This is a genomic window from Paenibacillus sp. 01T431 (assembly GCF_056398625.1).
Genome location: NZ_JBFTPT010000006.1, coordinates 57,672 through 115,342 on the forward strand (window position 1 = coordinate 57,672; position 57,671 = coordinate 115,342).

The 57,671-nt window shown below is 44.7% G+C and carries 54 protein-coding genes and 1 other annotated feature (2 of these 55 cut by a window edge); of the genes, 9 read left to right on the forward strand and 45 right to left on the reverse strand.

Translation table 11 applies throughout. The annotated features are described in order from the left end of the window. From pucD to AC1DM9_RS12370, 7 genes are all read right to left on the reverse strand, one after another. Positions 1-489 carry the beginning of a xanthine dehydrogenase subunit D gene (pucD, locus tag AC1DM9_RS12340; RefSeq protein WP_477580556.1) on the reverse strand. Its footprint begins 1,788 nt before the window's first position, so only the first 489 of its 2,277 coding nucleotides appear in the window; it begins with the start codon at positions 487-489; its stop codon lies off the left edge, out of view. A gap of 24 nt (positions 490-513) precedes the next feature. Then, complete coding sequence (locus tag AC1DM9_RS12345; RefSeq protein WP_477580226.1) at positions 514-1,440, reverse strand: FAD binding domain-containing protein; 927 nt, start codon at positions 1,438-1,440, stop codon at positions 514-516. A gap of 94 nt (positions 1,441-1,534) precedes the next feature. Further along, a complete protein-coding gene (locus tag AC1DM9_RS12350) occupies positions 1,535-2,164 on the reverse strand; it encodes a nucleotidyltransferase family protein (protein ID WP_477580228.1) in 630 nt (209 codons plus the stop codon). Further along, positions 2,073-3,179 carry an XdhC family protein gene (locus AC1DM9_RS12355; RefSeq protein WP_477550356.1) on the reverse strand — a complete coding sequence of 369 codons (1,107 nt, stop codon included), beginning with the start codon at positions 3,177-3,179 and terminating at the stop codon, positions 2,073-2,075. The genes AC1DM9_RS12350 and AC1DM9_RS12355 overlap by 92 nt, the downstream gene beginning before the upstream one ends. 74 nt (positions 3,180-3,253) lie before the next feature. Further along, positions 3,254-4,579, reverse strand: a complete 1,326-nt coding sequence (locus tag AC1DM9_RS12360; RefSeq protein ID WP_477580230.1) for a 5'-deoxyadenosine deaminase — start codon at positions 4,577-4,579, stop codon at positions 3,254-3,256. A 340-nt stretch (positions 4,580-4,919) separates the two neighbouring features. Continuing rightward, positions 4,920-5,864, reverse strand: a complete 945-nt coding sequence (locus AC1DM9_RS12365) for a serine hydrolase domain-containing protein (protein WP_477580232.1) — start codon at positions 5,862-5,864, stop codon at positions 4,920-4,922. A 17-nt stretch (positions 5,865-5,881) separates the two neighbouring features. Beyond that, a complete protein-coding gene (locus AC1DM9_RS12370) occupies positions 5,882-7,285 on the reverse strand; it encodes an MDR family MFS transporter (protein ID WP_441885825.1) in 1,404 nt (467 codons plus the stop codon). 549 nt (positions 7,286-7,834) lie between these two features. On the opposite strand from AC1DM9_RS12370, the gene AC1DM9_RS12375 reads away from it, so the two are divergent. Both AC1DM9_RS12375 and AC1DM9_RS12380 read left to right on the forward strand, forming a co-directional pair. Next, on the forward strand, positions 7,835-8,452 hold the full coding sequence (locus tag AC1DM9_RS12375) for a DedA family protein (RefSeq protein WP_076269307.1): 618 nt from the start codon (positions 7,835-7,837) through the stop codon (positions 8,450-8,452). Positions 8,453-8,734: 282 nt separating this feature from the next. After that, complete coding sequence (locus AC1DM9_RS12380; RefSeq protein ID WP_076269306.1) at positions 8,735-10,186, forward strand: SulP family inorganic anion transporter; 1,452 nt, start codon at positions 8,735-8,737, stop codon at positions 10,184-10,186. Between the two features lie 61 nt (positions 10,187-10,247). On the opposite strand, the gene AC1DM9_RS12385 is transcribed toward AC1DM9_RS12380, so the two are convergent. Together AC1DM9_RS12385 and AC1DM9_RS12390 are read right to left on the reverse strand one after the other, a co-directional pair. Next, the gene (locus AC1DM9_RS12385; protein ID WP_477580234.1) at positions 10,248-10,559 is read right to left on the reverse strand and encodes a hypothetical protein; all 312 of its coding nucleotides are present in this window, start codon (positions 10,557-10,559) and stop codon (positions 10,248-10,250) included. Continuing rightward, complete coding sequence (locus AC1DM9_RS12390) at positions 10,559-10,999, reverse strand: DUF6376 family protein (RefSeq protein WP_076269304.1); 441 nt, start codon at positions 10,997-10,999, stop codon at positions 10,559-10,561. The genes AC1DM9_RS12385 and AC1DM9_RS12390 overlap by 1 nt, the downstream gene beginning before the upstream one ends. A 123-nt stretch (positions 11,000-11,122) precedes the next feature. Here AC1DM9_RS12390 and AC1DM9_RS12395 point away from each other — a divergent pair, with 123 nt between their 5' ends. Further along, on the forward strand, positions 11,123-12,535 hold the full coding sequence (locus tag AC1DM9_RS12395; protein ID WP_441885832.1) for a hypothetical protein: 1,413 nt from the start codon (positions 11,123-11,125) through the stop codon (positions 12,533-12,535). Here the strand turns inward: AC1DM9_RS12395 and AC1DM9_RS12400 are convergent. Together AC1DM9_RS12400 and AC1DM9_RS12405 are read right to left on the reverse strand one after the other, a co-directional pair. Then, the gene (locus tag AC1DM9_RS12400; RefSeq protein WP_477511982.1) at positions 12,519-13,100 is read right to left on the reverse strand and encodes a hypothetical protein; all 582 of its coding nucleotides are present in this window, start codon (positions 13,098-13,100) and stop codon (positions 12,519-12,521) included. The two genes, AC1DM9_RS12395 and AC1DM9_RS12400, sit on opposite strands and share 17 nt — an antisense overlap. 145 nt (positions 13,101-13,245) lie before the next feature. Next, positions 13,246-15,468: an MMPL family transporter gene (locus tag AC1DM9_RS12405; RefSeq protein ID WP_477511981.1), complete on the reverse strand. Its 2,223-nt coding sequence runs from the start codon at positions 15,466-15,468 to the stop codon at positions 13,246-13,248. Between the two features lie 133 nt (positions 15,469-15,601). Between AC1DM9_RS12405 and AC1DM9_RS12410 the strand changes: the two genes are divergently transcribed. The 3 genes from AC1DM9_RS12410 (at position 15,602) to AC1DM9_RS12420 (ending at position 17,014) form a co-directional block, all read left to right on the forward strand. Next, positions 15,602-16,228 (forward strand): TetR/AcrR family transcriptional regulator, encoded by a 627-nt coding sequence (locus AC1DM9_RS12410; RefSeq protein ID WP_076269300.1) that lies wholly within the window; start codon positions 15,602-15,604, stop codon positions 16,226-16,228. 14 nt (positions 16,229-16,242) lie between these two features. Continuing rightward, on the forward strand, positions 16,243-16,533 hold the full coding sequence (locus tag AC1DM9_RS12415; RefSeq protein ID WP_076269299.1) for a DUF3817 domain-containing protein: 291 nt from the start codon (positions 16,243-16,245) through the stop codon (positions 16,531-16,533). Between the two features lie 121 nt (positions 16,534-16,654). Then, complete coding sequence (locus AC1DM9_RS12420) at positions 16,655-17,014, forward strand: VOC family protein (protein WP_477511980.1); 360 nt, start codon at positions 16,655-16,657, stop codon at positions 17,012-17,014. A 21-nt stretch (positions 17,015-17,035) separates the two neighbouring features. Here AC1DM9_RS12420 and AC1DM9_RS12425 read toward each other — a convergent pair whose 3' ends face one another. The 7 genes from AC1DM9_RS12425 to AC1DM9_RS12455 form a co-directional block, all read right to left on the reverse strand. Next, positions 17,036-17,563 (reverse strand): GNAT family N-acetyltransferase, encoded by a 528-nt coding sequence (locus tag AC1DM9_RS12425; protein WP_477550354.1) that lies wholly within the window; start codon positions 17,561-17,563, stop codon positions 17,036-17,038. Between the two features lie 147 nt (positions 17,564-17,710). Continuing rightward, a complete protein-coding gene (cysI, locus tag AC1DM9_RS12430; RefSeq protein WP_477580236.1) occupies positions 17,711-19,435 on the reverse strand; it encodes an assimilatory sulfite reductase (NADPH) hemoprotein subunit in 1,725 nt (574 codons plus the stop codon). 52 nt (positions 19,436-19,487) lie between these two features. Next, the gene (locus AC1DM9_RS12435) at positions 19,488-21,350 is read right to left on the reverse strand and encodes an assimilatory sulfite reductase (NADPH) flavoprotein subunit (protein WP_477580558.1); all 1,863 of its coding nucleotides are present in this window, start codon (positions 21,348-21,350) and stop codon (positions 19,488-19,490) included. A 437-nt stretch (positions 21,351-21,787) separates the two neighbouring features. Then, complete coding sequence (locus tag AC1DM9_RS12440; RefSeq protein WP_441884629.1) at positions 21,788-22,576, reverse strand: undecaprenyl-diphosphate phosphatase; 789 nt, start codon at positions 22,574-22,576, stop codon at positions 21,788-21,790. A 51-nt stretch (positions 22,577-22,627) separates the two neighbouring features. After that, a complete protein-coding gene (locus AC1DM9_RS12445; protein ID WP_477550352.1) occupies positions 22,628-23,941 on the reverse strand; it encodes a hemolysin family protein in 1,314 nt (437 codons plus the stop codon). Between the two features lie 30 nt (positions 23,942-23,971). Then, entirely contained in the window at positions 23,972-24,331 is a 360-nt protein-coding gene (locus tag AC1DM9_RS12450; protein WP_076269289.1) for a Lin0512 family protein, read from the reverse strand. A gap of 47 nt (positions 24,332-24,378) precedes the next feature. Then, positions 24,379-25,527 (reverse strand): DUF3900 domain-containing protein, encoded by a 1,149-nt coding sequence (locus AC1DM9_RS12455; RefSeq protein ID WP_477580238.1) that lies wholly within the window; start codon positions 25,525-25,527, stop codon positions 24,379-24,381. 250 nt (positions 25,528-25,777) lie between these two features. On the opposite strand from AC1DM9_RS12455, the gene AC1DM9_RS12460 reads away from it, so the two are divergent. Beyond that, positions 25,778-26,704, forward strand: coding sequence for a methyl-accepting chemotaxis protein (locus tag AC1DM9_RS12460; RefSeq protein WP_477580240.1), 927 nt, complete (start codon positions 25,778-25,780; stop codon positions 26,702-26,704). 234 nt (positions 26,705-26,938) lie between these two features. Here AC1DM9_RS12460 and AC1DM9_RS12465 read toward each other — a convergent pair whose 3' ends face one another. The 22 genes from AC1DM9_RS12465 to AC1DM9_RS12570 all read right to left on the reverse strand — a co-directional run bounded on the left by AC1DM9_RS12465 (position 26,939) and on the right by AC1DM9_RS12570 (position 47,805). Beyond that, on the reverse strand, positions 26,939-27,328 hold the full coding sequence (locus AC1DM9_RS12465) for a shikimate kinase (protein WP_477580242.1): 390 nt from the start codon (positions 27,326-27,328) through the stop codon (positions 26,939-26,941). 118 nt (positions 27,329-27,446) lie between these two features. Then, positions 27,447-27,929, reverse strand: a complete 483-nt coding sequence (locus AC1DM9_RS12470) for a YhfM domain-containing protein (protein ID WP_477512736.1) — start codon at positions 27,927-27,929, stop codon at positions 27,447-27,449. A gap of 149 nt (positions 27,930-28,078) precedes the next feature. Next, positions 28,079-28,609, reverse strand: a complete 531-nt coding sequence (locus tag AC1DM9_RS12475) for a hypothetical protein (protein ID WP_477580244.1) — start codon at positions 28,607-28,609, stop codon at positions 28,079-28,081. Positions 28,610-28,766: 157 nt separating this feature from the next. Beyond that, positions 28,767-29,141, reverse strand: a complete 375-nt coding sequence (locus AC1DM9_RS12480) for a VOC family protein (protein WP_477580246.1) — start codon at positions 29,139-29,141, stop codon at positions 28,767-28,769. A 184-nt stretch (positions 29,142-29,325) separates the two neighbouring features. Further along, entirely contained in the window at positions 29,326-30,405 is a 1,080-nt protein-coding gene (locus AC1DM9_RS12485; protein WP_477580248.1) for a nitric oxide synthase oxygenase, read from the reverse strand. A 14-nt stretch (positions 30,406-30,419) separates the two neighbouring features. Continuing rightward, positions 30,420-31,265, reverse strand: coding sequence for an EcsC family protein (locus AC1DM9_RS12490; protein ID WP_477580250.1), 846 nt, complete (start codon positions 31,263-31,265; stop codon positions 30,420-30,422). A 65-nt stretch (positions 31,266-31,330) separates the two neighbouring features. Further along, positions 31,331-31,993, reverse strand: coding sequence for a molybdate ABC transporter permease subunit (gene modB / locus AC1DM9_RS12495; protein ID WP_477580252.1), 663 nt, complete (start codon positions 31,991-31,993; stop codon positions 31,331-31,333). A gap of 50 nt (positions 31,994-32,043) precedes the next feature. Then, positions 32,044-34,125, reverse strand: a complete 2,082-nt coding sequence (locus AC1DM9_RS12500; protein ID WP_477580254.1) for a HelD family protein — start codon at positions 34,123-34,125, stop codon at positions 32,044-32,046. Between the two features lie 80 nt (positions 34,126-34,205). Then, the gene (locus AC1DM9_RS12505) at positions 34,206-34,496 is read right to left on the reverse strand and encodes a DUF1294 domain-containing protein (protein WP_477512729.1); all 291 of its coding nucleotides are present in this window, start codon (positions 34,494-34,496) and stop codon (positions 34,206-34,208) included. A 66-nt stretch (positions 34,497-34,562) separates the two neighbouring features. Beyond that, positions 34,563-37,103: an ATP-dependent helicase HrpB gene (gene hrpB, locus AC1DM9_RS12510; RefSeq protein ID WP_477580256.1), complete on the reverse strand. Its 2,541-nt coding sequence runs from the start codon at positions 37,101-37,103 to the stop codon at positions 34,563-34,565. A gap of 27 nt (positions 37,104-37,130) precedes the next feature. Beyond that, a complete protein-coding gene (locus tag AC1DM9_RS12515) occupies positions 37,131-37,955 on the reverse strand; it encodes a hypothetical protein (protein WP_477580258.1) in 825 nt (274 codons plus the stop codon). Positions 37,956-37,977: 22 nt separating this feature from the next. After that, entirely contained in the window at positions 37,978-38,928 is a 951-nt protein-coding gene (corA, locus tag AC1DM9_RS12520; protein WP_477580260.1) for a magnesium/cobalt transporter CorA, read from the reverse strand. 312 nt (positions 38,929-39,240) lie between these two features. Further along, entirely contained in the window at positions 39,241-39,546 is a 306-nt protein-coding gene (locus AC1DM9_RS12525; protein WP_477580262.1) for a GNAT family N-acetyltransferase, read from the reverse strand. 44 nt (positions 39,547-39,590) lie between these two features. Continuing rightward, positions 39,591-40,304, reverse strand: coding sequence for an adenosylcobinamide amidohydrolase (locus tag AC1DM9_RS12530; RefSeq protein WP_477580264.1), 714 nt, complete (start codon positions 40,302-40,304; stop codon positions 39,591-39,593). Between the two features lie 86 nt (positions 40,305-40,390). Beyond that, positions 40,391-41,491, reverse strand: a complete 1,101-nt coding sequence (gene cobD, locus AC1DM9_RS12535; protein ID WP_441884662.1) for a threonine-phosphate decarboxylase CobD — start codon at positions 41,489-41,491, stop codon at positions 40,391-40,393. Between the two features lie 21 nt (positions 41,492-41,512). Next, the gene (cobS, locus tag AC1DM9_RS12540) at positions 41,513-42,325 is read right to left on the reverse strand and encodes an adenosylcobinamide-GDP ribazoletransferase (protein WP_477580266.1); all 813 of its coding nucleotides are present in this window, start codon (positions 42,323-42,325) and stop codon (positions 41,513-41,515) included. Beyond that, the gene (gene cbiB, locus AC1DM9_RS12545) at positions 42,307-43,287 is read right to left on the reverse strand and encodes an adenosylcobinamide-phosphate synthase CbiB (RefSeq protein WP_477580268.1); all 981 of its coding nucleotides are present in this window, start codon (positions 43,285-43,287) and stop codon (positions 42,307-42,309) included. Before cbiB ends, cobS begins: the two co-directional genes overlap by 19 nt. Beyond that, positions 43,284-43,874 (reverse strand): bifunctional adenosylcobinamide kinase/adenosylcobinamide-phosphate guanylyltransferase, encoded by a 591-nt coding sequence (cobU, locus tag AC1DM9_RS12550; protein ID WP_441884668.1) that lies wholly within the window; start codon positions 43,872-43,874, stop codon positions 43,284-43,286. Before cobU ends, cbiB begins: the two co-directional genes overlap by 4 nt. 10 nt (positions 43,875-43,884) lie before the next feature. Then, positions 43,885-44,961, reverse strand: coding sequence for a nicotinate-nucleotide--dimethylbenzimidazole phosphoribosyltransferase (cobT, locus tag AC1DM9_RS12555; RefSeq protein WP_477550336.1), 1,077 nt, complete (start codon positions 44,959-44,961; stop codon positions 43,885-43,887). A 26-nt stretch (positions 44,962-44,987) separates the two neighbouring features. Beyond that, positions 44,988-45,770, reverse strand: coding sequence for a heme ABC transporter ATP-binding protein (locus tag AC1DM9_RS12560; RefSeq protein ID WP_477550335.1), 783 nt, complete (start codon positions 45,768-45,770; stop codon positions 44,988-44,990). Further along, the gene (locus tag AC1DM9_RS12565) at positions 45,767-46,810 is read right to left on the reverse strand and encodes a FecCD family ABC transporter permease (protein WP_477580560.1); all 1,044 of its coding nucleotides are present in this window, start codon (positions 46,808-46,810) and stop codon (positions 45,767-45,769) included. Before AC1DM9_RS12565 ends, AC1DM9_RS12560 begins: the two co-directional genes overlap by 4 nt. A gap of 2 nt (positions 46,811-46,812) precedes the next feature. Further along, on the reverse strand, positions 46,813-47,805 hold the full coding sequence (locus AC1DM9_RS12570) for an ABC transporter substrate-binding protein (RefSeq protein WP_477580271.1): 993 nt from the start codon (positions 47,803-47,805) through the stop codon (positions 46,813-46,815). 1,107 nt (positions 47,806-48,912) lie between these two features. Here AC1DM9_RS12570 and AC1DM9_RS12575 point away from each other — a divergent pair. Beyond that, complete coding sequence (locus tag AC1DM9_RS12575; protein WP_477550334.1) at positions 48,913-49,356, forward strand: FixH family protein; 444 nt, start codon at positions 48,913-48,915, stop codon at positions 49,354-49,356. 4 nt (positions 49,357-49,360) lie between these two features. Here the strand turns inward: AC1DM9_RS12575 and AC1DM9_RS12580 are convergent, their stop codons facing one another. From AC1DM9_RS12580 to AC1DM9_RS12595, 4 genes are all read right to left on the reverse strand, one after another. Next, positions 49,361-50,047: a sulfite exporter TauE/SafE family protein gene (locus AC1DM9_RS12580; RefSeq protein WP_441884680.1), complete on the reverse strand. Its 687-nt coding sequence runs from the start codon at positions 50,045-50,047 to the stop codon at positions 49,361-49,363. Further along, positions 50,044-52,320 carry a heavy metal translocating P-type ATPase gene (locus tag AC1DM9_RS12585; protein ID WP_477580273.1) on the reverse strand — a complete coding sequence of 759 codons (2,277 nt, stop codon included), beginning with the start codon at positions 52,318-52,320 and terminating at the stop codon, positions 50,044-50,046. Before AC1DM9_RS12585 ends, AC1DM9_RS12580 begins: the two co-directional genes overlap by 4 nt. A 95-nt stretch (positions 52,321-52,415) precedes the next feature. Then, positions 52,416-54,287 carry an arginine--tRNA ligase gene (locus tag AC1DM9_RS12590; RefSeq protein ID WP_477580275.1) on the reverse strand — a complete coding sequence of 624 codons (1,872 nt, stop codon included), beginning with the start codon at positions 54,285-54,287 and terminating at the stop codon, positions 52,416-52,418. 46 nt (positions 54,288-54,333) lie between these two features. Then, positions 54,334-54,570: a binding site (T-box leader), on the reverse strand. 76 nt (positions 54,571-54,646) lie between these two features. Further along, positions 54,647-55,183 carry a hypothetical protein gene (locus tag AC1DM9_RS12595; protein WP_477580277.1) on the reverse strand — a complete coding sequence of 179 codons (537 nt, stop codon included), beginning with the start codon at positions 55,181-55,183 and terminating at the stop codon, positions 54,647-54,649. A gap of 120 nt (positions 55,184-55,303) precedes the next feature. Here AC1DM9_RS12595 and AC1DM9_RS12600 point away from each other — a divergent pair, with 120 nt between their 5' ends. Continuing rightward, the gene (locus AC1DM9_RS12600; protein WP_441884688.1) at positions 55,304-55,669 is read left to right on the forward strand and encodes a VOC family protein; all 366 of its coding nucleotides are present in this window, start codon (positions 55,304-55,306) and stop codon (positions 55,667-55,669) included. 119 nt (positions 55,670-55,788) lie between these two features. On the opposite strand, the gene AC1DM9_RS12605 is transcribed toward AC1DM9_RS12600, so the two are convergent. Then, positions 55,789-57,671, reverse strand: partial view of an endo-1,4-beta-xylanase gene (locus AC1DM9_RS12605; protein WP_477580279.1) — the 3' portion only. Its footprint extends 2,551 nt past the window's final position; 1,883 of the gene's 4,434 nt are visible here — the last part of the coding sequence; its start codon lies beyond the right edge, outside the window; the stop codon is at positions 55,789-55,791.

The following is a 57,671-nucleotide window of genomic DNA, read 5'->3' on the forward strand; positions in this document are numbered from 1 at the left end:
CTCAGCGTTCCCTCTATGAAAGGATGCCCGGTGCATCGCATTGCCTTTTGGATGAAGCAGAGGTGCATCATCCCGCAGCGCGTGCTCAGGATCATCCACTACCTGCAAAACTTCATATTCAACTTCGATAAGTGCAATAGCTCTTTGTGCAATGGCAAGGGATTCAGCTGCTACTGTCGCTATTGCATCACCCACATATCTCACTCGCTCCTCACATAAAACAGGCTGGTCAGGATGCGCAATGCCAAAAGCATTTAATCCAGGGATATCTTCAAAGGTAAGCACGGCGTGGACACCGGTTAGTTGCTTGGCTTTATCTGTATGAATGGACAGAATACGCGCATGAGGATATTCGCTTCGTAGAACAAGGCCATAAAGCATATGCTCCCTAGTCATATCGGTTAAATAAGCCAGACTGCCTGTTACTTTACCTGGACCATCAGGACGGATTCGCCATCTACCTCCGCTGCTTGTGCGGTTTAAGAGCATACGCTCACTCCTTCCTGTCATTCCTCAATCTCTAGCTGCCTTCCAAAGCTCCGCTGCGATGACGTTAGCTGCTGTAATCTTCCGATACGACGATGATGCGAATAAATCTTCCCTAGGTTCGTATTCTTGCAAAATACAATCATAGGCTTGCTGAAGAAGCTGATGATCCACAGCCGCTCCTACGATTTCTGCTTCTAAACGTTCTAGTCTTTGCGGAAGCGTTTGTCCTCCTCCAAGCGCGATTCTTAGTTCCATGAGCACGCCAGCGGACGAAATCGCGCCTAATATGGCTGCAGTTACAATAGAAGGAGTAAATGCTTCACGACGTCCTACTTTATGGTAGGCGCCAAAATGCTTGATTTTCGAAATGGTATTTTCCTCTTCATCCCCACACGCCGTGCTCTCTTCCGTTAATAATGTGAAAGGCAGGACGATGCTGAGGAGCAATCTCTCACATCCTTGAGCCGGATCGTTTGCTAGAAGCAAATAGTTGGATAAAGGAGCGCGCTGCTCTATTACACCGTTGTACCAAATCACTTCAGCATCATAGGCAAGGAGAGCCGGAATAGCGTCACCAATTAAGGAGGAAACATTGCCGCCAATCGTTGCTAAATGCCGTATGGACGGCGCTGCTATTGCGCGTACAGCATCGGTGACTAGTGGAAAATTACGCTGCAGGAATGCATTCGTCCGACAAGCCTGCAAAGTCACTTGGACGCCAATAATGACGCCTGATTCGCCGATTTTAACTTCGTTTAATCCACGAATAGCACTCAAATTGATCAAATGTTTCGGGATAGCAGAAACACCAGATTCCCACTGCGTTCGAAGCAAGGTTCCACCTGAAATATATAATCCATCAAACCCATAGCTTTGTTTAAGCAGCCATGCCTCTGCGGCCGTCTGAGGATGCCATACAAGAGGAGATGACATGATCTCCTGAGCATTCATGTTCACATTACTCCCCCGATCCGTTTGCATCTAAATAAGCGCTTAACCCCGCTCCAAACGAGGTCATTTTAAGGCCGCATACAATTAATTGACCCTAGCACTCTTTAGACAAACCCAAATATCGTTTTTTAGCTAAAGCAAAATCTGCTGGCGTATCTACGTCAAATAATGTCTCACGATCTAACGCCAGCAGCCCATAGCCTTGAAATTCAGTTGATTCGAACAACTTACGAGCTCCAGCATCGCCCTTTAATTGAAATAAAGAATCGAACATGGAGCGGGATAATATCGCCGGAGGCATTAGAACAATTTCCCCTTCATTCGCTTCATGCACTGCGGTTGCGACAAAATCGAGAGCCGGACGCTCGCTCCAGCAACGGATAAGCCTATTAATCATTCCGGAAGTAATAAAGGGTTGATCAGCGAGTACAACCACAACTGCATCAAGCGCAGCTCCCTCTCTCAGAAGCGTTTCAAGGCCGCAGCGGATCGAATAGGACAATCCCTTCTGCGCTTCCGCACATTCAATCACAGTGACGCCGCTTGACCGAAAATGATGAGCAGCACTTACAGCACTATCCTCTGCTCCTATCCAATCATTTGAATCTTCGGGATTAACAACAACCTTGATTTCATGAAGATCGCTGGATAACAGAGCCAGCAGCCCCATCCGTGCCAGCGGCTTGTTCTTCGACAGCTCGAGCGATTGCTTTCGAACTCCCATACGTCTGCTCTGTCCTGCTGCTAAATAAAGGGCTGATATTCGCATGTTTGCTCCCCTCCTGTCGCAGGCTGCCTTTCCTTGCTGCACGTATGGCAATTAATTCAGCCGCAACACTGACAGCTATTTCATACGGTCCATCTGCATGAATGGAGAGGCCTATCGGAGCGTGTACATTGGATGGAATGAGAAAGGTCTCAAACAGCATCCTTATCCGCTTCTTTGAACCAAGAACGCCGATGTAAACAAGCTTTAGAGGCAGTGCAAGCCTAATCATGTCCTTATCCTGAGACAAATTATGGCTGCATACGATTAAATAATCATCTGGACGGAGTTGCACCTGCTCCATAATTTGTACGGGAGATCCAATCACACATTCGGCGTGTGGAAACCTTTCCTTCGTACATAACGCCAGCCGCCAATCAGCTGCTATAACACGAAAGCCAATTTGTATCGCTAACGAATAGATAGCTTCCGCGTCTTTTCCTAGCCCGAATAACACCAAACGAGGTCTAGGCGTAATTACGATCGTCATTTGATTGGAATTGTTGTTCAGTTCATCTTCATAGTCCACCAGTGAGTGATCGCCAAGGTTATCAATAAGAGCGTAGCTGATTTCTTTTTCATCCCAGCTTCGCATTAGCTTAACGGAAATACCGGCATCATTTTTTGTTTTCGCTTCAAGCAAAATCGCCCGCAATCGTCCTTCCACAGGCTCCAGCAACATGCGAATCTCGCCGCCGCAGCCCACACTCTCACCCCATATAGCATCCTCTTCAGGCTTCATATTATAATCGACACAAATGAATTGACCGGAATCCCATACACCCGCCGCCCTTTCCAACAGATCTTGCTCCAAGCAGCCAGGGCTAACTGATCCAATCTGATCACCGCTGAAGCTGAACAACATCGACGCTCCGGTCTTACGATAGGAATGACCCTCAACACATACAATGGTAGTGAGCACACTCGGCTCGTCGCTTGCCTTCAACGATTCCAATACATCATGCATATCCATCCGCTATCCCTCCATTAGCATTAGCGCATTTAGCCCTCGCAGCGTAATCATTAGCTTAGCCTTCAACCTATCAGCTACAATCGAGCGATCAATTTTTTGAGCGAGCGATCCGCTTCCTTTAAGACAACTTTTTTATCAACCGTCCTCACGATCTTGTTTTCCATGACCACTTGCCCATCAATAAGAACGGTATCAACATCGCCTCTTGTCGCCGCATAAACAACTCTTGAATACCAATCAGCATCAAATGATGGATACACATGGAAATCCTCCAAATCAAGCAGCTGCAAATCTGCGAGTTTACCAGTCTCAATACTGCCAATCTCATTTTCTAAGCCAAGCACCTTCGCTCCGCCCATCGTCGCCATCCGCAGCACCGTTTTTGCATTCATAATCGTAGGACCATGCTTCACCTTTTGCATATAAGCGGTTAAGCGCATCTCCTGAAACATATCCAAATTATTGTTGCAAGGCGCGCCATCCGCACCAATGCCAATATCAATCCCTTGCTCAAGAAGATGCGGAATTTCTGCAACGCCTGACGCAAGCTTCATATTAGAGCCCGGACAATGAGTAATCTTGACTCCCCTCTCCCGTATAATTCTTTTTTCCTCCTCATCTAACCAAATGCTATGTGCCAAAATGAGATTCGGCTTCGCAAGTCCAATATGATCCAGATAGACGACATTTCTCATTCCGCGTTCCGCCTCAACCATTGCAATTTCGCCCTGGTTTTCCGATGCATGCGTGTGCACCATTACACCATACTTGGCAGACAAGTCATGAACGCCAATAAGCAATTCCTCGGTGCATGAAACAACAAAACGCGGGCAAAAGGCATATTGAATTCTCCCATTTTCAGCACCATGCCATTTTTCGAGAAGATCCACACTGTCCTGCAGCGATTTTTGAGTATTTTCCTGCAGAGCAAGCGGCACCTCCGTACCATGATCCATCATCACTTTTCCAGAGAGTGCTCGAATGCCGCTTTCTTTAATGGCTTGGAAAGCCGATTCTGTATAATGAACCGTCTCCATATCCAGAATTGTCGTTGTACCGCTGCGAATCAGTTCGCCAATCCCGAGCATGGCTGAGTAGTAAACAGAATCCTCACTATGAGCAGCCTCAAGTGGCCAGATTTTTTCCTTCAACCATTCAATGAGTGATAAATCATCAGCCCTCCCTCGAAACAGCGTTTGGCATAAATGGATATGCGTTTGTACAAACCCGGGCAGCAGCACTTTTCCGCCTGCTTCAATAACACGTTCAACATTCTGTGTGTCCAACCGTTCGCCCATTTGGGCAATTCGGCTTCCCTCTATTAAGACATCACCTGTGAAAATCTGATTGTCGTGGTTCATAGTCATAACTACTGCGTTCCGAATAAGTATAGTTGTCATTCAAAAATTCCCCCTCATGCCTCAAGTGCTAGTATGTTAAATTCACCAAATATTCTGCCTTTATTAATTACAGCATCACCGTCATCCTACAAACGGAAAGACAATGGAGGCATTTACTTTCTTTGTGTAAGGTTATCTAACATAATAATGCAGATTCGATCGTTAGGCAATACGTTTCTTTAAATATTTATATGCTTTACTACGAATTCGTGGAACTACTTAACATTAATGTGACATTAATGTTCCATAGAAAAAATTCAATTCAGCAAAAAGAACAAAAAACCGCTCCAAGCACGAAAAAATCGCGTTTGGAGCGGCTTTTGATTTATTCACCTACCGTTTATTGTTTATTTGTTCCTAAACAAGACGGAATAATATGTTCAAATATAAGGCGTCTTGACCATATTGCCTCATTTCGTTTCGTTATTTGTTTTCGAACGACGATCACAAGCTCATGTTCTGGCGCGATGAGCAAATATTGACCGCCATGGCCAAAAGCAAAATAACAATCGCATTGCCCATTGTGACTCTCCGGCGAATACCACCAGTGATAGCCATAGCCGCCATATATCGGCGGTTCATACTGCATTAAGCCGCGATGATGGAGCTGCGTCGATTCTGCTATCCATGAAGCTGACAACAGCGGCTCGTTGTCAAACTGTCCACTACCTACAAATAAACTGCCTATCTTCGCAAGCTCTCTGCCATACAGTTGAAGCCCGGTTCCGCCTTCATTAATACCGGCCCGTACCATCCATCTCGCACTGCGAAAGCCAAGCGGACCAAACAAATAATCTTTGGCAAACGAAAGAGCAGGCATCCCAGTCGCTGAAGTCAATATCGCAGACAACAGATGAGATCCTCCCGAATTGTAAGCAAAAGCCGTTCCAGGTTCAGAAATCAGCGGCTGATTAAATACGAATTGTATGGGATCTTTCGCTGCTTTCAAGGCTTTATATGGCTTATCAAAGTCAGGCCAATCAAACCCAGGTGTCATGGTTAGCAAATGCTTGATTGAGATTTGGCTGAGCGCTTCGCTTATTTCCTGCGGATGGTCCAAATAATTCGTAATGGGCTCGTCCACACTCTTAAGAAAATGTTTATCAATCGCGATTCCAATCAACGCGGATAAGACGCTTTTTGTACAAGAATAGAGCGGACCGATTGAATCCTGTCCGCTCTCATACCATTCGCCAAGCAGCTTTTGTCCTTGAAGCACGATAACAGATTTCATTTTCCATTCGGCTAACAGCTTGTTACTAGCTTCCAAATCAATTGGATTCATCTGTTTAATCGACCTTTCTAAGAAGCATTTCTTTGCTGCTGTTCAGGCTGCTTAATCTTAGGCATGCCAATGGATACAAATACAACAAAAACAGATAATACCGCTACCCATATAAATATCGTATGCAAGCTTCCTGCAAGAACCGTTGCTTCAATTCGATCAGCTTGACCGGTATGAAGCAGCAAACCAAACACAGTAATCCCAATGGTCTGGCCGAGTGTACGAATGAAATTGTTGCTGGCCACAGCAGATCCACGAAGCTCCCAGCCGACAGCTGAAGATACAGCTACCGTTATGGATGTAAGAGAAAGGCCAAACGAAAGCCCTGCCAAAAACGTATAAATGATAAATAATACAATGGATGTAGAAGCTGTCATAAAAGCGAAACCAATGCTGCTGACGAACAAGAAGCAAGAGCCCGCCACACTAATAAAGCGCAATCCTTTTTTGGCTATCCAGTTTCCTGCTAATATTGAGCCCAGCGGCCATGCTACGGATAGTGGAATCATGGCAAGTCCAGAATAGGTAGCCGGTTTGCCGTATACGCCTTGTATCCATAAAGGCAAATAAAATATTATGACGACATTGATCACACACAATAAGAAACTGCTAAGATTCGCCATGCTAATAATCGGATTCCGAAATAGCTGGAATGGAATGATCGGTTCTGGAGAACGTTTTTCGATACGAGCAAAAATGACGAAAAATAGTACAGCTATACCAAATAATACGCTAATCGTTAGTTTTCCGCCGTTGCCACCATCGGCATCGCGAATTAGCGTCATCGCATACAAGAAGCTGAACATAGCGATCGTAAAGGTAATGATGCCAGGATAATCGATATGTCTCTTTTTCTTCTCCAATGTCTCCCGCAGTGAAGTGGAGAGCAAATAAATAGCAACGATTCCAAACGGCAAATTCATATAGAAGATTGCCCGCCAGGATATGTAATCGACCAACAGACCGCCAAACAATGGGCCTGAAATACCCGCTATCCCCCATATGCTTGACATCCAGCCCTGTACCTTCGCACGCTGTTCATAGGGATATAAATCTCCAATGATCGTATAAGGTATCGTCGTGAGCGCACCTGCTCCGAGTCCTTGCAAAGCACGAAACATAATAAGCTGATTCATTGATTGCGCTACACCAGATAGCATGGAGCCTGCAAGAAAAATCAATGCCCCGATAATAAAAATTTTCTTTCGACCGTAAAGATCGGATAGCTTGCCGTAAACAGGAGTAGTAATAACGGTTGCGAGCAAATAGATCGAAATAATCCAGCTGTACTGCTGGATTCCTTGAAGTTCTCCCGTAATGCTAGGCATGGCTGTACTAACGATCGTCCCCTCGATGGCAGCAAGAAATGTGGCTACGAATAATGCAATGGTTACTTTTTTCCGAGTCTGATTAGCGTTCATTGTTCATCCTTTCTGTGAATAACATGATAAATAAAAAAATATTCACACGACCTTTCTATTATGGTCGCTGGAAGCATGAAATATCAACGTATTTATTTCAATCAAGACGTTCGCGATAAACGAATCTCCTTCTTTTGCATGCATAATTTAGTACAAACCCGCAATATATATTGTGATCGATCAACTTCAGCTGTACGCCAAAATTCACGATCGCCAAAAAGCTGACATAAAGCCTGTTCAGCTGTTTTATATGAAGCATGTTCTTCTATTAAGATTGTGACGCATACCGTAAAACATAGCGATTCATATCGCCGTAAAGCATCCACCTTTTTTTGGAAATCCAGCATGAGAATAGTCGCCCCTTCATACACATAAAACCTATTCCCTATTGTAACTGTTCCTGAAAAGCAATTAGTTACGAAATGGTTAAATTTGAATCCTTTCCTCTCACCAATCGTATGTATGGTATCCTTTCGGATTCGGATATGTTAACATGTTTGAAGTGGAATAATAAAAATTCTATTTTTTGGTAGGTTAGGATGTTGCTCAATGTATGATTTATTATTGAACATAATAGATGATTTTGGTTATTTCGCTTTATTCCTCGTTTTATGTCTTGGTTTAATCGGTTTGCCCATACCTAATGAAGCAGTCGTGATGACTGGCGGAGCATTAGCTGAATCCGGTGTATTATCGCCGATACCCGCTTTTATTATGACGTGTCTTGGTATTTGCTCCGCGATGACCTTTGGATACAGCATCGGTAGATTTGCAGGAAGCAAGTTGTCCAACTGGTTCAGCCAGAAGAAAAACATAAGTAAATTTGTCGCTAAATCCGAACAGTTAAGTGAAAAGTACGGCGGCTACGCCATCAGCCTTAGCCTTTGCCTTCCTTTTTTAAGACATGTCACGCCATATGTTATGGGGATGAATCGCATGCCTTACAAAAGATTCGCAATCTTCGCTTACCCATCCGCATTTGTATGGACACTCATCTACTTTATTATTGGTACGTTCGTGGGAGATCAAGTGCAAGACCTCTCTGATCATATTTACAAATACTTAATATGGGTCATTTATGCCATCATTGTTATCGTTGTTGGTTTTATCATTTATAAATATTATAAAAGCAAACAACAAAAGGATCATATCGAACGGCCAATGTAGCCGTTACAGATTTAAGAACCATCGCAAGCCGCGGTGGTTCTTTTCTATTCCTAGCCTTATGCCTGAAAATTAGATAATGCAAGATAACTGGCGAATTCACTGGATGTAATCGCTTTCTCAAGATATCGAGCTGCGTTGTTTTCACTTTATTTGTTGTATAATAACGAACAGTGTGCAACGGCCCCGACTTTTCTGCGAGAGGAAAGTCAATCAATATCCTTGTTATGTTCTTGGTGTCAGTAAAATTAGACAAATGACTGCAATTTGGGAGGTTTATTTGCTTTGCTTGAACAACTAAAAAAATCATGGTTTTCAAATGTACGCGGTGATATTTTGGCGGGCATTACAGTGGCGTTAGCGCTCATACCGGAGTCTATCTCTTTTTCTTTAATGGTAGGTGTTGGGCCAATGGTTGGATTGTACGCCTCCTTCTGCATCGCTGTCATTATTTCCATAGTTGGCGGCAGACCCGGAATGATTTCCGCTGCGACAGGAGCGATGGCGTTATTGATGGTCTCTCTAGTTAAAGATCATGGCATCGAGTATTTGTTCGCTGCTACGATTTTGGCGGGTGTATTGCAGTATATTATGGGCGTGCTCAAGCTAGGGCAGCTTATTCAATTCATTCCGCAATCCGTCATGCTCGGCTTTGTCAATGCATTAGGCATCCTCATCTTCACTACCCAGCTTGTTCATTTTGTGGGTGCTACTTGGATCATGTACGCACTCGTTGCTTTAACATTAGTCATTATCTATACGCTGCCTAAATTCACAAAGGTTATACCTTCACCGCTGGCAGCAATTATTATCGTTTCCATTATAGCCGTTGCCATTGGAGCGGATCTCAAAACCGTTGGCGACAGAGGTTTAATCGAAAGTACATTGCCGCTGTTCCATATTCCGGATACGTTATTTTCGCTTCATACGTTGTGGATCATATTGCCGTATTCCTTCTCACTCTCTATCGTAGGTATTTTGGAGTCGCTTTTAACAGCTTCGGTCCTTGATGAAATGACAGATACCACAAGCAACAAAAACAAAGAGGTACGCGGTCAAGGCATTGCAAACATGGTGACAGGCTTCTTTGGCGGGATGGCAGGCTGTGCATTAATTGGTCAATCCGTCATCAATGTGAAATCAGGCGGCCGAACTAGGCTTTCCACCTTCGTAGCTGGCTCGTTCCTGCTCTTTCTTATTATGGTATTAAGTGATGTCGTCAATAAAATTCCGATGGCTGCTTTAGTCGGCGTCATGATTATGGTGTCTATTAGCACGTTTGATTGGAAATCAGTATTTCATATTCATAAAGTTCCACGTACCGATGCGTTAATCATGATCGTTACAGTAGTTATTGTTCTTATCACACATGACTTGTCCAAAGGCGTGTTTGCTGGAGTTGTGCTAAGTGCATTTGTATTCGTTGGTAAAATGGCAAAAATCCGCGTTTCCATCGCAGGTGAACGCTCGAAGAATCTTACGTATCACGTAACCGGACAGTTGTTTTTCGGGACAACCAGTCGTTTTGTGACTCTTTTTAATTATAAAGATGATCCAACACATGTGACCATTAACTTTAGCGGCTCGCATGTATGGGATCAATCCGCGGTGACCGCCATAGCGAAGGTTAAAAACAAATATGAACAGCTGAACAAGAAAGTTTCATTTACGGGGCTCAATGAAGAAAGCAAATTAATTATACGTCATTTGGGCTTAACTTCATCAGGCGGTCATTAACAAACAAAGCTCATGCAAGTGCACCTGTCGGTGTGCTAACATGAGCTTTTCTAATCATTTTTTATTCCTGTTTTTCTTCCTTAACTAGCTTTTCCTTGGCTGTATCGATGAAGAAATCAAACAGCTCGTCATCTTCCTCTAACAAATCCTCAAGTGCCAGCAGTTCTTCTTCCTTGCCTGATTCATGAAGGAAAAACAAGCCATAACCCCACTCTTTGCCTCGCTTGCTGTGCAGTGCAATTTCATACTCATTCTTATGTCCTTCTACCCCGAATTGAACATTGCCTACGTAACCGTCTTCTTTCGAATACGTCATAGTGGCCTGTAATACATTGATGTTAATCACTTCTGTTCTTCCTTTCTCATCGTTCATTACGGTGCGAGCTGATTGATTTGATTTAACAGCTCGTTAATTTTGTTGATCGTATCTGGAATACCCGTCGATTCAAAAGCGGCTCTACCCTGCTCAATATTCGTTAGAGCTTGATCGATACCCTGCTGCAGCGTCGCGTTGTAATCGGCAATCGATTGATGGATATCTTTTGCGTAATCAGGTACCTGCAGTCCTTCATAATGGACAACCTGTTCCTTCAATGCAAGAAGCTTCTCCTTTAAATCCGTTCTTTTGTCCAAATCCGTCACTGCTTGCTCTGCAAGTGTATTCATATCTTGTCCGAAATCCGTTAACGTTTGTAAGTAATCCGTCGTTTCTGTTGCAAAATTTACCGTTTGACCTACTTGATCAATAATACCACACCCAGATGTCATTAGCATTATGGAGAGCAATATTATCGAAACGCCCCGTTTAATCATAAGCAACCTCCTTGTCATAATCATCCTACTACCGAGATGAACGCCTATTCGAGTTGATGCATACATTACTGTACGATTAACAGCTCATGCTGGTTTCGTGTATGTCACAAGGAGATGATCGAGATGGATATTCATTTATCGGCGATTCACTGGGTTTATTTGACCTTTATTATCGCAATCATTGGATTTATGCTGATGCGACGCGATACAACGCTTATTTGTATTGCCGGAATCTTAGGAATTGGAATACTAGCAACCACATCGGCAAGCGGTTCTGTAAGCGGTATTTTTAACAGCTTTATCTTTGCCATAAAAGAATTGCTGGGAACGATTTTAATTATATCCATCATCGTCGCCATGAGTCGTATCCTTATTCGAACCGGTATAAACGAGATTATGATATCTCCGTTTACCCGTTTTCTTAGAACACCCGCGCTCGCCTTCTGGGGAATCGGCTTAATTATGATGGTAACCTCATTTTTCTTCTGGCCTTCGCCAGCGGTTGCACTCATCGGTGCGGTCTTACTCCCTGTAGCTTTGCGTGTTGGGCTGCCTGCACTCGGAGCAGCAGTCGCGATGAATTTATTCGGACATGGCATCGCCTTGTCTGGTGATTATATCATCCAAGGCGCACCCAAGCTTACTGCGGATGCTGCCGGTATTCCTGTCAGCTCCGTCATGCAGGCCAGCATTCCGTTAGTCATTGTCATGGGGGTTGTCACAACCGTCGCTGCCTACTGGATAATGCGACGTGATCAGAAACTTGGTACATGGCGTGATGGACTTGTCCTTTCAGCCGCAGGGCCAGATCCATCAAACGACCCCAGCTTCGATGCCGACCGGAATGCGCTGTCACTGAGTACAAAGCGCTGGCTCGCAGCACTTATTCCTTTGTTATTCGCACTTGATGTGGCAGCCATGTTCGTGCTTAAGCTTCAAGGCGGTGATGCCACTGCGCTGATTGGCGGAACAGCCATACTCATTATGCTGTTCATTACAATGCTGACACACCGTGGCAAAGGGTTCGAGAAAACGACTAGTTATTTAATTGAAGGCTTCCTATTCGGCTTCAAAGTATTTGGACCGGTTATACCGATTGCGGCTTTCTTTTACTTGGGCGACTCTGGATTTCTGGCCATGTTCGGCGACAAGCTTCCTGAAGCGTCGCACGGAATAGTTAATGACCTCGGCATTGCCCTTGCTCATGTCGTGCCCGTTAATGGAGTTGTTGGCTCGATTACGTTAACAGTAGTCGGAGCAGTGACAGGCCTTGATGGCTCAGGCTTCTCTGGTATCTCGCTTGCAGGCTCGATCGCGCAGCTCTTTGGCCACGCCATAGGCTCCGGGATTGCCACTTTGACGGCTCTTGGTCAAGTTGCTGCAATCTGGGTAGGCGGCGGTACAATCATTCCTTGGGCGCTTATCCCTGCTGCAGCCATTTGCGGGGTAGATCCGTTTGAACTTGCGCGTCGCAATTTAAAACCGGTGCTCATCGGTCTTTGTGTGACAACGATCGTTGCTATGTTCTTGATTTAGATCGCTTTCGTTGACGATAAAATACGGAGATGAGTGATACTACAGCAACACCGCCAAGGCCTATGTACCAGCCTTGTGTTAATGAGCTTTCCGTTTTCTGCAAGGGGATCTCCGGCTGCGGCGGCAATGAACCAATACCCAGCAGCTTGATATGTTCATTTGCTTCACTATGCAATAAAGTTGCGCTGCAGAGTGCATGTAGCGATTTTCCAGTTGTTTTTGCGTAAACCAAATAACGTTCTCCTTCTTTAAACGTATAGCCACAGCTGTCTTTGCTTTCAGCCGTTTTCACTTCAAGCGTTGGAGCAACATGTCCTTTCCACACTTCATTGACTTGGAAGCTGGCTTTGACCGCTCTCTCAGAGGAGCGAAACAAGGATTGTGAGGATGTTTTAACGGAAGTTGCCGTTCCTTCAAACACTGCGTCACTTTTGATTTTGCTCTCCTCCACCGTACCTGGTTTTACGCAAGAACAGGCTTGGACATTCGATGGCATAATCAATAAGCTGCTAATAAAAAATATGAAAATGAATCCAACTGAAAGTCTCTGTTTTTTATTAATCATATCTACTCCCCCAACCTTTTCTCTATAGCAGGCATTTATGCCTTTAGGTTAAGACGGTTTCTTTTGGGAAAATGTTTCATTTATAGCAATGAAAAAGCTGTTTCTCCCGTAGTGGAAGCTACGATCGAAACAGCTTTTTTAGTTATTATCCTTTTGCCTTTTGCTTGGATTCCTCTACTAGCGATACTTTTGCTGGCCAGAACGCTCTCTTGCCTAGTAAAGTCGTAATAGCCGGTACGAGGAATGGACGAACGATAAAGGTATCCATTAATACCCCAATCGCTGTTATGAGGCCAAACTGGACAAGCACTTGGATAGGAAGCGTCGCAAGCACGGCAAACGTAGCTGCAAGAATAAGTCCTGCTGAAGTGATAACACCGCCCGTTTCGCTAACCCCTTCTTTGATGGCTTGCTTCAGCGGCAGCGTTTTGCTCTTTTTCCAAATGCTTGAGATCATAAATATATTGTAGTCTTCACCAAGCGCAATGAGGAAAACGAATGCATAAAGCGGAATTGCACCTTGAATGGCGTCAACGCCCATGATGTAATGCAGGATCACCCAGCCCAAGCCTAGTGCGGCTGCATACGACAGCAATACAGTGCCGATTAAGTATAATGTTGCAGTAATGGATCTTAAATAAGCAAACAGCAGAATCATGATGAGTCCGATAACTAAAGGAATAATGACATTATTATCATGATCCGTCAGCACCTTAGCATCATATTGTGTAGCTGTCTGGCCAGCGATCCATACTTTTTGATCAGCCTCAGCAACGTTTCCATTCGTAAGCGCAGCTTCTGCCGCCGCACGGAGTAACGGAATCGTCTCCATTGCTTCCTGGGAATATGGATTCGTATTCAAGATGACCGTATACGATAGTAAATTAGGGTCATTAACGCTCGGCTGCGGCTCCTGAACATGATCTACAAGCGGGACAGCAGCAAGTTTTTCTGCTAACTCAGGTACTGCACCATCCGTCGCAGCAACCACTGTAATCGGCGCTAAATCTCCTGGCGTAAATGACTTCGAAATCACTTCAAACCCTTCTCTTGAAGGCATATCCTCTGGAAAAGAAGACAGCAGATCATAAGTAAATTTAATTTGACTGGAGAAGCTTGCGAAAATTCCTAGTATCAAAACAGAGGTGATAACGACCATCCACGGCTTCGTTATTACGAGATTTCCAATTTTGGAGCCGAGCTTTTTCTCCGAATTCGGCTTACGGTACACTTTTCCTTTTTTGTCCGCATGTGCATGCCCCATCGCATCTGTACGCGGGATAAACGGGTAAAAGGAAGCTCTTCCAATAATCGAAAGCAATGCCGGAACCAGCGTCAAACTTGCGATTCCCATAATAAGGATCGATAAACTGAATGGAATTGCGAAGCGATCATAAGCACCGTACTTAGCCGCAAGCAAAGCTAGCAAAGAAAGAACTACCGTAAAGCCGCTCATTGCAATAGCACCTGAGGCGTCCTTGAACGATCGTTTTAGTGCTTTCATTTTGTCACTTTCACGAGTAAGCTCTTGACGGAAATGCGAGATGAAAAATAAACAATAATCAGTACCCGCTCCGAATAAGAGCACAGTCATAATGGATATAGCTTGACCATCCACCGTTATCCAGCCTTCACCTGCCATAAAGCCAAGCAATGGTCCTGTAACAGCATAAGCAAATCCAACACCAATTAGTGGAATGATAGCAAGAATCGGTGAGCGGTAAATGAGGAGCAGCAAGACTAGTACGATAAGTACTGTTGCGATCATCAGTGATACATCCGCTCCTTTGAACAAATCGGTTGCATCAACCGAAATACCAACTGGACCACTGACACGCACGCTTAATTCAGCATCATCATCGATAGGTATGGAAAAAGGTTCTTTACCTGATGCTTCTCCGATGATAGCTTTAATGGACTCAATATTTTCCTTCAAAACTTCAGTTTCTGTTGCTTCACCGAACTGAATCGGCTGAACGAGTGTCGTTCCGTCCTCAGAAGCAAATTTTTGCAAAGCAGGTAAAGGCATTTGATGAAGAGGTATAACCTCGCCTTGCTCTTTCAACGGATTTTCAACAATCTTCTGCGTCGTTTTTTGAATAAGCGCATAATCCGCTTCTGTTAAGCCGCCTTCTCGATGCCAGACCACCAATGCTGGAATGCCAGAGGAGCTTGGAAACTTATCTTTTATTAACTCATCAGCGACAACGGACGGGCTGTCAGCCTCTAGGTTTGGAGCATTGCTTACTTCTTTGTCGCCCACAGCTGGCAGAAATACAGTTACCAGCCCGGCTAATACAATCCACGCAACTAATGTTATCCACCTTGTACGTCGTCCAGCGACCATTCCTGCTAATCTTTCGATCATTTGACAAATCCTCCATTTCACATTACGACTAATATCGTTTAAAATTAACTCAAGCGATAATTTAATTATATATACCGAAAGGTTAATTAATCAATTCATATTTATTACAATTTGATGAATGGAGGGCATGTCGATGAGCGAGGACCAAATAAAACGCAAACCAGGCCGGCCCAAAGGCACAGGTTCAATTCAGACGATGCAGCAAATTTTGCGCACAGCAGCCTTTTTATTTATGGAGCAAGGTTTCGAAAAAGTTTCATTAGAAAGTGTAGCCCAAGCATGCGGGGTTACTAAAGCAAGCGTTTATTATTATTTTAATAATAAAAGCGTTTTGTTCACGGAATGTCTTCAATTTGTTCTAAAGATGGCTTATGATCAAACTTCAAAAATTGTTAGCAGCACCGGGTCACTGAAGGAAAGAATGCTTGTTGTTGCTGAGCGCCATATGAACAATGCTCATGTTGAGTTTGAAACGATGATGCGGGAAGCATCCAGCGGTTTGACTGAGGAGCAAATAACGAGCATTCGTACGAGTGAGCAAGCGATACACGAATTAATTGGGAGTGTATTTCAGAAGGCAATGGACGAGGGCGAAATCAAACGGGGTGATTCGATGTTGCTTGCTCATGTCTTTACAGCTATGTTAACGGTACGAAACCGTAAAGAAATCATTAATAATGAAAAAACAGTGGAACAAGCCGCGTTCGAAATCGTAGAACTATTGTGGGCAGGACTAGAGCCTCGCTCGCAATCTTATTAAATGGAGGTTTTTTAATGCTTAAAACCGCAATGGGTCGTCTGCGGGTCGTTGGTTTCATCGAAGGGTTATCTTTTCTATTACTACTTTTAATAGCAATGCCCCTCAAATACTGGGCTGATATTCCAGAACCTGTGACTATTGTAGGCGGACTTCATGGCCTCTTATTCGTTCTTTATATCCTTGCTGTCTTCCATGTTTGGATTAAACACCGCTGGTCGATTCTCAAGGCAGCAGCAGCGTTTATCGCAGCTTTCCTTCCATTTGGCACATTTATTCTTGATAAGAAGCTGCTTCGCGATCAATAAGTTAAAGAGGTTATTCCGAGCAATTGGAATAACCTCTTTTTTTATACTAATGATGGAAAAATGAAGTGAACTCGCCTACTAAGCATGATAGAATAAATGTAAAACTAAAGGAGAGTGTTTCATGATGGGTATTATTATAAATAGAGTAGGAGCAATCTTTGTTACGGTCAGCGATATTGAAAAAGCTCGTGAATGGTATTGCTCCATTCTTGAATTGGAGCCTACCTATGATATCATTGCAGGTCATTTATGCTGTATTCCTTTAGATAACAACGGCCAAAACCTTGTTTTAGACAGTAAAATCTATACAGAAGATACTTATGCAAGAACACCTATTTTTCATTTTAATACGGATGACATCCATGCTGCTTTTCAGTTCATGCGTGATAAGAATGTAGAGCTTGTAAGCGAAATTGAACATGGTCACTTTTTCAGCTTTAAAGACCCCGACGGAAACCTGCTTATGGTTTGCAAATGCTAAAAAAATAGCTAACTGCATTGATTATAGGCCTAACCAAAACCTTTTAATAATATTGCCATTTTCCTCTACGAATTCTGATTCCAACACGCCACCGTTTTTTAAAATCGTTTTTTCTGAGCCGGTATTCCCTTTATCACAAACAACTAGAACTTTTTGATGACCCCAATCTTTTAACAGCTCCAACGTATTTGATAATATGATATTGGCATACCCTTTTCTTCTCTCCGATGGACGAACGCCATATCCGATATGGCCGCCTTGATTGAGCAGTTTTTCATTCAATCGATGCCGAATATTAACCGCTCCTACAATTAAGTTGTCCTCACTTAGGAGCCAATAAGTGGTATGAGGAACACGATCACTGCTTGATATTTTGGATTCAGTATCTTCAGCATACAAAAAATCTAACATGGCATTAAAATCTTCCGGTTCTCTCTCAATGACCCACGGCACCATATCTTCACCGCTCTTTATCCAGTCCTCATAAAAGGATATATACGCTTCGCGGTATTCGATCGTTGGTTTAATTAATATCGCTGATTTCGGCATAAGCACGCTCCACTCCGATGATTTTTACCAAATTAACACATTTAATGAATAGGGTCAATCTTATTTCATCGATGATTCATCGTGCTCTTCATAACAAAGAAGACTAAGGCATAACGCCCTAGTCTTCTTTTGCTTAATTTATACTTATTAGTTATGGAATTGTTGACCATCATGAACAGCCTTTACATAACCTGCACGAATTACGAAATCTCCGAAATGCTCGCCCGTTTCCCGTTCCTTCGCATACTGATTAATAATCGGTTTTAAAGTATCGAGAATTTCGGTCTCATCAATATTTTCACGGTAAAGCTTGTTTAGTCTATCACCTGCATAGCCTGCGCCCATATACATATTGTATTTGCCGAGTGCCTTGCCGATAAATGAGATTTCTCCAAGCGCTGGTCTTGCGCAGCCGTTCGGGCATCCAGTCATCCTAATGTTGATCTCCTGGTCACGCAGTCCTGCTTCATTAATAATCGGCTCCAGCTTATCGATCAGTGTTGGAAGGTAACGTTCTGCTTCCGCCATAGCAAGACCGCAAGTCGGCAACGAAACACAAGATAATGAGCTTCGGCGCAGCGCAGAGTGCTGCGTACCGTCCGTAAGTCCGTATTGCTCTGCTAGCTCCGTAATTTTGCGTTTCTTCTGGCTGCTGACATTACCGATAATAAGATTCTGATTCGGAGTAATGCGGAAGTCGCCTGTATGAACTTTAGCGATTTCGCGTAAACCCGTCATTTGCGGGTTGCCTTCTTGATCCTCAATACGTCCGCTTTGGATAAACAACGTCAAATTCCATTTGCCGTTGCTTCCCTTTAGCCAGCCATAACGGTCTCCGTTATTTTGGAATTGATAAGGACGTACCTCTTCAAGCTGCCAGCCAAGACGGTTTTGCAGCTCGGTTTTGAACCAATCAATCCCATGACGGTCAATCGTATACTTAAACCGAGCGTTTTTGCGAACCGAACGGTTGCCATAGTCACGTTGAATCATAACGGTCTTCTCGGCAAGCTCCACAATTCGCTCTGGCGGACAGAAGCCAATCACTTTACCAAGCTGCGGATAAGTCGTTGTATCGCCGTGTGTCATCCCCATACCGCCGCCAACGGAAATGTTAAAGCCCTTCAGCTTGCCATCTTCCACGATTGCAATGTAGCCGATGTCTTGAGAGAATACATCTACATCATTAAAAGGCGGAATCGCAAATCCAATTTTGAACTTACGCGGCAAATATACAGGTCCGTAGATAGGCTCTACTTCCGCTCCATCCTCTTTACCATCGATTACTTTTTCTCCGTCCAACCAAATTTCATGATAAGCGCGAGTACGCGGTGCCAAATGATCATTCACTTGACGTGCCCAGTAGCTAACTTCCTCATGATGGTTCGATTGAAAAGGATTTGGACTGCACATAACGTTCCGATTGACGTCACCGCAGGCAGCAAGAGTAGTCATCAGCTCGCTATTGATTTTTTGAAGCGTAGGCTTCAAATTCCATTTCAAAATGCCATGCATTTGGAACGTTTGACGTGTCGTGAGACGCAAAGTCCCGTTGCCGTACTTGTGAGCTAGTTCATCCATGGCAAGCCATTGATTAGAGGTTGCTACACCGCTTGGCAGTACTACCCGGATCATGAATTGAAATGCGGGCTCCAGCTTCTGCTTTTCACGCTCGTTGCGCAAATCTCTGTCATCCTGCATATAACTTCCATGAAACTTCAACAACCGATTGTCATCCTCAGGCAAACCGCCTGTAATCGGATTGCTCATCGTTTCTACTAATGCGCCGCGCAAATAGTTGCTTTCGCTTTTGATATGCTCAACTTCACTTGGCGGTCCACCGATAGGTTTTACCAACTGCTCTTTCGCCATTGTTGCTGTCTCCTCTCGCAATCATTCAAGTACTCTTGTTGTTATCTATTTATTAATAAACATCACGTTGGTAGCGTTGTTGATCCTGCATATCATTCAAATAAGCTGCCGCTTGCTCAGCGCTTAATCCGCCCTCTTGCTCAATAACAGTTAATAGAGCCGTATGCACATCATGTGCCATATGTTTCTCATCACCGCAAATATAAACATAACCGCCGGCTTGAAGCCATTCGAATAGTTCACGGCTCTTCTGCAGCAAACGATGCTGTACATATACCTTCTCTTCCGTATCGCGGGAGAAAGCCACATCAAGTTTGGTCAAGACGCCGTCTTTAAGCATTCTTTGCCAATCGGTCTGATATAGGAAATCCGTAACAAAGTGGCGATCTCCATAGAACAACCATGATTTTCCTTCTGCGCCAATTTCCTCGCGCTCTTCAAGGAATGCACGGAATGGAGCAACACCAGTACCTGGACCAATCATAATAATTGGAGTATTCGTATCCGCAGGCAGCTTGAAATTCGGATTTTGTTGAATATAGATCGGCAGACTGTCGCCTGGTTGTACACGCTCTGCACAATGTACGGAGCATACCCCATAACGCTCACGACCATGAGACTCATAACGAACAGCTCTCACGGTAAGATGAACCTCATCCTCATTCGCTTTAAAACTGCTGGCAATGGAATAAAGTCTTGCAGGCAGCTTACGCAAGATAGCAACAAATTGTTTTGCGCTTCCTTGCCATGGCTCAAAATCCTGCAATAAATCAAGCAGATCACGACCGTTAATGTAGCTTCTAAGCGCTTGCTCTTGCCCTTGAACTAGCAGTTCACGAAGTGCTGAGTTCGAAGTCAGTTCGGCTGCTTGCGTGATCAGCGGTTTCGTTAGAGCTGTAATTTCATAATACTTAAGTAGAGCTTCACGCAATGAGCCCTGCTCACCGCTCTTATTGATCGGAACAACTTCTTCAGCATTCCAATTCATTTGCTTAATAATTGCATCCACTAGCTCTGGATGATTTTCCGGATAAATACCAAGGCTATCTCCTGGTTCATATTGTAAATTAGAGCCTTCAAGCGACAGCTCCAAATGACGAGTTTCCCGATCAGAGCCGCGGCCATTCAAGTTAATATTCGCAAGAACTTCAGCCTTAAAAGGGTTGTTTCGCGAATAGGCGGATTGTTCTGGTGTTGTTTCGCTGCTTGTTTGCGCTATAGCTGCAGTCGTTCCCGAGGCAGCATTCAAACGATCATTTAATGAGCTGATAACCTCTGCTGACCAGCCAGCAACAGCCTCATCGTAATCGAGATCACAATCTACACGAGGAACAAGACGTTTTGCACCAAGCTCTTCAAGACGTTGATCAAAGTCTTTACCCGTTTGACAGAAAAATTCATACGACGTATCGCCAAGCGACAAGACAGAAAAGCTTACGTTTTCTAGCTGCGGAGCTCGCTTGCTGTAAAGGAACTCGTGGAAGCTCTTCGCATTATCCGGCGGTTCCCCTTCACCATGAGTACTGACAACCAAAAACAGGTTTTCGACTTTTTTCAAATTGTTCGTCTTAAACTTGTTCATTGGCGCAAGTGTTACTTGCAGACCCTGTTCTTCCAGCTTGCGCGATAAGCTGGTAGCTACCCGCTGGCAATTGCCGGTTTGAGAGCCAAACAGTACAGTAACCTCACGGGAAACCGCTGGTTGACTGATAGCCGAAATGACTTCTGCAACTGCTGCTCCCTCGGAGACAGCCTGCACATCCGCACTAATCGTTAATGGACCTGCTGATGCTTGACGAGCAAACAAATAACCTGTCAGCCAAATTTGCTGAGACTCCGTTAGTGATGGTACAAGGCGATTCAGAAGGTCAACTTGCTCTTGATTAAAAGGACTGTTCGTTACCTGAAGTTGCAACAATATCCACCTCTCATAAACATAAAATCATCATTAGTTTTCATAGTCAGACAAGCAAAACGCCATCGGCGTCCTCTAGACGCTGAAGCAGCTTTGACGGAGAAATATAAGCCCTTTATAAGCTAACAAACTTATAAATTCTTATATTTTAAAATTAGTGCTTCAGAAGTGCTTCAATAATTATTAACCTAACATAATCAGACAAATCCATCAACGATGATTTCATGCTCCTAAATTACAATTTTATGGAAAAAGATCGTTATTCATCCACAAAACAAAGAAATCAGGGCAATTTGCCCTGATTATCTCGGATTTATTAGAAAAAATGATCGATTGGATATAAATTAATGATAGTTGATCCAAGCGAATTTTTGCTACATTATATGTAGTTGAAAATCATTCTCGATAATTTTGTCGAAAATCAGTGTTTTCTCCATTTATAAAATAATAAAATAAAAAAGTGCTGCGAGCGCAAAACGATAATAGGCAAACCATGAAAGCCTAATTTTTTTCATCATGTTTATAAACGTTACGACCGCAATCATACCTACAACAAATGCAGCTATTAGCCCAATTAGAAAGAGAGGCAAATCCGACATCGTGAGAAACTCTCGGCTTTTAAGTAGGTCTATTCCACTCGCTCCAGCCATAATCGGGACGGATACTAAAAAAGTAAACTCTGCCGCAGCCTTCTGGCTTACACCAAACAGCATGCCGCCAGATATCGTCGAGCCTGAACGCGAGAACCCCGGCCATAATGCGAGTATCTGAAAACATCCAACAGCAAAGGCCTGCTTGTAGGTAATGTCATCAAGCTCCTCTGCAGTCGGCTTCTTTCGTACACGATCGGCGATAATCATCAGTATTCCGCCCGCCACAAGACCAATCAGCACCTTCTCAGCAACGAACAACTCGCCTTTTATAAATGAATGAAGCAGAACAGCACAAGCTCCCGCCGGTGCCATTGCAATAATGATGTGAAGAGCATTCAAACCCGAATTTTTGCCTACCTTGAAATTAAGTAAACTCGCAAACCGATTTCGGTATAACACAAGCACAGCCAGCACTGCGCCAAATTGAATGACCACCTCAAAGGTTTTCGCTCGATCACCTGTAAAATTCAACAGCTCCGCTGTTAAAATCAAGTGACCCGTTGATGAAACTGGTAAAAACTCGGTAAGGCCCTCCACGATACCCATAATAATCGCATTAATTAGATCGCCCAACGCCCAATCTCCTCCTAGAAATAGACTGAAAATTACTCACTCTATACAAGCCTATGCATGTCCGTAGGTTCCCATTTCATTTTCGATCAAATCAGTATGAATTTCGATTTTCCGGATTCGATTGTCGTCACGTTCACGAATAATGAAGGTCATATTCCCATAGGTCCACGGCTCTCCGATAGGAAGCTCGGGCTTCTGATTAAAGAGCCAACCGCCTACTGAATCTACTTCTTCACTTTCAAGATCAGTTCCTGCAATTTCGTTCCAATCACTAATTAGCGCCTTGCCGTTAACCAAATAACGCTGCTGCTCAATATATTCGATTTCTTTCACTTCATCCTCATCGAACTCATCACGGATTTCCCCTACTATTTCTTCTATGATGTCTTCGATGGTGATGAGCCCCGCCGTTCCACCATATTCGTCCAACAAAATTGCAATTTGAACGCGTTCCTGCTGCATTTTGCGGAGCAGCTTATTGATCGGCATGACTTCAGGAACTGACATAACGGGCTGAAGCAGAGATGTTACGTCGATATCTCGGTTTGTTTCATAGCGGAGAAAAAATTGCTTTGTATTTAATATCCCAATGATGTTGTCTTTGCTTCCTTTGGCCACAGGGAAACGTGTGTATTGCTCTCTTATTATAATTTCGAGGTTCTCTGCGCGAGTATGATCCACATACAAACAGGCCATATCCGTCCGAGGAACCATAATCTCTCTCGCAAGCCGCTCATCAAACGCAAAAATCCGGTTGACATAGCCATACTCACTTTTATTAATTTTCCCGCTCTCATAGCTTTCCGACAAAATGATGCGGATTTCCTCTTCGGAATGAGCCTCATGCTCATTCGCTGGCTTTAAGCCCAGCAATCTTACCAAGGAGTTAGCAGATCCGTTGAGAAGCCAAATAAACGGATACATCACCTTATAAAAAACGATGATAATTGGAGCTGTAAACTGACTGACTTCTTCCGATTTAATGATGGCTAACGTTTTGGGAGCAAGTTCTCCTAGCACGACATGCAAGTACGTTACAATGATGAAGGAAATGACAAACGAAAGCACCGAGCTTAGCTCGCCCTCGATATGTATCCGATCAAATAACGGGTGCAATATAAGCTCAATCGTTGGTTCTCCCAACCATCCGAGGCCAAGCGCCGTAATCGTAATGCCGAGCTGGCAGGCAGATAAATAACCGTCAAGCTTGCTCGTTACCTGCTCAACCGCTCTAGCATTTTTCATGCCCTCTGCTACCATCTGATTGACGCGGCTTGATCGCATACGAATAATTGCAAATTCAGTCGCGACAAAAAAAGCTGTAAATACGAGCAATAATACGAATAGTGCAAGCTTTAAAACCATCGTCTTCTCCCTTTTGCAATGGAGATGCTACTAGTAGCCCACCTCAACTGATGCATTAACGATGTAAATCAAATCGTTTTTATCATCTTTGTCCGGCAGTACTACACCGCTAGTCGTCAGCATGCCGCCGTGTATGACTTCTACAGTCACTTGTCCATACGGCAGCACTGCTTTTACCTGCTCAACGTCAAGAAGCTCATGATCACAAGGAAGTGCAAGCCTTACCCGCACCTTCATGTTATCAAGCGTTCCTCCTGGCAGTACGGATCGCAGTCCGGGCATCGAGTTATGATGAATCGCGTTTTGTACCGCGCGCACCGATGCCTTTGTAATATTTTGACCGTGTAGATCGCATCCCATGCCTATTTCTATAAAAAATAAGTTGTCCACTTAAATATCCTCTCCTTCAAAGTGAAATTTCATACGTACTAGATGACTTACCATGGAACATCATCGTTATTGCCTGAGCCTTCTCCAGCAGGGGTGTAGCTATATCCGGAATCCGCATCCTCAGCAGGCTTCTTGCTTCCGATACGCAGCATAACATCAACCAGATCAAGCGGCTGTACGAGCTCAACCGGCGACATGCCCTTGTCGAATTGGAAGGAATCCCCTTCAATCACGACGACATAACGTCCGTTATGCTTGGCAAAATGGATGCTGTCGCCAAAGTCAGCAAGCAGTCCTTTTACTGTAACGTCGCCTAGTTTAAATGTAAAAGGTAAATCCGGCTTCTGCTCTACTAATGCCGCAGCTGCAACTTCCACCTGCTCCGGCGTCCACCACTCCTGAAGGTCACGCTTCTCGCTTGCCGCCCACACCTCAACCGCATTTTCTTCCTCGCGGCGCTCCGAGCTTTCATCCTCTTGCCACTTATCCGCAATATATTGATGAACCATCTCCACCACTTGCTCACCCATGACCTCAGGCAAAGGCTTCTCATAAGAAACATATTTTAAGAAATCTTCAAAATAACGAGCATGCGATGCCTGATGAATTTTTAGCTCCCAATGCTCTAGCATGCCCTCCTCCGGCATATGCGGATACTGAATCGATTTGATGCTGCGAGCAGATATCGCCATCTCTACCTGGGAGATCAAGCTTTTTTCATCCGAAATACGGGCAATCTTAGGCTCAAAATCACATTTCAGCAAAAATAAAAACGGCTCATCGAAATACGTATTAAGCTTGGATAACGCAATAATAAATGCGCCTCCCCTTACTGCACTCGTATCCATGTAGATTCGAACGAGCTCGTCGGCAATGCCGATAAAGCGCTCCTTGGAATCCGCGTCACGCAGCCGCTGAAATAAATTGTAGTTCTGATTGCTGCCGAGTTCATAACCGGGCTCAACCATAAATCGTCCAATCTTCGTTGGCGCGCCTGCTGAGTTAGGATTGCGCTCTACTTTTCTTTTGACGATCCGTTTAAATTCATCATCCAAAAACCTTTGAATCTCACTATCTTCATACGTGTCCTCTTCTAAAGTCTGATAATGTTTAAATCGTTTTCCTGATGATGTGGCACTCTCTTCACCATCGGTATGAATAACGAAAAAGGATAAATATTGCATATTAAAATCCACGTTTATAATTCCTCCAAACAAGCTGATGTCATCTACTTAGAATAGCATATCTCGCCTCTTCGCGACATCAGATGAGAGAAGCAATCACATTAATCTCTCAACTGAATATGATAGAATTTCAAACATGTTCCAAGTGCGTTTCAAACCCTTGATAATAATATCTTGCACAACTTGTATAATGTTTGTAGAATGTTGTGAAGGCTATTTTTGCTTACTATAAGCATTCGAACGAATGAAGGAGAATCTCTACATGACAGAATCGAACACCGTGCTACATATGACTACCCAGGTATTGGACAAGCGAGCTGTTCTTACAGCTATTGAGCAGTCGCTCGCCATGATCGAATTCGATGTTCAAGGGAAGGTTTTATGGGCAAACGAAAATTTTGCGCAAGCTATGGGATATTACTCCTCAGAGATGCCAGGCATGCTGCATAAGCAATTTTGTTCGCAACAATTTGTGAATAGCACTGCGTATGCCAAACTCTGGGAAGACTTGCGCAATGGGCTACCCTTTCAGAATAAAATTTTGCGGATTACAAAAACCGGAAATGCAATCTGGCTGGAGGCCACTTACATGCCGGTCAGGGACGAAGAAGGCAGAGTCATTGCGATTTTAAAAATGGCAACCGATATTAATGCCCGCGAGCAGGCTACTTCTCAGATGACAGAGAATTTGCTGAAAATGTCCGAGGAGCTGCTCGGCCGTGCCCAAGAAGGGATATCACACAGCCAAGAAGTGGAAGCGGTAATTGAAAGAGTGGCTGTAGGTGCAAGCGATAATATGACTGTTCTCCACCTTCTGGAACAACAAACAAGCTTCATTCGTAAAATCGTTCGTACCATCCGCGATATTGCTTCGCAAACGAATATTTTATCTTTAAATGCGGCAATCGAAGCTGCACATGCCGGTGAGCATGGCCGGGGCTTCAATGTGGTCGCGATAGAGGTGCGCAAGCTGGCTGGTCAAGTCCAGGAAGCAACCAAAGAAGTAAATGGGTATGTAGAAGATATCGTAAACCATGTTCATGAGGTCGTAAACGGCACCAAACTCTCACAAGAGGTCGTTGCGGAAAGTCAGCTGCGCATTCAACGGGCTGTCGATGAATTCATCAGCATCGGAGAAGCGGCGCGACAGCTGGATATGCAGGCGAAAGAGCTTAAAAATACGATATAGCAATCATCTTCAGCATGGCCCGAAATGAGATGAATATGATTCTCCCGTACGGCCTCAAGCTGTTTCTACTCCCCTTACACGATTAATTATGTAATAAATGTTATACATTAGGTGCGCTTTTTCGCTCCTTTATTCCTGCATGCTCTCTATAATTTCACTAACACAACGTTCGATATCCTTATTTGAGCAATCAAAAGTTATATCACTATAATTCATGTATAGCGGCAATCTTTCCTAATAAACGTCCTTCAGGCTATTTCCTTTCTTCATTACAATCCCTCTGGTTGTTATGTTTATGAGCCGCTTTTGAATTTCTTCATATGGGACATGCAAATACACAATCTGCCCAACCTGTTTCAGGGCATTCATAGCTTTATTTGAATAGATAACACTTCCACCTGTAGAAATCACACAATTATTCAGTTCCAGTTCAGAAACGATTTTCTCTTCGATTTCCATAAATTTGTCGATACCCTCATGATCAATTATTTCTTGCAGCAACCTACCTTCTAGTTGTTGAATAATAAGATCTGTATCGATGAAATCCATTCCTAAAGCTTTTGCAAGCAATACACCTAAAGTGCTTTTACCCGCTCCTGACATACCGATTAGTACGATATTCATATTTTTCCGCACCTTTGTAATGCCTCCATCTTCCCTTTAAAATAACCTCAAAGTAGCACGGGAAGGCTGTCATCCTACCGGCTGCCTCGTTCAGTTAATTGTTCAGATCATTGTTTACCTAATCCTTTACAGAGTTTGTCAGCCGCTTGTTGATTAACTCATCAATTTGATTGATTGCTTCTTCACTTAAGAAATATGACTTTTGTACTTCAAGATCTGTAATCATTTTTAGAGGTTTGCTATTCCAGTATCGAAAACGTTGCTCTGAGGATGAATATTTTACGACAATGTCGTAGTTCGGTCCGATAGCAACAACCTCCCCTGTAGCTCTAACCGCATCTTTTATTGCTTCTGAAAATGCTTGAAATTCATTTTTCTCGGTAAGAGTCGCTAATGGTTTAGGCATTGGCTCTAAATCTATGCCATCAGGTTCTATGATAACAATTTCCTTTATTTCATTCACTGGCAATTGTGCAAATGGCAAATTTTCTTCAACTACAGTATTTACGGAAGTTCGGTTTGATGCTGCGGGATCAGACTTTGTGGAACAACCAGATATACAAACCGTAATAAACAATACCAAGCAGACAAACTTTTGCACAAGAACCCCTGCCTCTCTAACATTCAAATTAAAAGTACACACATCTACTTCGACGTATGTTAATAATTTTATGTTGCGTAATTTTTGAGGATCTCCTGCTAAGATTCGTTCGAATTAATTACCCATATGCACAAAAAAATGGCTGCCAATCACTCAAAATGAAATACATTTTTGTTGTCTACATTAAATCCATTCAATATGAAACCAGGATAAACCTCGCTATAACGATCTTGCAAAGCAAACCATAGCTTAGTCCCATTTTGTAGCTCCACTATTTCTGCATCTTTATCAATATGTTTGTTTGTACCTTTATCTTCGATATGAAGTCTGGCAATCGACTGTTCATTTATAATGCCATAATAAAGCTGGTACTGCTTATCTTCTTTTTTTGCATTGTTATCAAGGTTAACCCATCCCCAGTCAACATCCCTCTCCGAAGAAAACGGCACCGTACCGCCGCCGAAGCCCCATTTATACCTATTTCCCTCATTATAAACAATACCAGCATCTATGCCTCCGCTTGGATTTTCATAAAATAAAATGACTCCTTTTTCCACTTCATATTGATGATAAATTTGTTTGGATTGTATTCCAGCGTGTTTCATAGCTTCATCTATCGATTTGTAGCCGAGTTTAAGGCAACTTGAAAGGATAAGAAATATCGCCAAAAGAAGCAGCATTTTGAATCTCATCACATACCCCCTTTTCTTGGTTTACCTAAAATAAAATGTGCAAGACACCCCAATGCCTGCTCATCCTTATGTATGATTCTTATATCGTTTAACGTCAGCTAATAAAAGTCTATCAGTTGATTACAGTTTACCAAAATTAACATTCCTAGATAGTATGTGCGACCAACATATTGCCATCGGGATCAAAAAATTTCAAAAACCTTCTTCCTTCCTCGCCTTGCGGTGCTTGTGGGTTACCGTGTACCTTAACGCTAGCTTCAGATAGCTTTCTGCAAAGCTCATCCATATCATCTACCTGAAATCCGATGCTTGGAAACGATTCGCCGTTAACTGTAAACGTTGATGATTCCTTATCTGAAGACTGCCACAAAAAGATATGTGTTTTATCTTCCTTAAAGCCTATAATAGCAAATTCACCGAAATTAGCATGTAACGTACAATCGAGATTGGTAATATACCATAAAGCTGCTTCCTCCAAGTTTTTCACTGGAATCTGTACATGACTAATAAATTTTCCCATAAAGAGCCTCCTTATTTTTTTAGTCTCCTATTAAAACAATCAGGCATTCATAATTTTCTCTGCAAAAGCAAGTTCATCTCAAAATTCGACTTCACATGCTTAAAATAAAAAAATAGAGGAGATTAGCCCAATTCATGAACTAACATTCCTCTATTTATCTTACTACATTTCATACATTATTTTCTTAATATGGAGCAGCTTGTGCTCGATAAGCAGGCGTTCGTTCCGTATCATCAAAGCTGCGATGCCATATGCCCGTTGTAGCGGGTGACATAGGCGGTATAAGCCATGACCAACGACCGGTCACAGCTCTACCCTGCTCCTGCTCTTGCTTCTCAAAACGTAGAAACTGCTCCGATGCTGTATGATGGTCAACAATGCTGACTCCCTGCTTTTTGAATGAATGCAGTACAGCTACATTAAGCTCCGTTAAAGCACGGTCCTTCCATAACGAAGTATTCGTTGACATATCAAATTGGAAAAGCTTTGCAACATTGGGCAGCTGATTATAGCGACTGGTGTCCGATAGGTTTCTCGCTCCGATTTCTGTACCCATATACCATCCATTAAAAGGAGCAGCCTTATACAAAATTCCACCTATTTCAAGCTCCATATCGGATATAAAAGGAACGGCATACCACTGCAATGCGAGCTGCTCGAACTCCTGATTTTCAGGATGCGTCAACACAACCTCTAGCACGTTCTCTTTAGGCAGCTCATACCATTTAGGCGATTTCCCTGATAGCGAAATAACTAGCGGAAGCACGTCAAATCGAGTACCTTCCCCCTTCCAGCCCAGCTTCTCACAAACAGCTGTAAAGGCTGCGGAGGCAGGATCGCCAATAATAGCTTCCCCTTCGCTGTAACCTGCATAACGTACGAGTTGATGATTCCAAATTCTTACGTTATTTTGAGAGTGGCTGGCCGGAAAAATCGTAATAGCTGGCCTAATTCTACCTCCATTTGTTGCATAGCTCATATGTTGGAAGATTCGTTTTGCGGCGTCTTGCTCATCCACTATATCGCGTGCGTCGAATACTTCCAGCGTCTGCCAAAACAATCGACCGATACAGCGGTTATTGTTCCGCCACGCCATCTTTGCACCATGCCTTAACTCTTCATACGTATGTGTATAATAACCAGTATCTTCTAATTGCTTCAGCACTTCATCAATTCGCCGCTTCGCTTCTTCTTCGGTTTTTCCAAGCTCATAATACGCTTCACCTAGGAAAGCAATCGCTTGCTCGGCTATGGTCTTTCTCATGCTGCTCGTCGTCATTATGCTTTCGCCTCATTTTCCCCCAGCTTTATCAATACTCTGCGTTTTCGATACAGCATGGTTGCTGCTTCTGCAACATCATTCAACATGCCCCGATTAATGAACGCTCCGAATAACATGCCTGCCACAGGTATCATTTGAAATAGCTTCTTCCAGCCAAAATTGTCCCGATAAACAGCAACCACTTCACTCCAGCCCTGCAGCTGCGACAGCATTTGATTGCTTCGGTTCACTTCCTCATAAGCACTGAGCTCATCAAGTATCGCTTTTTTTCCTACAATATCTGAAGAAGCAAATTGCATTACTTTAACTGCAAATACACGTTCTTCCTTGCTCTTTGGATCAAATCCGTAGCAAATCGCGATTTCTTGAATGATCTTCAGCGATAAGCCGAGTATTGCTGGAATATCGATCGCTAATGTAAAAATGCCGCCAATTCCTGTCGTTGCCCCTTGAAGCGTGGCCATTTTCGAACGACTGGATGCCAATTGCTCAGCAGTTAAGTTTAAAATAGACAACGGCATATTAGCTACATCGTTAATGGTCGTCTCTTCATGATCGGCTCCAAGTAGCACATCGTTCTGAGCAGCATTTTGATGCAGTTTATCAATAACCGAACGCTCCGAAATCAAATATTTCCCGCCATTTTGAATATAGCTTCCGATCTCATCCACTGCAAGTCCAAGTTTTTCCTGTATAAACTTTGGAGTAATTTTGTCGAGCAGCATAAATGGCAAACGCCCAAGCTTTTCCCAAAACCATAAATCCTTCTGTTCTTTTTCCCATTTCTCTATTTCAAGCAAAGCAGATTTCAAATGTTCTGGTGAATCCATGACAGTAGGCATCTTCGGGCACGCTCCTTCTCCGCAAGTAATACGCAGAAAAACTGGATTCGGATTCGTCCTTCACATTATTGTTCCAATTTGCGTCCCGTAAACAGCAGCATGACAAAAGAGAACGAAATAATAGCTATCGTCCAAGCCCAAGCCATTCCCATTTCACCCGTCTCAACAGCGATGTATATAGCAGTAGGTACTGTCTGCGTTCGACCTGGTATATTTCCTGCAATCATCAAGGTTGCGCCAAACTCGCCAAGGCCTCTAGCAAATCCTAGCAAGTATGCCGTAGTAAGTGATCGTTTAGCAAGCGGCAGCGTGATATATCTCAGCACCTGCAGCTCACTGGCTCCTGCTGAACGTGCAGAATCCTCAAGATGGCGATCGACGGAAAGAAAACCAACCTTCATCGTCTGATAAACGAGCGGAAACGCAACAATGACCGCCGCGATAACCGCGGCGATCCATGAGAAAACGATAGGTTGAGCAAATAACCACTCGTATGCTTTACCGATCCAGCTCTCTCGTCCAAGCGTAATGAGAAGAATGAATCCAACGACGGTTGGGGGGAGGACAAGCGGAAGCATGAAGAAGGTTTCTATGATACTTTTGCCTTTAAAAGAATGCTGTGACATGAAGCGTGCTACGAGCATTCCAATAATGGCAACGATAATGCTAGCAATAATAGATACTCTCAAAGAGAGCCATACTGGCGGCAGCCATTCGTCCCAGTTCATAAATAAGTAGCCTCCGGATAGACGTTATGTTGCTGCCTATTATATCGAAATTAAGCTTCGTCGCCCAGCAGTAATGTGAGTTTTCCGCGATAAAACAGCTTAAGCTTATGCAAGGCGCGCGTGCATCCGACGTACAATAGCTTCGCATCAAGCTCAGAATAAGCTTCCTCGCTCGCATCTGCTACAAGAACGGCATCGAATTCCAAACCTTTAGACAAGTAGACAGGTACTACAGACAGGCCGCCGCCATATGCAGGCTGCTTGCTCTGCACTAACGAAGCATCCAAACCTTGCTTAATCAAGAAGTTATAAATTTCTTCGCATTCAATCGCTGTACGGCCAATGACAGAAATCGTCTCATATTCCGCCTTCGATTGCCATTCACGGATAGTACCTTCAATGGAAGCTAGCCAATTATCGTTTTCAACTGGCACTGCAAGAACGGCATCTCCGCTTCGGAAAACAGGCACCGCAGGTTTGACTTCACCGATCATGCTTCCTAAAATTTTGTTGGCAAATTCAATAATTTCCATTGTCGAACGATAGCTTCGATTGAGCTCATAAAAGTCAATCTGCTCTTCATTAAACAAAGCGGTAAGCTCTGTCCAGCTTTGTACGCCTGCGTAGGCATGAATTCCTTGCTGCAAATCGCCTAGCACGGTCATCGATGCTGTTCTTTGACACAGCCGCAGTACTTCCAGCTGAAACGGAGAATAATCCTGTGCTTCATCAATAACGATATGATCGAAAAACTGCTTCGGCAATCCAAATAGCTGAAGCTGGATATAGGCGAGCGGTGCCAAATCCTCCGCAGCAGCCATTTCTTTTTTTAATCGTTCGGCAGTTGCAGCTGCGATAACCTTAGGAATACGGCTCTCAAGCTGTTTGCCGCTGAACAACGAGGCATATAGCTGTAAAGAGGTATAGGCCGGAATTTTTTTGGTGTAGCTATTAAACTTAGTGAGCGCCTTCGCTCTTATTTTTTTATCAACAATCCGCTTCATCTTCAGCTCGGACTCCATCCAGCGACGAATCCGACTAACCAGTCGATCTCGTTTCTTCATGAGCGTCTCTTCGCCATAATCGGTATCATACCACTCGCGGATTTGCTCTGGCGACAGCTCAAGCCCGTCAATTGGCATAAAAGATGTCGTTGGCACAATTCGTTGCTCAAAGTTAGCGACCCGCTCATCAATAATTGCTTTAAAATCGAGATTCCCTTTAAAACGTCCGGATGCATTCTCCACTTCTGAAGCAGTTCTGCGTTCTTCGAACCAATAAGCCATCGTATCGGAAGGATCGCTGACGGTTACTGTTTTCTCCAGCAGCTCAAGAGACCAGTCACTGAATGTCGTTTGCTGAATATCACCCACGCCTAGCTCTGGCAATACACCGGATATGTAGTCTAGGAACATTCGGTTAGGTGCAAAGATAATCATACGCTCCGCTCGCATCCGATCGGCGTACTGATAAAGCAAGAAAGCAAGTCTATGCAGCGCAACGGTCGTTTTACCGCTTCCCGCGACGCCCTGTATAAACAACGCTTTGTTACGATCCGCACGAATAATACGGTCTTGCTCGCCTTGAATCGTAGAAACGATATCACGCAGCTTATTATCCTTGTTCTCACCTAAGCGATACAAAAGGAATTCATCCGTTACCGAGCCTTCTTCTTGGCCGCGTACAAAACTATCAACCAGACGAATGATTTCTCCCTGGCGGATCATGAAATTTCGCTTTAAATGGACATATCCTTCAATTTCTCCGTCAGGCGACTGATAAGAAGCTGGCGCTTCTCCGCCTGTGAAGGAATAAAACAAGCTTGCTGCTGGCGCACGCCAATCGATGACAAGCAGCTCATTGCTGCCTTGCTTTGCCACGCCGGCTTTGCCAATATATAAGGGTTTTGTTTCACCCACTGGCAACTCTTGAAAATCAATGCGGCCGAAATAAGGCTCACGCTTCGATATTTCAAGTCTAAGTCTACGTTCCTCTTGCTGTAAATCGAGCATTTGCTCTGTGAAATCATCGCCTTTGTAGCGTGGACCAATTTCTTGAAGCTGATTTACAATATCATTCAGCGACTCGGTTAATCGATCCTGCTCTTCTTGATAGGCACTTTGAACGGTCATGTCAGTTACCTCCTAAGTTTGTGGTGTGCAAGAAAAAAAAGAGAAGCCCCAATATACCATAGGAAGGCTTCTCAAAGCAATCAAGAGTTTACAGTCATTCCAATAAGCTTGGCAGCTCCTAGAATGAGCAATATATTTAAGACAAACAGAAAAGGAATTCCTACAGTAAACGAGCGATGTTTTGTTTTATGACGCCATTTTTTCATCGCAAGCCATGTTCCGCCTGCACCGCCAATGGCACTCAGCAAAAACAATCGTTTTTCGGGAACACGCCTGCGCTGCTTCTTAGCGCTTTTCTTATCAAAGCCCATAAGCGCAAACGTGTAAATATTTAAAAACAGCAAATATAGTATGACTAAATAAATGATCATTGCTTTGGCACACATCCTCTCAGTATAGGGATATTTCTCGTGCTTTGGCAGAAACAGCTGAGTCCCTTATGTGTTTCTCGGCTTCGCTCGATTCGTCGGCATCGCTGTGTAAGGATCATCCGGCCAATAATGCTTTGGATAACGTCCTTTTAAATCCTTCTTTACTTCGAAATACGTATTCTCCCAAAAGCTGCGCAAATCACGAGTCACTTGAACCGGTCGCTGCGAAGGGGATAAAAGATGCAGTGTAACCGGCAACCTGCCCCTTGCTAGTCGTGGTGTATCCGTTAGACCGAATAGCTCCTGTAGCCTTACAGCGAGCACAGGGGACTCCGGATCACTGTAGTCTATCGGTATGCGAGAACCGCTAGGCACAACGATATGGGTAGGAACCTGCTCATCAAGCTCCTGTTTTTGCTTCCAGCTAAGCTTGCCTTCAAGCAGCTGAAGCATGGAGAGCTTCTGTAAATCAGCACGGCTCTTCATCCCAAATAGATGCGGCTTCAGCCACTCTTCGAGCGTGCCGAGCAGCGCTTCATCGGAAGCATCGGGCCAATCATCGCCAGCCAGCGCCATCAGCTTCATTCTTGCTTTCAACTGCTGCGCTTGCTTGCTCATTGGCAGCATTACAAATCCAGTTTCCTGAATCGCAGAAATCAAAGCATCCGCAACAAGTTGTTCATCCGGTTTCTGAAGAATGGTTTCTTTCATCACAATACTGCCAAGTCGCAATCGTTTCCTTGCACGAACAGCTTGTGCAGAAGCATCCCACTCTACGACCTCTTCAGCTATTATATAGCCACTTAGATAATGCTCGATATCGCTTAGATGAAGTTCAGCCGCTAACCGAATCCGGCTTTCGGAGCCTGTATCATCGAGCTCGCAAGCAGCAAGATAAGCTGAACGCGATAGCGGCTGAAGTTCAGGCAGTACCGCTCCTCTGCCGTTAGCTAATAAATATCGGCCATCGCTGCGCTTTTGAGCGATTCGGTCCGGATACGCAAATGCCAGCAAAATGCCAATCGGAATAGGCGACTTGTGCTGAGCTGTCTTCTCAGAAGCTGTCTCGGCAGCGGGTTGCGCTGACAATTTCCGCTCCCATTGATCCGCTTGCGCGATAATTCGGCGTACTGCGCCACTGCTAGGGTGCTCGGAGCTGCCGCCCATCAGCAGTTTGCCAAATTTTCCGGACAGCTGATATAACAAATCCAACCGTAGCTGCACATCTACATTGCGCTCCTGTGGAAGTAAATCACGTTCGCTTAGCAAAGCTGCTGCATCACATGCGAGTCGCGCAGAACCTAGCTCTGAAGCCTGCAAAATCATGGCACCGAGCCGCGGATGCAAACCAAACTGTGCCATCTTCACTCCCTCGGCTGTTGGTTTACTGTCACCGTCTATTGCGTTTAGCTCTTTCAGCAAAGCAACCGCTTGCTCATAAGCAGCTGCAGGCGGCGGCGTCAACCAATTAAGCTCCAGCGGATCTTTTATTCCCCAAATGGCTAACTCAAGGGCAAGGGCAGCAAGATCTGCCTCAAGCAGCTCGGGTGTACTCTGTTTCGGCAAATAAACATGCTCTTGCTCTGTCCATAACCGATAACAAGCACCTTTAGCCAACCTCCCAGCTCTCCCTCGGCGCTGATCCGCGGAAGCGATCGAAACAGGCAATGTTTCCAGCCGAGTCATGCCTGTTCTTGGAGAAAACCGGGGAACTCGCATTAAGCCGCTGTCTACCACAACCTTAACTCCTTCAACGGTCAGACTTGATTCTGCAATGGAAGTCGCAAGCACAACCTTGCGTTCGCCATCAGTACATGGAGCAACAGCCGCATCTTGTTTCTCGAGCGGCAAGCTGCCATGCAGCTCCTCTACTCGAGCAAATGAAGATACGCCACTCTCCATTAACCATCTGGCTGTGCGGCGTATCTCTGCAACACCTGGCAAAAACGCTAATACATCTCCATCAAACGAACGGAGCGCTTCCATAATCGTTCGTGCCATGTGGGGCTCAATAGGTCCCGTAAGCTTTGCTTTCATGTACTGTGTCTCAACAGGGAAAACCCGGCCTTCACTGCTAATAATTGGTGCACCCTCAAGCAGCTCGGCAATCGGCTCTGCATCCAGCGTTGCTGACATAATAACGAGGCGTAAATCATCTCTCAGCAATTGCTGTGATTGCAAGCAAAGCGTTAAGCCAAGATCGCCATGCAAGTGCCGTTCATGGAATTCATCAAACAAGATCGCCCCAACCTGCTCGAGTGCGGGGTCCTCCTGCAGCATGCGCGTTAATACACCTTCGGTCACCACTTCAATGCGCGTTTGCGAACTAACCCGAGAATCTAATCTCACCCGGTAACCAACCGTTTCACCAGCCTGCTCGCCAAGCGATTTTGCCATAAACTGTGCGGCTGAACGTGCGGCGAGTCTTCGCGGCTCAAGCATTATTATTTTTTTGCTTCCCAGCCATGGCTGATCAAGCAGCGCAAGCGGAACTCGTGTCGTCTTTCCGGCTCCCGGCTCTGCGATTAGCACCGCATTCACACCGCTTTGCAGAGCCAATAGCAGTTCCGGCAATACCTGATCAATCGGCAATTGCTGTTGATTCATGCTGATTGCTCCTTATCTTATCTCAACTCATTTTACGATCCGGATCATTTGTACTACCGGTCTGTTATCTCCAGGCAACGATGCCTTGCTGCCAAAAAGCTGGGACGACCCGTCACCATCTAGAAAAATACCGTCAACCAGCTTTCCATCGCCAACGCTTGATATAATCGCTTCTCTAAATACGGCAAGCGAGTTTTTCGTTTCACTAACAATTAAATATAACGCCCCTGCTTGATCGTACACCGCTGCCGATCGCAAGCGATTGTCATCTGGGAACGGCGCATTTTCCTTAACCGACTGCTCAATCCAATGTGCATCATCGCCTAAGCTCATGCTAATACCGCCTTGTGCCCAGAAACGTGTGTGATCCTTCACTTTTATCTCGGACGCTTGGCTTGCAACCTGAACGCTTAATGAATCAGAAGCGCCGTCCCAAACGAGTGTGCCACGCGCATATTTTACGTTTTCGCTTCCCGTTCCGAAATTGCCAATTTCCTTATTAACCGGAATGCTATTTACGACCCCGATGCTTAACAGCTGGTTGCCATAAAAAAATCCGCCGTTAATGCCGACCTTCCCAGTAAGGGTAACATTTGTATTGATCGTTTCAAGCGTGACATAAGCGGGCTTTGTTTGCAGTACGTGCAGCTTTACCCCACTACTTGAAACCTTTGAAAAATAGGAGTAATGCAATGCTTGATCTGACTTTGAGAGATTAACCGCATTGCGATTTCCAAGTGAAATAATCATCAAATATAGCATCAAGACGAGTACAAGCATAATGCCTGCCATAATGCCGACTATGGTGAACAGCCGCTTTTTGCTCATCCGAGCGGGTTCTTTCATTTCCATTGCTCTCCAAGCTCCTTAACATTCATTTAAACCAACCTTTGCTTCGGAACCAAGCATACATGCCAAGGCCGATGACGAGCATAATCGTTATGACAGCAAAATAACCCCACGTCCACTCCAGCTCAGGCATATTTTGAAAGTTCATGCCATAAATGCCTGCTAAAAAAGTGAGCGGCATGAAGATCGTCGTGATAACGGTAAGAGTTTTCATAATGGAGTTCATCCGATTGGAGTTAAAGGAAATGAAGCTGTCACGAAGATCTGCCGTCATCTCTCGACTTGAATCCATCATTTCAGTCAATTTGAGCAAATGATCATAAATATCATGATAAAAGGCCATATAAGGCTTCAGCCCGTCAATGCGATCGGAATTCGTTATACGATACAATAAATCACGCATGGGGACAATCGTTTTGCGCAAACGCAGCAGCCTAGAACGTATGTTGAATATATCGCTCATCGCCGTTTGACTTTGTTCGTCGCCGCTTCCGATTTCCATGTCAAGAAGCTGGTCTTCCAGCTCATGAACCGCAGGAAAATATTGATCAACCAGCTTGTCTATTACGAGATATGCCGCATATAGATGGCCTTTGTCGCCGATCTTCGTGCTCGATAATAGCTTAGTTTGAGCTTCCTCAATCTCTGGTGATCGCTCATAATGAAACGTAACAATAAACGATGGACCGATGAACATATTGATTTCATTTACGGTCAACGTCTTACGCTCAATTTCGTGCAGCACAAAAAAATGAATATCGTCGTAATGATCTACTTTCGGCCGCTGAAGCAAATGGTAGCAATCCTCAATAGCGAGCGGATGAAAATGAAAAAAGGTATCGAGTAGTCTGCACTCCTCTTCCTTCGGGTTACTAAAGTCGACCCAATACCAGTCAAGCTCAGGCGAGTTTAGATCTTCTATCGTTAAATCAGTTAACCATTGCTTTTGTTTTGTATAACCTACTATTTTAATCAAAGGATGTTCCTCCGTTCTAAGCGGCACACGATCGATCTTATGACCGATTGTTCAACTTTATCATTTTACACGATTTCACAATCGCTGTAATGTAACTCCGCTATTTTATTCCGCTGCTTCTTTTATATTTATCAATGAGCATTCCCTCTAATTGGCGCCTTGCATGTACGCTGTTTCATTGTTTAAGCTGCATGTTCGTATAATAGGGTTCAAAACCACAATTCGTCCAAAATTGTTGCCCTCGCGGATTGGAGGCCAACACATCAATCGTTACTTTGGCACCGCTAGGAAATGAGTCGCGGACTAATTGTTTTATACTGCGCTTCCATAACCATGGCTCCGATACAGTCGAGCGATGTAGTACTGTCTGAGATAAACATTTGACTCCTCTGGATAAAAATCATCTTCCCTGATTTGATATACCGCATATCCTAAAATAGCAGAAGCCTTCTCAAACAATGCAATCTCCCAGTCGCTTGACAACCATCCAAGAAATCTGTCTTCAAGCTGCACGAGAGTCATTGGATTACGGCTGCCTTCATCCTCGATAAGCTCTTTGTTCATTTGAGAGAGAAGCTTAAGATCATCGATCGTCGCTTTTCGTATCCAAATTTCCAATTCGCATACCTCCTTATAGAAATTATGGCGAAGGTCGTTAATCCTTAGTCATCATGCTGCGTTCGTGTTGCTTCTAGTACAGTCTCATAGACCGCTTCTCCAATCGTGCACCCAATTGTCGTAGCTGTACCAGCATACGCATGAACCGCATTCCAGCTTGCTGCTTGACTAACCGCTACGACAATGGCATCCGTTGTCGTCCCCGTAGCTGATTGTCCTGTTTCCATCTCAACGATGCCTAAATGCTGTAATGCTGCTGTTTTTGCTTCAGTTGCTGTGATGACCGCATTCACCATAGCTGTTTCAGTCATTTGACCATCGATTAAAATAACAATATTGATCGTTCCCGGAGAATAAGCAGAGAAGGTACTTCGCGGCATACCAGATCTTGCCGCGTTTCGTGTGCCTACCGTCGTACAGCAGATAAGCTTAAACCGATCGCCTTCCATTTCAGTGATGGATGCATGTGTCAGCTTCGCTGCTGTTAATAATCCTACAGTAACTTCTGGTTCGCAGCCCCATATCGTACATTGATTAATGATGTCGAGAACAGGATCTTCACATTGATAAGTAAGCGGAACTTTCCAATTCACAATACGATTGGTATAAGAAAAGCCGCCCGGATGAATCGCGCTGCTTAGCGCATACAAAGGAACATTGCTGCTTGCTTCAATGCGGTCCTCAAGGAGCTGTAAGCTTACGCCGCACCACAGCTGTGATTGATAATAATGCTGGTCTTTGCGAAAGGGCTGTGTCAATGCTTTCCCTCCTTTGGCTGTCACAGAAGCTTATGCATGAGTTTAATTTGGAATGGATAGGAACTTTGCAATTCGTTCAAATTTCCTTATCCGATTTGGTTTTCATTCCATTTCAAGCAATGCTTAAAAGCAGCGATCAGCTGTTCATTTTGCTGCCGAAGTTTAATGGCAACCCGGATATACGTATGATCAAGCCCTGCAAATCTCGATGCATCGCGAATAAGCACCCCCTGCTTGCCCATCTCAAGCTGAAGCATGCTGGCACTGAGACCCGCATCGCTCGGAATCCGAATGAGCAAATAATTGGCCGCACTTGGGTTAACTTCAAAGCCGATCGCCTCAAGCTCAGACATGAGCCAAGGTCTTTCCTGCTCTAACCAAGCAAGTGTACGCTCTGCATAATCCTTCTCATCCAGCACCGTTTCCCCAATCAACTGCGCTAAAGAATTAACGCTCCATGGTATTTGCAAGCGTCGCAAGCCGCTTATCGTTCTAGGCATGCCAACGATATATCCAAGTCGAATGCCGGGTATCGCATAAAATTTTGTCATTGAGCGGATGACGAACAACCGTTCATGCTTAGTTGCTTCTTGAACAAGGCTGTACCGTGCTTCATCAGGCACAAAATCCATAAACGCCTCGTCAACTACGACGTAGGCTCCTTTACTTAAGAGTGCTCGAATTAGCTCTGGATCTACGAGCTGACCCGTTGGATTGTTTGGCGAACCGAGCATAACTAATGATCCTGTTGCGGCCGCTTCGCATAAATGCTCGGAATCCAAGCTAAGCTTAAATTGCATGTGAGATGATAATTTAATTTCATACACAGCTCCGCCAATTTTCCGAATGGCATCGCCATATTCATCAAAGCACGGAATGGCAAGCGTCGTTAACTTTGGTTGCAGCGTACGGACGATAAGATCGATTAGTTCTGCCGCTCCATTTCCTACTACGATGGATTGAGCATCAATATTATGTAGTTCAGCAAGCTTCTTTCTTAGGCCGCGAACGGCTGGATCAGGATATTGCTCTATCATATCTGCATAGGTAAGAAGCGCTTGTTTAACGCTTAACGGCGCTCCTAGCGGATTCATATTCGAGCTGAAATCAACAAATTTATGCGCAGGTATATCGAACGCTTCTTCCGCGGTCCGCAAATCGCCGCCATGACCATATCTTTCTAACATTTTACAAAAACAACTCCTTTTCTATTGCGCATATAACCAGATGACCGCCGCAAGCAGCAATAACGCTTCAATCGCTTCGTTCATCGCACCATATGTATCCCCAGTTAATCCGCCAAGCTTCCGATTTAACCATGCTGCTATAAAACCACCACAGCAAATCGTTAAGATGACGATAATAAGCAGCATTATTAATGCTACGTTTGTACCGGTGCCGGCGATCCAAAAAGTAAGGACAGAAAGAATGGCTGCCATCACAAAAGAAGCAGTCGCCTGCGTCCATTTGACCTCATTAAATAAAACAGCAATCCCTTCACCCTGACGGGCATTCGGCCACCCTGCAATAGCTGCACTCATCCAAGCACGGCTCCAAATCGGCGCGATGATAAGCAGTGGTCCATATTGCTCAAAATGGCCACCATTCAGCAGTTCTGCTAATAACGATGCTTTGAGAAGAAGGAGCAATACTGCGGCAATGACGCCCATCGCTCCTACTCGGCTATCCTTCATAATCTCTAGCATACGCTCGCGAGAGCGGTGACTCAGCACGCCGTCTGCAGTATCCATCCAACCGTCCAAATGCAGGCCCCCGCTTAATGCAGTCCATATCGCAAGAATCAGTACAGCACATGGCCAAGCAGGGACAAATAATGCTAGCAGCCACGTACATGCAAGGAGACAGATACCGATAAACGCACCAGCTACAGGGAAATATACGACACTTCGCGAGAGAACAGATCCTTGGAAAGGAACCGTGATGGGAACTGGAAAACGAGTTAGAAATTGAAAAGCAGCAATAAGTGCTTGGAAATGCAGCTTTAATTCACGACGAACCATACGGCGATCACCCCCGCAAATAATATAAAACTAACGCTGTACAGTAACCGCACGCTTAGTACAATATCGTTTGGTTCCAGTTGGCGAGTTGGCCATCCCATCCTTGCTCGTTCACTGATTACGCCAAAATACGAATTCATACCGCCAAGCTCAATGCCTAGCGCCCCTGCAACCGCTGATTCCGGTATGCCGCTATTTGGACTAGGATGAAAATGAGCAAACGTGCGAATGGCAAGCCACGCCTGCTTCGCCTTCATTCTCTGATCAAACAGCGAAGACAGCGTAAGCAAAACGCCAGTTATTCTTGCAGGGATATAATTTAACACATCATCCGTCCGTGCCGAGCACCAGCCAAAATACTTATATTTTTCATTGCGATATCCGACCATGGAATCCAGCGTATTCGTTGCACGGTAGAGCATTGCAAGCGGTGCGCCTCCAATTAAAGCGAACAACAACGGTGACACGAGCGCATCTACCGTATTTTCAGCAACCGTCTCAATTGCAGCGCGCGATGCCTCCCGCTCATCCAGCTTTGCAGTATCTCGGCCTACGATATAACCAACATATTTACGTGCTTCATCTAATCTGCCTTCCACTAATGGATGATAAACGAGCATGGCTGCTTCCTTTAAGCCCTTCACCGCTAGTGTTGTAGAAATAAACCATGCGCTCACCGCATAGCCTAGCCAAGTATGTATAGCATCTGCCGCCCAAATAATGAACCACATTGCGCCGCAGCTCACAACGAGTGTGACAACGGTCAACACTACACCTAAACCTCTTACAGCAGCCGGATGTTCCTTCAATCGTTCTGGAGCAAGCAAACGTTCCAGCAGTCGAATGAGCCTACCTATCCAGATGACGGGATGAGTTGGCCATTTCGGATCACCAACGATCCAATCTATTGCAATGGCTGCTGCTGCGAGGAGCAGGAGCTCCTTTATTGAATAAATCATCATAATTGATCCCAGTTAAAAGCTTGCGATTTCAATTCAACTGGAATGCCTGCGGTGACGAGAAAAACCCGCTCGCATATCGCAGCAATCTGTTGGTTGAACCTCCCCGCCTCGTCTCGAAAAAGCCTGCCTAGAGGATATGCCGGAACAATGCCATCTCCTACCTCATTGGTTACAATGATTAATGGATATGGATAGTTGTTAATAGCTTCGAGAAGTTTCTGCTGCTCCATTTTCAGCCTCGTATCTTCATACGATTCTTGTTCTATTCGCATAAGCCAATTCGTCAGCCATAACGTTAAGCAATCGAGCAATACGACAGCAGGCTGCTGTCCGTTTGAAATTTCTTTATCGATTTGCTCTTTCAATCTGTAAAGCTCATTTGCTGCTTCATGCGGATCTTCGATGGTCTGCCAGCGGAAGCCTGCATCTTCACGATCCTTGCGATGTTTTCCTATTCGCTCGCGCATCTCCGTATCATACGGCTGACAGGTCGCAATATAAAATCCACGGGCTGCAACCCTCATCGCATACTGCTCGGCAAATCCGCTCTTCCCGCTTCTTGCTCCGCCCGTTACTAGAATTGCCATTCACGCTCACCTAACCTTTGGATACGCCTGCACTCTCAAATGTTGCCATTTCATTCATGAGATGGAGCGCAGCGTCTATAAAATGAAAACATAATACAGCACCAGTGCCTTCGCCAAGCCGCATCTCCAGCTGCATCATGGGAAGCAAACCTATCGATTCAAGCAGCTTCAAATGGCCTTGCTCTTGAGAGAGGTGGGAAGCAATCATAAAGGGAAGCGTCTGCTCCGCTATCCGCGATGCGACAAGCGCCGCAGCAGATGAAATATAACCGTCGATGACGACTGGGCAGCCGTTTGCTGCAGCTCCGATAATAACGCCAACAAGCCCTGCGATTTCTGCACCGCCAACCTTAGCCAGCACATCGATTGGATCGACACTAGCGCGGTCCAACTCGTTGACAGCAATTGCGCGTTTGACTACCTGCACTTTATTTGCCCAGCTTTCATCATTTATGCCAGTTCCTCGGCCGACTGATTCCTCAGGAGATAGACCCGTCAATACGGTCGTTAACGCCGCACTGGCAGTCGTATTGCCAATACCCATTTCGCCTGTTGCAAACAAGCGGCAGCCGCGCTGCACCTGCTCATTAACAACTTCAATACCAACAATAATAGCTTGGACGGCCTCTTCGCGAGTCAACGCTGGCTGCTTGGCCATATTGGCCGTTCCCCGCACCACTTTACGGCTTACTAGCTTCTCATGCTCCAAATCCGCATTTACACCAATATCCACACAAACAACATCTGCGCCAGCTTGTCTTGCCAGCACATTGACTGCTGCTCCTCCGCTGAGAAAGTTTAGCACCATTTGTGGTGTCACCGCTTGTGGAAACGCACTGACTCCTTCATCGCATACACCATGATCACCCGCCATGACAATAACGGCTTTATGTGACAAATCCGGCCACAGCTCGCCTGTAATGCCGGCAAGCTGCCTGGCGATTGTCTCTAGCTTGCCGAGGCTGCCTGGCGGTTTCGTCAATGAATCAGAATGCTTCACAGCTAATTCTGCTGCCTCTTCATTAAATGGTTTGATTTGTTTGATCGTCTCTGCAAGCTGAGTTTCCAATGCATGTTTCAATTTCATAACTCCTTCAAGCGTATTATAAGCTTTTATATTTTCATATCCGGTTGGAGCAATATTTGCGGAGCACCTGTAACAGGATGGGCGATCACAGTTGTATCCGCCTGATAAACCTGCTTGATAAGATCTGCAGTTATGACCGCCCTAGGTGTTCCAGCTGCTGCAACTTTGCCTTCATGAAGAACGACAAGCTCATCGCAATAAAGCGAAGCCAAATTAAGATCATGCAAGACGGCAATAACGGTCAGTTCACGATCACGCTGCCAAGCACGTACCGTATCCAAAAGCTGAATTTGGTAACCAATGTCCAAATAAGTCGTCGGCTCGTCCAATAATATAATAGATGGCTCCTGCGCCATAACCTTTGCCAATGCAACACGTTGACGTTCACCGCCGCTTAGTTGATCCATTTTGCGATGCGATAGCTCTTCGAGTCCCATGGTCATTATCGCTTTATCAATAATTTCCTCTGAATCATGTTTATCGCTGCCAAGCCAGTTTTGGAAAGGGTATCTTCCCATGCTAACAACCTCACGCACAGAGAATCCTACCTGAGGCAAACCGCTTTGCTGCAAAACCGCCATCCTTTGTGCGATTTGCTTTCTTGGATATGCCGAGATGCTCTGCCCCTCGAATAAAACTTCACCTTGCACCGGCTGTTCAACGCCTGACAATACATGCAGCAGCGTTGATTTGCCAACACCATTAGGTCCAATAACACCGTACATCCGCCCTTTTTGAAATGAGCAGGAAAGCTTATTGAGCACAGTCCTCCCTTGCACCGTCTGAACGATGCTGCGCACCTCAATCATAACGCCCCTCCTTGCTTCAGCTTCCGCCGATGCAGCAAATACGCAAAAAATGGCGCACCAAGCAGAGCCGTAACAACGCCAAGCGGTATTTCCTTAGGCGTCAGCGCCATGCGCGCAAGCGTATCAGCCCATAAAATAAATATGCCTCCACCGATAGCCGATAAAGGGGTAATTAATCGATAGTCGGGGCCAACGAGCAAACGAATGAGATGTGGAACCACGAGTCCAACAAAACCAATTACACCAGAAACAGAGACTGCTGCTGCCGTCAGCAAGGTCGAGCTGATTAAGACGATCAGCTTCGTTCTCTCGACACGGATGCCAAGATGCGCTGCATGGCGTTCCCCCAGTACAAATAAATTGAGAGATTGCCCATATGCAAGCAGAAGTGGAAAGCCTACCGCGAGAAAAGGAATAAGCATATATACATGTTCCCAGCTTCTCATCGCAAGCGACCCCATTAACCAGAACAAAATTTGATTCACGACGCCCTCTGAGACGGACACCATGAAGGATACAAAAGCGCCTAAAAAAGACTGGATGATAACCCCAGATAAAATTAGCGTTTCAATATGTATAACACCCTTGTTGCGAGACAACCAAAAAACACCAAGCAGCGTCAAGGTTCCTGTAGCAAAGGCAACTAGCGGTATCGTCCACATGCCAATCGCTGACTGCAAGCCGAATAAGATTATGAACGATGCACCAACTGAGCTCCCCGAAGACACTCCTAGTGTATAGGGATCAGCCAGCGGGTTTCGAAGAACCCCTTGAAAGCCCGTGCCAGCAAGTGCGAGACAAGCACCAACGAGGACAGCAAGCAAAATACGCGATAGACGTACTTGCGTGACGATCGCTATTTCGGCAGGTGTATAAGGAACTGAATTATCAGCAAGCCCAAGCCAAGGCAGCTGATGAAGCAAAATACCCCAAACATCTCGAATGGAAATACCAGCCGAACCAATCGATAAACTTACAACGATAGAAACAGCAAGAAGGAGCATAGCTGCTCCTCCATACCAAACTAATTTATAGGTCATCATTATTTTACGAGATCCGGGTGAATCACTTTCGCAAGCTCCAGCAAACCATCTGCAAGTCTCGGCCCTACACGAACAAGCGGATCCTCCGTTACTGCATGCATTTGCTTATTTTTCACCGCATCAATGACATTCCAGCCAGGACGGCTCTCAATGCCAACAACAATCGGATTCGGCTCCTCCTTCAATGCAGGGTATATAATAAGCTCGGGATTCTGAGTAACAATCGACTCTGCACTCACCTCATACCAGCCTGGAGCAGCTCCAGCAACATTCTCGCCGCCAGCCAGTGCCAGCAATTCGTCAAGGAATGTGCCAGATCCAACGGTCCAGCCTGGGGAAAATTCTAAATACACTTTCTTTTTCACTGCGCTCTTAACTGCATCCGAAACTTGTTGCTTCACCGAAAGCATGTGGCCTGCAATCCCAGCCGCTTCGGATTGTTTATTCATAATATGACCTAAATTTTCGATTTTGGCAATAACTGCATCATACGTGAGTGGGTCTGTCGCATAGACCGGAATTTTCAGTTCTCTGAGCTTCGTGATTGCCTCTCCATTCATTGAAGAAGACGCCAGCACGAGATCCGGATTGAGAGCTGCAACAGCTTCAATATTCGTCGTCATATCGCCAACCTTTGCCTTGCTTGCCGCCTCCTCAGGATAGTTGCTTGACTCATCTACACCTACAACACGATCACCTGAGCCGATTGCATAAATAGCTTCGGTTTCACTAGGAGCAAGCGAGACAATTTTAGTTGGCTCTTGCTCAAACGTAATTTCCGTACCTGTATCATCCTTTAAAGTTAGTGGATAAACGGTCGATTCATTCGCCTTGGATGGCTCGTCAGTTGCAGCCTGACCAGCATTATTCGTTGTTTTTCCCGGCTCGTTAACCGTGTCCTTATTGGCACCGCATGCTCCTGTGAATACGAGCATCATCACGAGCAGAAAACCTACTAGCGTTTTCATTGTACTTTTATGTAACCTTTTCATTTTCCTTACTCCTCCTGCGTCATATATCGTATTAAAAATAGCATCCCCGACCTTGAGTCAGAAATGCTAGTATACGCTTTTTCTAATTAGGCTAAGCGAACAGCTTCTCCAACAATATCGGATTATGCAGGAGAAGATATGGTGCATCTATCCCCGTCCATCATCTATAAAATGATCCGTTGTTACTATACAACGTCTTGTTCTATTTGTCTAATGACATCCATGCCATACTCATCCTAATTATCGACGTTCTGCTTCACTCATTTGCCGCATAGGTAACGTAATGGGTCTATTTCTTAGCGCGCGTTTTTTTACCATGATGAGTGCGTTTAGCCTTGGCCTGAACTGAGCAGCAAGATGTAATTTTCAAGAGTCCGGCTCATATTTGAAGCTAACGGACATAGAATCCTCCGCTATTTGGGCTTACGGCTGCTAAAAACTAACTGGTGGAGCCAAATAAGGGGGCTTCTATGTCCTTTACGGTTGCGTATACAGCCAAAATGAGCGTAATAGCGTATCTGATGTCCGTTAGCTTTTCGCAATAGTCACTTCAAACCTCTAACGGACATACATTACGCTATTTTCAACAATCGGGCTCATATTTGAATCTAACGGACATAGGATCCGCTATTTGGGCAAATGGGACCTAAAACTAACTCTTAAAGCCAAATAAGGGCTTCTATGTCCATTACGGTTGCGAAAATAGCAAAAATGAGCACAATAACGTATCTGAGGTCCGTTAGCTTTTCGCAATAGTCACTTCAGACCTCCTAACGGACATACATTCCGCTATTTTCTAGAATTGGGCTCATATTTGAGTCTAACGGACATAGGATCCGCTATTTAGGCAAACGGGAACTAAAAACTAGCTCTTAGAGCAAAATAAGGGCTTCTATGTCCGTTACGGTTGCGAAAACAGCGAAAATGAGCACAATAGCGTATCTGATGTCCGTTACCTCTCCTTGTGACTTCTTCGCCCGTGCTATGCTTTTACTTTCTTCTATCCACTCGTTCCATAAACAGATACTACATCCGGTTCAAACACTCATTCTTTTTATGAATCTAACAAAAGAATATGCAACTCATAAAGGAGGTTCTTTCCTAGATATGAAAGTAGAACACAAACCAAATTATAATCTGCTAAAATTCACTATCATTTTACTGGTTGTGGCAATTGTCGTTGGCATAGTTTTCACATGGCTCCGAAAGGGCGAAGAATTATCTCCTCCCATGACTGAACATGTATTCGACAAAGGCGAAGCTAAATGGTCCATCGATGGTTATCCAGCGAAGGTGCTACACAACAATTTATTTAAAATCGAGCTTACTGATCTCTCGGGCGCCCCATTACAAGGAGCTGAACTATCAGTCAAGCTTGAGATGATGGATATGGTTTGCGGCGATTACGAGTTTAAAATGACGGAAGCTGAGCCTGGAACGTATACGGGCGAAGGCGTACCGCTGATGGCTGGCACATGGAAAGCGACTCTAACACTCAAGACGGTTGATCAAACGTATACCATCGACAGATTACTGCGAGCGGTTCATTAGCAAATTACCAAAGCCATGGATTAATCGAAGGAATGACACCATTCACCGCAAGCCCGCGCAAAATCGAGATGACACCCACAGCAATCGCCGTGACTACACTTGCTTTACGCATAAATCGCCGCCATTTCTTATTGGCAAAAGCAGCGATCGACGCGGCAGCCGCTAAAGCAGGGAAAGTCGATAGCCCAAACAGAGCCATGACAGCCGCTCCTTCAAGTCCTGAGCCAGTGGAGGCTGCCGTCATTTGCATCGCATAAGTTAAGCCGCATGGCAAAAATCCGAAGGCTATTCCAGTTGCGAGCAAATGGAACGTTTCCTGCTTAGCAGAGCGAGAAGCACCGCCTACTAATCTTTTGTGCAGAAAGCTAGACAATCGGTTCATGAGCGGCAGCTGAAATCTCCGCCAAAGCCAGAGCAGCAAGAAACAGCCGCCAATAATGGATGCCAATCCTTGAACCCCTGCAAATTTACCTGCAACATCCACAAAAGAACCTACTGTTCCCATTACAGCCCCTAATAAGGAATAAGAGAGAATGCGGCCTGTATTATATAGAAGCATTGATTTTTTAACTGGCGCTGAGGAATTTAATGAGACGGTTGATACAATCCCCCCGCACATACCGATACAATGAGGTGCGCTGAATAAGCCTGTTAAAATAATGAATCCAATCAGCTGCCAAGTCAGCGTCATCTGCTTGCACCAACCCGGCTCTTGCTTTGCAACTGACCAGAAAGCCGAAGCGCATTGCTTACAACAGAAACAGAGCTAAGCGCCATCGCCGTTCCAGCCATCCAAGGCTCAAGCAAACCAAAAGCAGCAAAAGGGATGACGATAACATTGTATAGGAAAGCAAAGGTTAGATTTTGACGCACATTTCGAATCGTTAATCGGCTAATTCGAATCGCTTCTGGAATGGCATGCAGACGAGAGAAAAGCAGCGTCATATGGCCTGCGCTAAGCGCTGCATCTGTTCCTTCACCCATTGCTAAACCAACATCGGCTGCGGCTAATGCCGGTGCGTCATTCCATCCATCCCCTGCCATTGCGACTCGTTTGCCGCGACGCTTTAACTGCTCCACCAGTGCCAGCTTACCCTCGGGAAGCATGGAAGCATGTATGCTTGTAATGCCAACCGCTTTTGCAGCAGCAAATGCCGGCGCCTTGTGATCTCCAGTAGCTAGAACAGCGGAAACCCCTAAATTTTTAAGCTCTTTCACTGTCTCTCTCGCGTTTTCCTTTATCTTATCGCTAAATGCGATTACACCAGCAATCTGATCGTCTATTGCTGCATATAGCACGGTTTCACCCAAATCCTCACGTTGCCTTGTGAATGCAATGATATCGACGCTCAAAGCCCATTGGCGTTCTGCTGCAAACCGAGCATTTCCGATAGCGAAGCGCTGTTCCTCAATTATCGCTTCAACTCCTCCGCCTGGTGAGAAGACATGATGACTGGAAGCTGGAATAATAAGCCCTAGTCTGACCGCCTCCTTCTCAATTGCTCTTGAAAGCGGATGTGTGGAGTCCGCTTCAGCGGCTGCCGCCAATCTCAGCAAAGCATTTCGGCTCCCTTTAATAGCTAGTGAAGCACTTATATGAGGCTTGCCTTCCGTTAATGTTCCTGTTTTATCAAAAATGATCGTTTGAATGCTTGCCAAACGTTCAAGCGCGCCCGCTTCCTTCGTAATAATGCCTTGCTTCGCAAGTCTGCTGGCTGCGATGACAAGTGAAATCGGTGCGGCTAGACCAAGCGCGCATGGACAGGCTGCTAATAAAACAGCAATGCCGCATATGAATGCTCGGCCCCAATTCCCCGGCTCAAGAAATAATCCCCACATGAAAACCGTTGCAACGGCGAAGAGAAGCATAACAGGAACAAACCAGCTTGCAGCCGCATCTACATTTCGCTGAATGGCTGATTTCGAGCGTTGTGCTTGACGAACAAGCTCCTGTATGCGGTTAAGCATCGTATCATGGCCTGCCGCCTTCGTACGAATGCGAAGCTGCGAGCTTTCATTCCAAGTTCCCGCCCACACTTGATCTCCTTCCCGCTTTGCAATCGGCAGACTCTCGCCTGTTAGCAATGATTCGTTGGTTGCGGAGTGACCGCCGCATACAATGCCATCGACCGGAATCGTTTCTCCAGCCTGTACGATGACAATATCGCCCGCTCGAACAAATTCGGTCTGAATATGTATCACTTCACCTGCCCGTTCAACCGCCGCCGTCTGACTTTGCAGTTTGCCGAAGCCGTCTGATCCGCGCTGCGCCCGCAGCGAGGCGGAAACTTCAATGTATTTACCCAGCAGGACAGCTGTGATTACAACAGCAGAAGTTTCAAAATACAATGGCGGTGCATGAGAAGCCACCTCTGAGATCGGCCGAAACAAGCCGTTCTGAAATACGACATAATGGCTGTACAGATAGGCGGCTGTCGTTCCAATAACAACAAGCACATCCATATTGGCGCTTCGCTCGCGTACCGCATGATATGCGCCGAAATAAAAAGGCAAGCCTATAGCGAATTGAATAATCGTGGCAAGTATGAGCTGCAGCCATGGAATAGTGAGCCAAGCAGGCAAATAATCAAGCATCGGCCTTAAAAAAGGCAGATGCTGCATCATCCCAGTTAATAACGGCACCGTAAGTACCGCTGAAGCAATGAGCCGCAGCTTCAATATACGATGCTCCTTGTGCAAGCCTTCTTTAGCTGTCTCATTAAGCATCGCTTCAAAACCTAATTGCTTGACACGCTCAGCAATTTGTTTCGCTCCGAGCCGCTCAGGCTTAAACTGTACCCAAGCGGTTCGAAGCGGAAAGCTGACGGCAGCCAATTGAACACCATCCATTTTGCTGACTGCTTTCTCTATTCTTGCCGCACAAGCTGAGCAGCTCATTCCCTGAACCGCAAAATCTATCGTAAGGTCGCTATCCTCTACCTGATTATCATGTACCTGCTCCATTTGCAGCACCCGCCCTTCGTTCATCGCTGTTAATGCCTGTACCTCTGCGTTAAACTATATGACGGGCAAGCCAATTGCATGATTGGAACATCTGTTTACATTCTATTTGGCGCAGGAAGTCCCAGTATGTGAAGTGCATCCTGCATCGTTTGCTTATAACGCTCGGTAAGCCAAATACGCAAGCTTTTCGCTGAGCCTTCAGCCTTCAAAATAGGACATGTGGCGTAGAAATGGTTAAACAATGCGGAAAGCTCATATACATACGTACAAAGCTGATTAGGAGACAGCTCCAAAGCGGCAGCTTCCAGCGTTTCTGGCCAATAAGCTAAATGTCTCAGCAATGAATGCTCTTGATTCTCAAGATCGCTAATCTCAGCTAGAGCTTGTGGGTTAAACTCAGTGTCTCCTGCTCTCTTCAAAATACTGCTGGAGCGAGCATACGTATACATCAGATAAACACCTGTATTGCCGGATATTTCGGTTGCTTGATCAAGATCAAACACAACCTCTGTTTGCAAGTGAAAACGAAGCAAGTAATAACGAATCGATGCTGCTGCTATCGTACGACTTGCCAAGCCTCCTTTACGGGATCTTTTTGCGTCTATGATTTGTTCCATTCTTACTAAGAAATCCGCTATTTTTATGCCGATTCCTTGCCTGCCTGACATCGCATACGCATGCTTGCCGTCTGACGTATCGATACCTAAACCATTTGCCGTATTTGGGCTTAATGCAACAACACCATAACTGACATGCTTTAACTGCTCTGCTTGCTCCTGAAAACCCAAACCGAGCAATGCTTGTTTAACCATAGCCTGCGGATACTCTTGGCGCTGATCAATTACATTTATGACCATATCCGCATGACCGATTTTTTTCCTTACACCACTCGTATGCGTTGACCACAAACCATCAGAAAACTTCTGGTAACGGAAATCGTTATCGAGCAATCCAAACTTCCACAAATGGTAAGCAATATCTTTAGCCGTATAAGTCAAAATTCCGTTTGAGCGAACGAGCACTTTATCTGCGTGGAAATCCGATTGTTCCTCTTGTTCTCCGTTTTCATCAGAATGCTTCAGCACATAACAGCCCTTCAGCTTCCCTTCTGTTTCCTTGCGGAATATTCCCGTTGACTGCAGCAGTTCAAACGCGCGAGCCCAGAAGCCTTCACGCACAATATTGCTTTCCCATACCAGAACATCATACGTGATGCCAAACTGCTTCATTTCCTCGACATGCTCGCGCACAATTCTTTCTGCGACCAACAAGCCCATCCATGCTACATTCGAATGCCCTTCTTCCAGCTCTGCAAGAACCTTGGTACGTTGTTCAAGCAATTCTGGCTGCTCTTTATAAGCTCGATTAATACTTGAATACGTATCCCAGCAAAAATCCCCAAAACGCTCATAAGGCAGCACCGACTTTGTCTGAAGAATGCCTACCACCGTATCCGCTAATTGGTTGCCTAGATCATCAATGTAGTTATGCACCTCAACCTGATGACCCGTCCTTCTGAGCATTCGCGCAATCGTATCGCCTACGCAGGAATTACGCAAATGACCAATATGCGCAGATTTATTTGGATTGATAGATGTATGCTCAACAAGCACTTTTTTGTTAACTGTCGTTTTCTGTGATGCAAGCTGTTCTGTATTGACTGCCCACCAAGACCAATTCACATAAAAATTTAGAAACCCGGGTGAAGCAATTTCAATCTTTTTTATGGATGAGGAAAGACTTGGATGCTTGATTAATTTTTGTTTGAAGTCATCTGCAATCAATGAAGGCGCACGTTTTAAAAGCCTAGCAAGCTGCATCGCAATATTGCTGCTATAATCGCCATGCGCTAAGTTAACGGGATGCTCGACCGCAATTTTGAGATTTTCAGGTCGCTCTGTACGTCCCTCTTCCAGCATGCCTTGCGTTATTTCTTCAATTGCTCCAATAATCAGCTTATGAATCATTGTAATTCCTCCTATTATCAAAATAAAAAAGGCCCCCGTCTCTAAAATAAGAGACGAGAGCCATAAAGATCCCGTGGTACCACTCTAAGTGCCAAGCCTGATAAGCAGCTTGACCCCTCATTTTCGTAACGGTCAATGACCGGATTTGCCTACTAAGTAACTTCGTTCGTTTCGGCAAACCATTTCATGGGCCCGCTTCATCTAAGACATCCGTACCGGCTTCCACTAACCCGGCTCGCTGCAACTATCGGTCCTAGACTACTGTCCCAATCGCTAATGTTGTTATTTCTAACTCATATGCTTAGAAGTATTTATACAGGAAGTGTATCTCGGTGTCAAGTCTCGCTGCATTTTTCGAACTATAACTTCCATTTGTTCAACGGTTCATCATCCCACACTTGCACTTCGATGTATCTTTCTGGTCCTCTTTCTCCCTTGGCATTCCATTCTTGTGGCAATCCAAATTCTCTTACTACTTCAAAGATCTCGTTCATAGTATAGACCTGACCTCGATAAGGCTTTCCGTCTTGGAACCTCATCGTCGGAAACAAATCTCCATAAGTAAAACTAATCGTATTTGACTCGAAATTCGACATTGGAACTTGCAGTACTTTACCTGCTGGATACCATTCTAAGAGCCATGGACATTCCCCGAGAGTCATATAATGGGGAAACTTCCGAATGGGCATGCCGCCTTTATCTATAAATAAATCTCTTGCTTTTAATTCGAGACTCCGTCGAATTTTCAAATAATCCGTGGACCGTTTGCTAGCGAAGCCTTTATTTTGAACTATGATTTCGTTTAAAACACGATCTGCTTCCTCTGGATTTAAGTCTGATAAATTGCGGAATGGACCAGTCGATTCATCATAGTAGTGATACAAGAATTCAAGCATGCCTATATTCCCCCAATCCATAAAAAGTATAATACTACTTATGGTTGCTTTTCAATATGGAAAATAGTAGAATCTATTATAGAACGTATGTTCTTATTGATAACAAAGGAGCTGCACCTTATGTTTAAGAAACTAGAATGCGTTTGCATTCACACGATCGAAATTGAGAAATCTCTTGCCTTTTACACTACGATGGGTCTAACTGAAAGCTGGAAAATAGAACGAGCATTAGAGGATGGGTTTGTTTGGAAAATCATCGGTCTAAAATTTCCAATGAAGGACAGCTCTGAACTTGTTCTTAGCAATCATCCTGACAACAAATTTACTGAAGTTGAAATTCTGGTTGAAGATGTCCGTGAAGCACACAACGAGTTAAGCAAAAATGAAGAAATTCAATGGATTAGAACACCCTTTGCTACGGAGTCAGGACATGTCGCTGTATTCGAAGCCCCTGATGGCAACGTTTTCGTTCTAGTTGGAAAATAAACCAAGAGCCGTTAAGAAGAGTTGTATATGGGCCAACCTCGAATGGGTCCAGCACTCATATCCCAACAAACATCTTATCGGCTCTTTTTTAACTCATTTCTATTAGAAATTCATAGAAGTTATTTCGTAGATTTTTGCAGCAACTGATATAAAATGACAGCTGCTTGTGCACGGCTTGCCGTTTGATTTGGTGCAAAGCTGCCATTGCCCATGCCGTTAATTGTACCCGCTGCTTGCAGCATGTCTACAGCCTCTTTGGCATATTCAGCTATAGCTGCTGCATCGTTGAACTGGGCTTTATCGTTCACTTGTTCTAACGGAATGCCCGCTTTCTGCAACGCTCTGTATGCCATTGCTGCCATATCCTGACGGCTTATTTTGTCATTAATGCCGAATGTCCCATCTGACAACCCTGTAACAATGCCTAATTGCTGAGCTGAAGCAACTGAATTATAATACCAAGCGCCTTCCTTCACATCATGGAATGTGCTGATCGCTCCTGCTTGCTTCAGGTTTAGCGTTTGAATAAGCATATGGATAAACTCTGCTCTCGTCACTGAACGATTAGGCTCAAAAGCTTGTGAAGATGCACCCGTAACGATGCCACGAGCTGCAAGCCCGATAATACTGTCTTTCGCCCATGTAACAGAAGTTATATCTTTAAAGCTTACATCGATTGAAACAGCAGCATATTTACTAAAATGAGTCGTAATAAACTTGGCTATACCTGTAACAGCATCGTATCTGCTATTCGCAAGCACTTCAAGCTTCCCATCCTCAGAAATATACAATATGACGATTTGATTTGCATTTTCGCCATTCTTCAACTCGTAAGGCACAGATACATCTACAGACAGACCATTTCCAAACTGGCTTATCATCTTGCCGCCAATGATTAAGCTGAAATCATAAACCGCATTCGTTCCAATCTGTTCACGAACCTCGCTAGACATTGTCTCGGCTGCGATTTTATTAACAATGAGTTCAATATTTCCTGTCGATTCAGTGGCTTCGAATAATGAAATCGGCAATTGAACAGTAGCAAGGCCAGCGTTGAATTCGATGGTTTTAATACCTGCCGTTTTCGCAGCTTGAACTTGCTCAACAGAAATATTGAAAGCGACCTGCTTCGCCTTATCCACAGCTTTAGCCTGGAATTTCAACAAACCGGCTTTAGCATCTGCAATAGCAGCTTTCACATCGGCAGCACTGATAGATGCCTTAGCATTGCCGTTCGCATCTATAGTAACATTAATTTCCCCTGGTTTATTAGCAGGAATGCTGCCTGTGTTGCCGTTGCCGCCAGGATTAGGGTCTCCGCCGCCATTAGGCTTGCCAGCTAATACAAGCACACCGAATCGTGAGGTGTTCTCATAAGACTTTCCTGTTGGATCGTTCCACATCCATACGCTATCTCTTTTACCCGTGCCGTTATCGTCATTGTTGACCTGAAGATCAAAACCAATGATCGTCTCGTTGCTTGAAGTGATCAAATCCAAGTTGATTGCAGCCTCTACAATGTAACCCGTAGCAATATTATCAGTCCCATAAACTGTCTTCGTCACCGAAGTGTAGTTGTCATGAGAGGCATGACCGCCTACCGTATGCAGATTTTTGTAATTAATTCGATATTGACCATCATCACCCTCATAAGCGCTAGTTTTTCCATTGTTTTGGTCTACGAAAACTTCAATGGAATCATGTTCCCATGGGTTTGGACTCGCATCCGACAATTTTTTGTCGGTTACCAAAGCATAAACATAAAGATGCTTATCGTCCCACATCGTATAAAATTCAGCTTTAGATCCTTCGCCGCCTTCTACTTTAACTTGGGTAGCAAGCTTGCTGGCGCTCGCCCACATTGCATCCATTTCACCGTCGAGAATAGGCGTACCGTATTTTGCAGTTGATACTTTTGTTCCTGAGATAAGCGTCAACTCGCCATAACCGCTGCTATTCTGATCTTGATTGTTTCCAAGATCGCTCCACGAAATGATACTGC

Coding starts and splice junctions, on each gene's coding strand:
- AC1DM9_RS12575 (WP_477550334.1), top strand. CDS start 48,913: ATGAAAGTAGAACACAAACCAAATTATAATCTGCTAAAATTCACTATC.
- AC1DM9_RS12485 (WP_477580248.1), bottom strand. CDS start 30,405: ATGAGAAAGACCATAGCCGAGCAAGCGATTGCTTTCCTAGGTGAAGCG.
- AC1DM9_RS12360 (WP_477580230.1), bottom strand. CDS start 4,579: ATGACAACTATACTTATTCGGAACGCAGTAGTTATGACTATGAACCAC.
- AC1DM9_RS12405 (WP_477511981.1), bottom strand. CDS start 15,468: ATGATCGAAAGATTAGCAGGAATGGTCGCTGGACGACGTACAAGGTGG.
- AC1DM9_RS12600 (WP_441884688.1), top strand. CDS start 55,304: ATGTTTAAGAAACTAGAATGCGTTTGCATTCACACGATCGAAATTGAG.
- cobU (WP_441884668.1), bottom strand. CDS start 43,874: ATGGCAATTCTAGTAACGGGCGGAGCAAGAAGCGGGAAGAGCGGATTT.
- AC1DM9_RS12590 (WP_477580275.1), bottom strand. CDS start 54,287: ATGATTCATAAGCTGATTATTGGAGCAATTGAAGAAATAACGCAAGGC.
- AC1DM9_RS12390 (WP_076269304.1), bottom strand. CDS start 10,999: ATGATTAAACGGGGCGTTTCGATAATATTGCTCTCCATAATGCTAATG.
- AC1DM9_RS12350 (WP_477580228.1), bottom strand. CDS start 2,164: ATGGGAGTTCGAAAGCAATCGCTCGAGCTGTCGAAGAACAAGCCGCTG.
- AC1DM9_RS12345 (WP_477580226.1), bottom strand. CDS start 1,440: ATGAATGCTCAGGAGATCATGTCATCTCCTCTTGTATGGCATCCTCAG.
- AC1DM9_RS12505 (WP_477512729.1), bottom strand. CDS start 34,496: ATGATCATTTATTTAGTCATACTATATTTGCTGTTTTTAAATATTTAC.
- hrpB (WP_477580256.1), bottom strand. CDS start 37,103: ATGAATCAACAGCAATTGCCGATTGATCAGGTATTGCCGGAACTGCTA.
- AC1DM9_RS12460 (WP_477580240.1), top strand. CDS start 25,778: ATGACAGAATCGAACACCGTGCTACATATGACTACCCAGGTATTGGAC.
- AC1DM9_RS12415 (WP_076269299.1), top strand. CDS start 16,243: ATGCTTAAAACCGCAATGGGTCGTCTGCGGGTCGTTGGTTTCATCGAA.
- AC1DM9_RS12420 (WP_477511980.1), top strand. CDS start 16,655: ATGATGGGTATTATTATAAATAGAGTAGGAGCAATCTTTGTTACGGTC.
- AC1DM9_RS12490 (WP_477580250.1), bottom strand. CDS start 31,265: ATGCCTACTGTCATGGATTCACCAGAACATTTGAAATCTGCTTTGCTT.
- AC1DM9_RS12400 (WP_477511982.1), bottom strand. CDS start 13,100: ATGATTAATAAAAAACAGAGACTTTCAGTTGGATTCATTTTCATATTT.
- modB (WP_477580252.1), bottom strand. CDS start 31,993: ATGAACTGGGACGAATGGCTGCCGCCAGTATGGCTCTCTTTGAGAGTA.
- cbiB (WP_477580268.1), bottom strand. CDS start 43,287: ATGATGATTTATTCAATAAAGGAGCTCCTGCTCCTCGCAGCAGCAGCC.
- AC1DM9_RS12375 (WP_076269307.1), top strand. CDS start 7,835: ATGTATGATTTATTATTGAACATAATAGATGATTTTGGTTATTTCGCT.
- AC1DM9_RS12395 (WP_441885832.1), top strand. CDS start 11,123: ATGGATATTCATTTATCGGCGATTCACTGGGTTTATTTGACCTTTATT.
- AC1DM9_RS12355 (WP_477550356.1), bottom strand. CDS start 3,179: ATGGATATGCATGATGTATTGGAATCGTTGAAGGCAAGCGACGAGCCG.
- AC1DM9_RS12475 (WP_477580244.1), bottom strand. CDS start 28,609: ATGCTGCTTCTTTTGGCGATATTTCTTATCCTTTCAAGTTGCCTTAAA.
- AC1DM9_RS12365 (WP_477580232.1), bottom strand. CDS start 5,864: ATGAATCCAATTGATTTGGAAGCTAGTAACAAGCTGTTAGCCGAATGG.
- AC1DM9_RS12480 (WP_477580246.1), bottom strand. CDS start 29,141: ATGGGAAAATTTATTAGTCATGTACAGATTCCAGTGAAAAACTTGGAG.
- cobD (WP_441884662.1), bottom strand. CDS start 41,491: ATGTTAGAAAGATATGGTCATGGCGGCGATTTGCGGACCGCGGAAGAA.
- cysI (WP_477580236.1), bottom strand. CDS start 19,435: ATGGCGAAAGAGCAGTTGGTAAAACCTATCGGTGGACCGCCAAGTGAA.
- AC1DM9_RS12465 (WP_477580242.1), bottom strand. CDS start 27,328: ATGAATATCGTACTAATCGGTATGTCAGGAGCGGGTAAAAGCACTTTA.
- AC1DM9_RS12560 (WP_477550335.1), bottom strand. CDS start 45,770: ATGATTGAGGTGCGCAGCATCGTTCAGACGGTGCAAGGGAGGACTGTG.
- AC1DM9_RS12570 (WP_477580271.1), bottom strand. CDS start 47,805: ATGAAAAGGTTACATAAAAGTACAATGAAAACGCTAGTAGGTTTTCTG.
- AC1DM9_RS12595 (WP_477580277.1), bottom strand. CDS start 55,183: ATGCTTGAATTCTTGTATCACTACTATGATGAATCGACTGGTCCATTC.
- cobT (WP_477550336.1), bottom strand. CDS start 44,961: ATGAAATTGAAACATGCATTGGAAACTCAGCTTGCAGAGACGATCAAA.
- AC1DM9_RS12515 (WP_477580258.1), bottom strand. CDS start 37,955: ATGGAAATGAAAGAACCCGCTCGGATGAGCAAAAAGCGGCTGTTCACC.
- AC1DM9_RS12410 (WP_076269300.1), top strand. CDS start 15,602: ATGAGCGAGGACCAAATAAAACGCAAACCAGGCCGGCCCAAAGGCACA.
- AC1DM9_RS12565 (WP_477580560.1), bottom strand. CDS start 46,810: ATGACCTATAAATTAGTTTGGTATGGAGGAGCAGCTATGCTCCTTCTT.
- AC1DM9_RS12445 (WP_477550352.1), bottom strand. CDS start 23,941: ATGGTTTTAAAGCTTGCACTATTCGTATTATTGCTCGTATTTACAGCT.
- AC1DM9_RS12425 (WP_477550354.1), bottom strand. CDS start 17,563: ATGCCGAAATCAGCGATATTAATTAAACCAACGATCGAATACCGCGAA.
- cobS (WP_477580266.1), bottom strand. CDS start 42,325: ATGGTTCGTCGTGAATTAAAGCTGCATTTCCAAGCACTTATTGCTGCT.
- AC1DM9_RS12370 (WP_441885825.1), bottom strand. CDS start 7,285: ATGAACGCTAATCAGACTCGGAAAAAAGTAACCATTGCATTATTCGTA.
- AC1DM9_RS12580 (WP_441884680.1), bottom strand. CDS start 50,047: ATGACGCTGACTTGGCAGCTGATTGGATTCATTATTTTAACAGGCTTA.
- AC1DM9_RS12385 (WP_477580234.1), bottom strand. CDS start 10,559: ATGAACGATGAGAAAGGAAGAACAGAAGTGATTAACATCAATGTATTA.
- AC1DM9_RS12500 (WP_477580254.1), bottom strand. CDS start 34,125: ATGACCGTTCAAAGTGCCTATCAAGAAGAGCAGGATCGATTAACCGAG.
- AC1DM9_RS12585 (WP_477580273.1), bottom strand. CDS start 52,320: ATGGAGCAGGTACATGATAATCAGGTAGAGGATAGCGACCTTACGATA.